The sequence below is a fragment of the Microbispora sp. NBRC 16548 genome, assembly GCF_030268985.1.
GTDB classification, from domain to species: Bacteria; Actinomycetota; Actinomycetes; order Streptosporangiales; family Streptosporangiaceae; genus Microbispora; species Microbispora catharanthi.
In genome coordinates, this window is sequence record NZ_BSSF01000017.1 from 1 (window position 1) to 56,049 (window position 56,049).

A 56,049-nucleotide genomic window follows, 5' to 3' on the forward strand; every position below is an offset into this window, starting at 1 on the left:
CGATCTTCACCCAGAAGCTCGGCAACGGCTTCATCGAGGAGGCCTTCCGCGCCGCGCGGGCCGCCGACCCGAACGTCAAGCTGTGCTACAACGACTACAACATCGACAACGCCACCGCCGCCAAGACCCAAGGCGTCTACAACATGGTCAAGGACTTCAAGGCGCGCGGCGTGCCGATCGACTGCGTGGGCCTGCAGTCGCACTTCGGCAACCCCCCGTCGAACTACCAGCAGAACATCGCCCAGTTCGCCGCGCTCGGCGTCGACGTGCAGATCACCGAGCTCGACGTCGGCGGCTCCGGCTCGACCCAGGCCGACGCCTACCGCCGCGTCACCCAGGCATGCACGGCCGTGCCCCGCTGCACCGGCATCACCGTGTGGGGCATCACCGACAAGTACTCCTGGCGCAGCGGTGACACCCCGCTGCTGTTCGACGGCAACTACAACAAGAAGCAGGCGTACACGGCCGTCCTCGACGCCCTCAACGCCGCGACCCCGAACACGAGCCCGTCGCCGAACACGAGCCCGTCTCCGAACACGAGCCCGAACACCAGTCCGTCCCCGCGTACCAGCCCGTCCTCGACGCCGTCTCCGGTGACGGGGGCGTGCTCGGCGACGATCGAGACGACCAACAGCTGGCCGGGCGGGTTCCAGTCGACGGTGACCGTACGGGCGGGCAGCGCGGCGGTCAACGGCTGGACCGTGAAGTGGACCTGGCCGAGCGGGCAGAGCATCAGCAGCCTGTGGAACGGCACGCAGAGCGGGTCCGGGTCCTCCGTGACCGTCCGCAACGCGGACTACAACGGCTCGATCGCGGCCGGGGCGTCCACCACCTTCGGCTTCACCGCCAACGGTAGCGCGGCCACGCCGTCCGTCACCTGCACCAGCCCCTGACGGCCTGTACCAGGAACCCTAGCTCCGGCACCTCCGGTGCGGCGTACCCCGTCGCGCCGGAGGTTCGCCTTCAGTGCTTCGGAGGAGCGGTGCTCTCGCGTACGACGAGGGTCGTGGCGAACTCCTTGCGGTGGTGGGGGAGGGGCTCGCCCCTGGCGAGCGTCACCAGCATGGCGGCCGCCGCCCCCGCCATCTCGGTCAGCGGCTGGTGGATCGTGGTCAGCGGCGGAATGGCCCACCGCACCGGCGGCATGTCGTCGAATCCGACGACGCTGAGGTCCTCAGGGATGCGCAGCCCCATCTGGTGGGCCGCGTGGTAGACCCCGATGGCCTGGCCGTCGTTGGAGGCGAAGACGGCCGTGGGCGGGTCGGACAGACGCAGCAGCCGGTGGGTGTGCGTCAGGCCGTCCTCGATCTGGTAGTCGCCCTGGCAGATCAGATCCGGGTCGACGGGCACCCCGGCCGTGTCGAGCGCGGCGCGGTAGCCGTCGAGACGCGCCCGGCTGGACAGCGCGTGCGACGGCCCGGTGATGATGGCGATCCGCCGGTGACCCAGATCAAGCAGGTGGCGGGTGGCGGTGAGCCCGCCGTTCCAATTGCCCGCGCCCACCGAGGGGACGCGGTGTCCCGGGTCGCCGGTCGGGTCGAGGAGGACGAGGGGGATCTTGTGAGTGGCGAGCCGCTCACGCTGGACGTCGGTCAGGCTGGAGAAGACCGCGATGACGCCGGCGGGGCGGCGGCCGAGCACGTCTTCGAGCCAGTCGGCGCCGGGGACGTGGTTGCCCTGTAACTCGGAGATCGCCACGGCCATGTGATGCTCGCGCGCGACCTGTCCCACCCCCCGGGCGATCTCCGTCGGGTAGTCGCCCGCCAGTTCGTGGAAGACCAGCTCCAGCACGGCGGCGGGGCTGGAGCGCCGCCGCTGCCTGCGGAAGCCGTGCTCACGGATGAGGCCCTCGATGAGGGCGCGCGTCTCCGGCGCCACCGCGGACCTGCCGTTCACCACCTTGGAGACCGTCGCCTTCGACACTCCCGCGAGTTCGGCGAGCTGTGCGAGGGTCAGCGGTTCTGGGTCGGATGCGGGCGGCTCGTCGACAACGGTCACAAGGCGCAGTCTAACGTCGAGTCGCGGGTAAAACTCTGAATGTTTCGGTGATCGGCCGAATAATTTCAGTCGGCGGCCGAGTTCGTCCTGTTGTCGCCCACGAAAGTTTTCGGAAACCGGTTTATCCGGCGAGTGTCGGCGCACCGAGTGCGGTGAGGGACGCGAGGCGTTCGGCGTCCTCGGTGCCGGGCTCGGCCGTGTAGACCATGATGCGCAGGTCGCTGCCCGTCACGGTGAGCACGTCGCAGTCCAATGTCAGGGGACCGACGTCCGGATGGTCGATGGTCTTGCGCCCGGCCTCGTGCCGGTCGACGGCACCGGAATCCCACAGCTCGGCGAACCGCTGGCTGTTCGCGCGCAGATCCGCGACCAGCCGCCGCAGCCGCTGGTCGGCGGGGTAGCGGTCGGCGGTCGCGCGCAGGTCGGCGACCAGGGCCGCCTCGAACGCCCGCAGGGACTCCGGAGTGTGCCGGGTCCGGCTCCCGGGGCCGAGGAAGTGCCGCCACACCGCGTTGCGCTGGTCACCGCGCCACTCCGACGGGTCGCCCATCAACGCGGCGTACGGCGGGTTGGCCAGGAGCAGCGTCCAGCACACGTCGAAGACCGCGACGGGGGTGCCGGCCAGCCGGTCCAGCAGCCGCCGGACGCTCGGCGTGATGTGTGCCGGCACCGTCTCCGGGCCCGGCGGTGCCAGCCCGGCCAGCCGGAACAGGTGCGCGCGCTCGGTGCCCGACAGCCGCAGGGCCCGGGCGAGGGCCTCGACGACCTGGGCCGACGGGTGGGACGCACGGCCCTGTTCGAGCCGGGTGACGTAGTCGACGGAGATCCCGGCCAGCAGGGCCAGCTCCTCACGGCGCAGTCCGGCCGCGCGCCGCTGTCCGGCCGCGGGCAGTCCGGCGGTCTCGGGCGCGACCCGGTCGCGCCAGCGGCGTACCGCCTCGCCGAACGCTCCGGTCATTCCTCCCGTCGCCATGCACACCAGTGTGCACCCGAGCGCTCCCAGGACCGGCCGGAGGACGTCCAATCGAAGACCCCGAGGCCCTCTTGCGTCTCCTGACCGGCTCTGCACCATGTGCGTATGAGAGAGCATGAGGAACCTGGCTGTGTCTTCTGCGCGATCCTCCGCGGTGAGGCCGAGGCGAGCATCCCCTACGCGGACGACCGCGTGATGGTGATCATGACCATCGGGGCGGTGACGCCCGGCCACCTTCTCGTGATTCCCCGCGTTCACGCCGTCGGCCTGGAAGACCTGGACGAGAAGACGAGCGCACACGTCTGGAGGATCGGCCACCGCATGGGGCGGGCTCTGCGGCGCTCGGGCCTTCGATGCGAGGGCGTGAACATCTTCCTGGCGGACGGCAAGGCCGCCTTCCAGGAGGTCTTCCATCTCCACCTGCATGTGTTCCCCCGGTTCAAGGAGGATGGCTTCCGGATAGAGGCCGACTGGGGCACCAGGGACCGAGGCCTGCTCGACCGGGACGCCGAAGCGGTGCGATCCGGCCTGGCGGCCCTGGGATCTCCGGACTGACGACGGACGGGAACTCTGGCCCGAGTCACCGGCGCCGGTCGAGGTCCTCGAACAGGGCCGCCGCCCGTACGGCGGTGTCCTGAGCCCGGCGCCCGGTGCTGAGCAGCGCGAGGGTCAGGATGCCGGCGCCGAGTCCGAGCACCAGCCACCACACGCCGTGCTCCGCGCTGGTGTAGGCCGTGCCGCCGCGGGCCACGGCCGATCCCAGGAGCGTTCCGGCGATCGCGACGCCCAGGGTGGTGCCGGTCTGCCGGCCGGCCGAGGCCAGCGAGGCCGCCACCCCGGCCATCGAGCGGGGCATGCCGGAGACCGCCGTGTTGGTGATCGGCGGGTTGACGGTGCCCAGGAAGACGCCGAACAGCAGATAGGTCGCGAGCACCGCCGGCAGCGGGGTGGCCGGTCCGAGCCAGAGTGACGCGCCGCCGCCCAGCGCCAGCGCGCTCCCGGCGACCACCAGCGGCAGCCGGGGACCGCGGGTGCCGACCAGCCGGCCGGTGAGCGGGGAGAGCAGCACGACCAGCGCGCCGACCGGGAGCAGGCACAGCCCGGCCGCCAGCGCCGGCATGCCGCGCACGTCCTGCAGATACTGGGTGGTCACGAACAGGAACGCCCCGAACCCGCACAGGGCGAACAGCGCCATCAGGATCGCGGCGCCGAACGGCACGCTGCGAAACAGGCGCAGCTCAAGCAGCGGGTCGGCGCGGCGCGGCTCGTAGGCGAGGATGCCCAGCACGGCGACTACGGCGACGGCGAGCAGGCCGAGGATGACCGGCGAGGTCCAGCCCATCGCCCTGGACTCGATGACCGCGTAGACGACGCCGCCCAGCAGCAGGATCATCAGGGCCTGTCCCACCGGGTCGAACCGGCGCGCCCTTGCGGCGCGGGACTCGGGCACGAACAACGCGGTGCACGCGATCGCGGCGGCCGCGATCGGCACATTGATCCAGAAGACCGAGCGCCAGCCGAAGCCGTCGACCAGGGCGCCGCCGAGGATCGGGCCCAGTGCCAGCGCCAGGCCGCTCATGGAGCCGAACACGCCGATGGCCCTGGCCCGCTCGGCCGGTTCGGGGAAGGTGTCGGCGACGATCGCCATCGCCACAGGGTTGAGCATCGTGCCGCCGACGGCCTGCAGCGCACGCGCCGCGATCAGCCAGCCGGTGCTGGGCGCCAGGCCGCAGAGCAGCGAGCCGAGCCCGAAGGCGGCCAGGCCGATCTGGAAGACGCGCCGGCGGCCCACCCGGTCGGCCATGGACCCGGCCAGCACCAGGAAACCGGCCAGCACCAGCGTGTACGCGTCGATCGTCCACTGCAGGCCGGACACCGAGGCGTTCAGGTCGCGGCGAATCGCCGGCAGCGCGACGTTGACGATGGAGATGTCCATCACCACGACGACGATGCTGGCGCAGCAGATGGCGAGCACCAGGAACCGGCGGCGCCGGCTGAGCTCGCCCACGTCGGGCCGTAGCGGGATCGAAGCAGTCATGACCGCGACGCTAGGAATTCGAGCGCGCTCGAGGTCAAGCACAGCGGCGGGCCGTGACCGGCTCCGGCATGATGGCGTGCATGGCTTCGGAATCCAGGCACATCAGCGTGTGGATCGACCGGCACGCGGCCGACGTCTACGAATACGCGTCGAACCCGGCCAACCTCCCGGAATGGGCTCCGGGGCTCGGCAGCTCGGTGGAGAACGTCGAGGGACAGTGGTATGTGGAGACCCCCTCGGGCCGGGTCGGCCTGGCCTTCGCGGAGCGAAACGAGTACGGCGTTCTCGACCACGACGTCACGCTGCCCTCCGGGCAGGTCGTCTACAACCCGATGCGGGTCATTCCCGACGGCGACGCCTGCGAGGTGGTCTTCACCCTGCGCCGCCTTCCGGGTGTGAACGACGAGGACTTCGCCCGCGACGCCGGCCTCGTCCAGGCCGACCTCACCCGGTTGAAGCACATACTGGAATCCGCCGCTCAAGCACAGTAATCCCGCTTTCCTGGTGAGGTGACGGAACCGGCGAGGCGGCGAAGGGCATTTCCTTGCGCCTTCCGCTCGATCGGGATTCATTTCGTAGCATGCGCAGTCGCTTGCTAAAGCTCATAGGCCTGACCGGTTCCGCGGGCGGGTCTCTGGCGCGAAATCGCGAATTCCGCCTGCTGTGGCTCAGCTTCACGATGTCGGTGGCGGCCGACCAGATCTTCCCGGTCACGGTCACCATCGCGGCCCTCAACGCGGGTGGCACCGCTTCGACCGTCGGCGCGATCTTCACCTGCCGGTGGATCGCGTTGATCGTGTTCGCGTTGCTCGGCGGGCTGTGGGCGGACCGGCTGCCACGCCGTACGGTGATGGTCGCCTCACTGGGTTTCCAATCCTGCGTGGCCGCCGTCGGGTTGTGCGGCACCGCCTCCCCGTGGCTTCTCGCGCTCCTGGTCTTCCTCGTCGGAGGGGCGGAGGCGTTCCACCGGCCCGCGTACCAGGCCTGCCTGTCCTCGGTCCTCACCCCCGCCCAGCGTCCGGCCGGCGCCGCGCTGACGGCTGTCTCCTGGCGGCTCGGCGCCGTGATCGGGCCCGGTCTCGGCGCGTACGTGGTGATGGCGTGGTCCGCCAGGATCGGATTCCTCGCCGTGCTGACGGCCTATCTGCTCGGTCTCGTCCTTCTCCTGCCGTTGCGCGAACCCGTCGTCACGCCGGGGCGGCGGGCGTCCGCCGTACGGGAGATCGCGGACGGCCTCTCCGAGGTCGTCCGGCGGCGGTGGGTCCTGGGGGTGATCGTCGCCGTCGCGCTCCAGCAGATGCTCACGATCGCGCCGGCGCAGGTCCTGCTGCCTCTCGTCTCCCGCGAGACCTTCGGCGGCGACGCCGTGTACGGAACCGCCCTCGCTCTTCTGTCGGTCGGCGGCCTGGCGGGCGGGCTCGTCAGCATGAGATGGAAGCCCGGCCGGCCGGGGCTGGCCGCCATCACCGGGCTCGCCCTCTACGGCGTCGTGCCGCTCGCGCTCGCGTGGCCGGTGTCGCCGGAATTCGTGTACGCGTGCTACGTCACGGCGGGCCTGGGGCTGGAGATCTTCGCCGTGCAGTGGGTGGTGAACCTCCAGAGGGAGATCCCTCCGGAGCGGCTCGCCCGGGTCACCTCCGTGGACTGGCTGGCCGCCTCGGTCATGACGCCTCTCGGCCTGACGCTCACCGGTCCGGCCGGCACTGCGATCGGCCGCCCGGTGCTTCTGGCGATCGGCGTGGCGGCCGGATTCGCCGTGCCGCTGGCCACTCTTCTGCTCCGCGGGATGACACGCTTCCAGAGCGGCGTCACGGCGCCCGGCGAGAACAGCACTCCCGAGGCGGCCACCTCGCTGAATTGAGGTCCTGAAGGTGTGCGCTTGGTCGTCTGGTTCGACTGACGGAATCCGGGCCGTGCTCCGAACGCACACCTCCCGCGACCCTGCGGACATGTGGACAGGCCGCGATCCGCGTACGGCGGCCGCGCCACTGCAAGCGAATCTTGCGACGGTTCAGGCGAGGATCTCGACGTACCCGTCGGTTCCGTGAACGCGGATCCGCTGTCCGTCCCGGATCAGCCGGGTGGCCTGCTCCACACCCACGACGGCCGGCAGGCCGTACTCCCGCGCGATCACCGCGCCGTGCGTCATGAGGCCGCCCACCTCCGTCACCAGTCCGGCGACGGAGACGAACAGGGGGGTCCAGCTGGGGTCGGTGTAGGTGGTGACCAGGATGTCGCCCGCCTCAAGGTCGGCCTGAGCCATGTCCAGGACGACACGGGCACGGCCCTCGACGGTCCCGGCCGAGACCGGGAGACCGGCCAGCGCGCCGGGCGGGGCGTCGTCACGCCGATACCGGCCAATGATGGCCTCGCCGTCAGACGTGAGGATGCGGGGAGGTGTGAGCACCTCGTACGACCGGAACGCCTCCCGCCTCTCCAGGATGAGTTCGGCGTCCACGTCGTCGGTGCGCACGACTTCCCGCAACTCCTCGAGCCGGAGGAAGAAGATGTCGTCCTTCTCGCGCAGGATGCCGGACCGGACGAGGCGATCGGCTTCCCGCAGCAACGCCTGCTTGTAGACGAAGTAGCGGCTGACCATGCCGTATTTGGGGTACTCCCGGTATCCGGCGAAGGTGCGGACGCGGTCGATCATCCGCTTGGTCTCCTCGGCCTTCTGCTCTCCGTCGGGTAGGGCGCGCAGGCGCGTCAGCAGTTCCTGTTCTTTACGCCGTGACTCCTGGCGTCCTTGCTCGAAGCGTCGTTTGCCGGCGCCCGGCTCGAAGTTCTTGATGTTGCCGAGGATGGTGGGCACGAGCATGGCGGGTTGCTCGCTCCAGCGCGTTCTGGTGATGTCGATCTCGCCCGCGCAGCGCATGCCGTACTCGTCGAGGTAGCCCCGGATGGCGTCACGCGCTTCCCGCCCGCCGGCCAGCCCGGCCAGCTCGTCGAGGAAGCCGTCACCCTCCCGGCCTTCGTCCACGACGCGTTGCAGGAACGCCACGACCTCCGCGTGCGGCCGGATTGTGTCCGCGACGTCGAGGAGCGCCAGCCCCATCTCCGAGGTGACGTTGTGGGGGACGGATTGCGTGAGCGCGTCGGCCGCGTTCTTCTCGCCCAGCCACGCCTCGATGTGGTCGTTGAGCCACCAGGTCGCCTCCATCCCCGCCATGATCACCTGGGAGCTCCGCGGATCGAACAGGATGCGCTTCAGCTCCGCGATGTCGGCCAGGATGAAGTCGAGCAGCGCCGGCCCGGACAGCCCCTGGATCTCGCGCCGCAGGGTGGCGACGGACGCCTGACTGTTTCGGATCAGCTGGGTGACGACGGCCGGATCGGTCTCGATCGGGGCGGGGGCGTCACCTGCGGGTGCGGGGCCGGAACCATCGTCCGGAAGCGAGCGGAGGAAGTCGCCGCGGTCGAAGACGGTCTGCAGCGCGTCCCGAATCAGCGGGTCGGATCTCCCCAGGGTCCCGAGGAGGCGCGCGCGACCAGCGGGTGTCGCCAGGACGGGGGCCACGTCGACGAACAACCGTCCGCCCGCCTCGTGCATCGGCCGTGGGGTCGTCAGCTGCCACAGAGAGAGTCCCAGCGGTTTCATCGCGTCGGTCATCATCTGCTGGTGACCGACGGAGACGAAGACGTGGTTCTCCTGGTCATCGGTCGCGGGGACGGGAAACAGGGTGGTGATCGCCCGACTCTGGACGATGTGGAAGTCGTCGCCGACCAGGCACCATTCGATGTCCTGGGGCCGGCCGAAGTGTGCTTCGATTCGCCGGCCCAGCCGCACCAGGCGCACGATCTGTGCGTCCGCCAGGGCCGGCTGCGTCTGCCGCCGCTGCTCCACCGGTGCGTCCCGGGTGCCGCCTCCCGGCGACGCCTGGACGAACCGCGGCTTGGTGGCGACCGCTCTGGTGACGACCCGGTCGTCGCGCACCGTGTAGACGTCGCCGGAGACCAGACCGGAGACAAGCGCCTCGCCGAGCCCCCACCCGGCCTCCACGGTGGCGATCTTCCGGTTCGAGGTCACGGGATCCGCGGTGAACAGGATCCCGGCCGCGTCGGGGAACACCATCCGCTGTACGACCACGGCCATCCGCACCTTCCGATGGTCGAAGCCGTTACGGCGCCGGTAGGTCACCGCCCGCTCGGTGAACAGCGAGGCCCAGCACCGCCGGACGTGCCGAAGGATCTCCGCCAGGCCCACGACGTTCAGGTACGAGTCCTGCTGGCCGGCGAAGGACGCGGTCGGCAGATCCTCGGCCGTCGCACTGGAACGCACCGCGTAGGAGGCGTGCTCCCCGAGCCGGGCCAGCGATTCGCCGATCGCCGCCACGAGATCGCCGGGCAGCGCGGCGCCCTCGACGGCCCGGCGGATATCCGCGCTCAGGTCGCGGATCGCCGCACGGTCGTCCGGTTCCACCCGCGACAACAGGTCAAGCCGAGCGTCGATCGACGGCACCTCGGCCACGACCCGCTGGAAGGCGTCCGTCGTGACGCAGAAGCCGTCCGGCACGCGGATGCCGTCGAGTCGCGAGAGCTCGCCCAGGTGCACCCCCTTTCCGCCGACGTCTGCGACATTCGTCGAGTCGATGTGCTCGAAACCCATCACGTAGCGCAATTCGCTTGCTCCATCGTTCGTCGGGCCGGTTCGCAACGGGCAAGTATGAAGCACTTTCCGACGCCTCATGAGGTGCGCGGATCTGCTATAAAGTGAAAGTGGCGGGGTTATCCGGTTGTCCGGCTCGCCTGCGGTTCGCGATGCTCCGCGAAATGAACGTCCCCGGTGGAATCCCGAACGGGACCCGCACCACAACCCTCTGCCATACCGCTCGATCCAGGTGGGCCTGTCCGGCGAAGCCGTCGCCCGATACCTCGATCAGTGGGTCCTGTCGATCACCGACCTGACCGACCAGGTCCGCGACATCCGACAGGCGCTACGCGACGGCCGGGACGTTACGAACATGCTTCCCGTGGAACGCCCGTACCCCCTGCCCATGGAGCTCGCCTGGGCCATCGGTGCCACGAAGAAGGACGCCGGAGCCGGTGAAACCGCCAGGTCAGGGGTGAAACCAGCGTGAAGCCGCGATGAAGCCGGCAACGCGGAAGCTCTTCTCGGACGCCGGGAGGTACCCGGCGGAGAGAGGAGACGCGTCATGGCGGACCTCAGCGCCGTCCGGGCCGACAGTCTGGTCAAGAACTTCGGGGACTTCCGGGCCGTGGACGGCATCGACCTTCACGTACGGCAAGGCGAGATCTTCGGGGTCCTGGGCCCGAACGGAGCGGGTAAGACCACGATGCTCCGGATGCTCGCGACCCTGCTCCCGATCGACGGCGGCCATGCGGAGATCTTCGGCGTCGACGTCCGGCGGGAACCCCACCGCATCCGGCAGCTGGTGGGCGTCACCGGCCAGTACGCCTCGGTGGACGAGGACCTGACCGCCCGGGAGAACCTCTGGCTGTTCGCCCGCCTGCAGGGCCTGACGAGCACCCGAGCCAAGAGCATCGCCGGTGACCTGCTCGAACGCTTCGACCTCCAGGAGGCGGCCGAGCGTCCCCTGTCCCAGTTCAGCGGCGGCATGCGCCGCCGCCTGGACCTGGCGTCGAGCCTGATCACCCGCCCACCCCTGATCTTCCTGGACGAGCCCACGACCGGCCTCGACCCGAGAACCCGAGGCCAGATGTGGGACACCATCCGCGAGCTGGTCACCGACGGTTCCACGATCCTCCTGACCACCCAATATCTGGACGAGGCCGACCAACTGGCCGATCGCATCGCCGTGATCGACCGAGGCCGGAAGGTCGCCGAGGACATCCCCGACGCCCTGAAGACCCAGGTCGGCGACTCGACCCTGCAGCTCAGGCTCGCGGACGGCTCCGACACCGCCCTGGCCGCGGACGTCGTACGCCGGCTGCTGGGTGAGGAGCCGGTCCTGACCCCGGAATCAGGACGAATGAACATCCCCCTTCCCGACCCCGACCGGGCCGCGGACGTCCTGATCGGCCTGCGAGAGGCAGGACTCAGCATCTCCTCGGTGAGCGTCGCCAAGCCGACGCTGGACGAGGTCTTCCTGGCGCTGACCGGCCACGGCGCCGACGAACCCCAGATGGAGGCGGCCCGATGACCACGAGCACCGCGACCTCGACCACCGCGACCCCGACCACCCGCACCCCCCAGCGCGTCGACCCGTCCGCCGTGGTCGCCCGCACCACGTCCCGCAGCTCGCTGCAGGCAACCTGGGTCCAGATCCTGGCGATGGCATGGCGAGCCCTGAAGAAGATGCGCCGCAAGCCCGAGCAGTTCTTCGACGTCCTCATCCAGCCTTTGCTGTTCACGGCGATGTTCGCGTTCATCTTCGGCGGCGCGATCTCCGGCAGTGTGTCGAACTACCTCCCGGTGCTGATCCCCGGCATCCTCGCCCAGACGGCCCTGACCGTATGCATGGCGACAGGCGTGCAGTTGCGTGAGGACATGGACAAGGGGGTCTTCGACCGCTTCAAGTCCCTGCCGATCGCGAGGATCGCTCCCCTGGCCGGCCCGATGATCGCCGACCTGATCCGTTACGGCATCGCGTCGGTGCTGACGCTCGTCACCGGCCTGGTCATCGGTTACCGCCCCGGCGGCGGCGTGCTCGGCTGTATCGGCGGCGTCGCACTCACCGTGTTCGCGGGCTGGTCGCTGGCGTGGATCTTCACCTGGCTGGGCACGATGGCGCGTACGGCGCAGAGCGTCCAGGGGATCTCAATGATGATCATGTTCCCGCTCACCTTCCTGTCCAACGCCTTCGTCCCCGCCGAGACGCTGCCCGGCTGGCTGGAGGCGTTCGTGAAGGTCAACCCGGTGTCACACGTCGTCTCCGCGGTGCGCGACCTGTTCAACGACGGGGCCGTGACGGCCGAGGTCGGCTGGGCGGTCATCGGCTGCGTGGTCGTCGTCGTGATCTTCGCTCCACTGGCGGTCCGCTCGTACTCCCGCAAGATGTAGCGGGCGTCAGAGCACCCGCTCCAGGACGGCGCGAGCCTCGGCCAGCAGGTCGGGACCGCGTCGTTCGCCGTATTCGGCCTCGATCCGGGACATGACGCCGGGGGCGATCCGTTCGGCGTGCGCGGACAGCACCGACCACCGCATGGTCGGGACGAACCGGTTGTAGGCGAACCGGTCGGCGAGCACGAGCAGCCGGATCGCCTCCTCGGCGGGCAGCGCCCCCTTTCGCAGGCCCCAGATGCCCAGCCCGGCGAACACCATCCCCACCAGCGGGAAGTCCCTGAAGGCGTGGTCCGAATCGAACGCGATCAGAACCTTGGCCCGCAGCGACTCGAAGAGGTCCGCGCCGTCGTCGCCCCCGCCGTACTCCGCGAACGCCGAGACCGCGACGACCTCGCCGACGATGGCCCACATCGTGGAACCGCCCGGCGCGCCCGGCATGCGCAGGTTCCGGAGCACCTCGGCCGTCTCGCGGTGCCGCCGCAGCCCCTCGGCGATGTCGCCGTCGACGAGGGCCAGCTGGGCTCTGCCGGCGGCGACCGCCAGGACCTCGCCGTAGGTGCCCTGGGAGGCGAGCGTCTCCAGGTCGTCGAGCATCCGTGCGGCCTCGTCGCGGCGGCCCTCGGCGAGCGCCGCCATGGCGAGGGTGGCGCGGATCTGGACGGCGTCCTCCACCGCCCCGAGGCGTTCGAGCACGGGGAGCGCCTCGGTGGCATGCCGGGAGGCCGACGCGGAGTCACCGAGGTGCGCGTAGAGGCCGGCGAGCTGGATGTGCAGCACCGCCCGGTGCCAGGGACCGCCGTCGTCTCCGACGAGTTCGAGGGCGGCACGGGCCGCTTCGATGGCGCCGACCGGGTCGCCGATGTTCTCCAGGCCGTGGCTCAGCCAGTGCAGCGCGATCCGGCGGGTCAGCGGGTCGGGATCGGCGGCCAGGTCTTCCAGGCCGCTCTCGCGGTCCGACACCATGACGAGCAGCGCGGTCACCAGCGCCCGTACGGCCGGGTTCGCCGAGTCGGCGCCCAGCCCGGACAGCAGCCGCGTCAGTGTCTCGGTCCCTTCGAGGGAGATGACGCTGGTGGTGAACAGCGCGATGCTCAGGGCCAGCCGGGTCCGGTCGAGGAGCCGGGGCGGAGGCGTCCAGTCGCTCAGGGCGGCGGCGACGGCCGGGGTGAGGACGACGGTGCGCGTGTGGTCCCCGCGGATCGTCCAGTAGGCGCCCAGAGCGGAGAACAGCACCACGACCGTCTCCGGGTCGGGGTCGGCGAGGGCCTCGCGCAGGATGTCGGCGAGGTTCGTCTCCTCCGAACGCAGCCGGTCCACCGCGTCGACCTGCTCCGGCGAGTACAGCCGGCCGCCGTGCCGGTCGGCGTGACCGACGGCCCAGGCCCGTACGGCCGCCCGTGCGTCGGCGGTCTCACCGGCCGCTTCCAGCCGCATACGGCCGAACTCGCGCACCGTCTCGAGCATGCGATACCGGACGCCGTCGGCTGTCTCCACGACGGTGAGCAGGGACTGCTCCACGAGCTCCTCGACGTCGCCGAGAGCGCCGTCGCCGAGCACCTCCTCCGCCGCCTCCAGGGTGAAGCCGTCCGGGAAGGCCGAGAGGCAGCGGAGGGCCCGGCGCTCCCGCTCGCCGAGAAGGTTCCAGGACCAGTCGATCACCGCCAGCAGCGTCTGGTGCCGGAAGGGGGCGCTCCGATCGCCGCCGCGCAGCAGCGCGAACCTGTCCTCCAGCCGCCGGGCGATCTCGGCCGGTGACATCACCCTCACCTTGGCGGCGGCCAGTTCGATCGCGAGCGGCAGGCCGTCCAAGCGGGTCACGACGGCGCGTACGTCACGCTCGTCGAGGTGCACACCGGGCCGGGCCGCGGTCGCGCGGTCGCGGAACAGCTCGACGGCGTCACCGGTTCCCAGCTGGGGCAGCGGATAGACGCGTTCGGCGGCGATCGCCAGCGGCGAGCGGGTCGTGGTGAGGACGCGCAGCTCCCGTGTGGTCGCGGTCATATAGGCGACCAGGTCGGCGACCGCCTCCACCAGATGCTCGCAGTTGTCGAGCACCAGCAGCGTCGGGGCCAGATCGAGCTGCTGGGCGATCCGGGCCCTGATGTCGGCGCGTTGCTGCGGCGTGAGCGTGCGGCGCCCTGTCACCGAGTCGCGGACGCCGAGCGCGGACCCGACCTCGCCGACCAGGTCCTCGGGCGCGGTCACGCCGACCAGTTCGACGAAGTGCACCACCGGCTGCGGGGCCTCGCGGGCGACGGCATGGGCGAGCCGGGTCTTGCCGAGCCCGCCGGGGCCGAGGATCGAGACCACCCGTGAGGTGGCGAGCAGCGCCCGCACCCGCCGGAGGTCGTCGTCGCGGCCGAGCAGCGGGGTCGTGTCGAACCGCACGCCGGCGCGTACGGGGCTGTCGAGCGCCAGCAGCCCACGATGGATCCGTCGCAGCTCCGGGCCGACGTCGGCGCCGATCCGGTCGCGCAGGTCCGACCGGTAGCGCTCGAAGCGGTCCAGCGCGGCGCCCGTTCCGCGCACCGCCGCCTCGCTGTGCAGGAGGTCGGCGAGCAGCCCTTCGTCCTCGGGGTGGATCCGCACGGCCTCCTCGAGCTCGGGCAGGGCGAGGCCGTGGTCACCACTCCGGCTACGGGCCCGGGCGAGCACGACCCGCGCGGACGCCAGGTCGCGTTCCGCACGCCGGCGCACCTCGGCCAGCGGGCCGCCGCCCTCGGGCGGCAACGTCCCGATGCCCAGCGCGAGCGCCTCCTCCGCCGCCGTGGCCGCCGTGGCCGGATCCTCGGCGAGCAGCGCCCGCGCGCGGCCCGACAGGCCATGCAGCCGGCCGGCGTCGACCCGGTCGGGCGGAACCTCGAGCCGGTAGCCGCCCCCTTCGGTGACCAGCGCCTCCGACCCCACGACCGCCCTGGTCCGGGACACCAGGACCTGCAGCGCCTTCGCCGGATTGGCCGGTTCGCTGTCCCCCCACACTTCCGCGACGAGCTGGTCCGCGTTCACGGTCCGGCAGGCGAGCGCGAGGGCGGCGAGCAGCGCCTGAGCCCTCTCGCCGACCACCGGCTGCCCCCGCCACCGCACACCGTCGAGCAGGCTCAGGTCGATCGGCATGGCGCAAGTCTAGGCTCCGCCGGGCCAACCACCCGTTTCTCACCTTCGACCCGTGAGGCGCAATGCCGGCCCCGATACCACTGCGCATCCGCGCCTGATGGCCGAAGTTGCCGGCTTATGGGGCAGCGGCAGATCAACAACTTTGATCGTGATCTCCAGACCCGTACGACGCGGCGGAGTGACGATATCCCCCGGACCATGTCGCCCTCCGTGGTGATCAGATCGTCTCTGTCCAGTTCGGCATCGGCAGCCTGATCGAGTCGGGGCGGCAACGACACCTGCTCAGCGAGGAGTTCCCGCAGGGCCTCACCTTTCTTACCGAGGTGGTCCGTGGTCCGGTCACAGAGCGCATCGAACAGTCCCGGCGATCCGGCACCAGCTTCGCCGGCATCGTGGCCGGAACGGTCGTGATCATCGACGCGCGCCGGGGTGCTGTCGACGGAGATGATCTGGTGGCATACCTCGACATCCAGATCGGCGCACCGCTGGCCGCTACCTGATCGCGCAGACTCGAGTGAGGAAAGCCCGCATATACGATCAAGCCCCGGGTCTGAATTCATGTCCTGAGCTGGGCCCCTCGTACGTGGAGCGAGTGACGGGCAGCCACGCCGTCGGGGTTCTGGTTGCACGACTGGATAGCCGGCGCCAGGCGAGGCTTCGACGACAGGTGGACCGAGTGGCGGCCGAACCGTCACGAGCGGATCATGTCTGCCGTGTGGGCTTCGCTCCGATTCTGGGGGACGGCGCTGCTGAGCCTGGCCGCCCTTCCCGTCGTCGTCACGCTGATCGCCGATGGTCCCATCGCCCGCGACGCGCCCGTCTGGGAGGTCTTCCGCGCGGGCGTGATGCTGTTGGCGGGGGCGTGGACAGGCGGCCGGGCCCAAAGCCGGAATATTGGGCGAATTTTCCTGTTCGGCGGGTTGCTGGGCATGGTCCGGCTGGTGTGCGAGCTTCCGGACCTCGTCATCGCGTCCGACGGGATGGCCGCGAGCTGGGAGGAGTGGCTGCACTACTGGATCTGGGTACCGCAGGTCATGGCGCCGCTGTTGCTCGCGACCGCGATCTTCCCTGACGGGCGCTCGGCGCTGCCGATCGCCGTGAAGGTTTCGGCTCTCGCCATCGCGGCGACCTCGGTCACCGTCGCGACCTACAACTGGCCGCGTAGCGACGGCGGCGCCGGCTACAACCGGCGTTGTTGCCGCCGCTCCTTCAAGACCTGCCGGGAGTGATCGCATTCGCCGCCGTCCCGGCGGCGGTCGCCCTCGTGCTCGCCTCCCTGGTCATCCGGTGGAACGCGGGTGAGGCGGCTGTGCGGCGGTCCCTGCTCTATCCTCTCGCCGCACTGCTCCTCGGCATCGCGTACGCGCTACTGCGCCCTGCGTTGCCCGAAGCGGCCGGCGACACGTGGGAGGTGTTCCCCCCGATCTACTGCGCCGTCTTGGCCCTCGTCGCACGCCCTCTCCGCCGCGTCCGCCGTCCAAGGCCGCTGTAGGGAAGGTTGGCCCTGCACGCCGCGAAGATCGGAATCGCGCCCGCGGGGCAATACGTGAATACCCCTTAGGGTTCTCTTGTGACTGAAAAATTTCGCCTTGTGCCTATTAGCCCTGCCAACGTCGAGACGGCTATTGCTGTAAAGGTACGCCCCGACCAAGAACGCTTCGTCTCGCCTGTGGTGAAGTCGCTGGCCGAGGCTTACGTGCATCGGGAGGTGGCTTGGCCACGCCTCATCTTCGACGGCGACCGTCCGGTGGGCTTCCTCATGGCCTTCCTGAATATCGACTGGGACGGCAAGGGGGTTGACTTCCGGTCTGGCTTGTGGCGACTCAATGTGGTGCCTGACGCACAGGGGCGCGGAGTCGGTCGCTTCGCCGTCGAATCAGTGGCCGCCGAAGTGAGGCGCCGTGGCGGCACGCAGATGTATGTCACCTGGGAGCCGGGAGAAAGCGGTCCAGAGGGCTTCTATCGGAAGCTCGGGTTTCAGCTCACAGGTGAGGAGAGCGGAGGCCAGACGGTCGGGGTGCTGGATCTGACGAGCTTTCATAAGAGCACAGTTGACAAGCCAGCCAGATAATTTGATCAAAGCGGCAACGTCGCCTACGAGGTTCCCGTTGCGACTGACATTCGTAGGGTGGGCTCTGATTGCCGCGGTGCTGTCGTGGGTTGCTGCGTTCTTCGCATGGTTCCTGGTCGGCTTCTCGCTAGAGATTGACGAGTGTGGTCTTGACCCACTCACGGAAGATGAGACGGAGAAATGCGCTCCCGTCAGCCAATGGGCAAGCGTCACAGCCTATGCCTGGGTTGCGAGTCACTTGCCTGGCTGCTGGCGGGACTCTTCCTGTGGCTGGCGCCCAGGCGCCTCGTTCGCATCCGACAGTTTGCGGCATGGGTCATGCCTGCGCTGCCGGTCTTTGTCATCGCGGCTCAGGTTCTTGTGTCTTTGCTATACGGGCCGCTTCCTGCTTGAGTGATCAGACGACCGCCGTGCGGCGGACGGCCCGACCGGCGGCCGCGGTCGAGTCGCAGTGACTCCCCGTGCCTTTCTGCTGATCGCCAACCCGAACGGGCACGCTCCTGCGCCAGGTCCCCATCCTCTTTCCTTCGCTCTCTCCCCATAGGAGGAGGCATCGCCTAAAGTGCCAATATGATCACCAGTCGTTCGCTACTCGCCGCTGGTCTCTTATGCGCGGTTCTCCTCGTGCCGGCTCCCGTGATGGCTGAGGGTCCTTCCGGGCCGCCGTCTTCGGATCAACTTAAAGCAGCCCTGCTTGTGCCGGAGGACCTCGGCCCTGGGTTCACACGCAGCACGTACCTGAACAGGGATCCTTTGTACTCCACGGTCCGTCTCTCGAAGGCGTGCACCAGGGCGGTCAAGGGAATCGTTCCGCTCTATCGGGCCAAGTTGGCGACCGCGCTGGAGAATGCAGATGAATGGGAGCGGGTGGACGAGTACATAGTGAGCGGCACTCGTAGCGAGATCGCTGATTTGGAGCGGGCGGCCAAGGCTATGGTCCGGAATTGTGGTCACCTTGCGGTCACCAGGCGCTACACGAAGGACACCATCCGCAAGCTGCAAGTCGGCAAGCTCGGCGACAGTGTCTATGCAATCAAGATCCGCAGCGGGATCCCCGGCAGAAACCTGGACAAGGACTCCATGATTGCGATCGACATCGTGATCATCAGGGTGGGGCACACCATGATCGCGCTTGACCACAGCGTCAACGTAGGCCAGCCCGACTCCGCGCTCACTAGGTCCGCCGCCGAGACGGCCGCGACGCGTCTTCAGAAAGCTCTGGAGGATTCTCCGATCGAGATCCCCTTCTGACGCGGCCTACTGCTTCACCGGAACCGGCGCCTGTGCCACGTCAGCGGTAGTTCGTGAGCTGCCCCGACGAGGTCGATGACCAGCAGCGAAGCGCCGATCGTGCCTTCAACCTCCGGGTTTGTTATGTCGGAGGATTCTGGCTGTTTGAGCCGCCCAGGGCTGATGGCACGCGAAGATCAACGAGCGATCGAACCCGCGCTGTCAGCTTGGGAAGTCGTTCAAGCTAGGCCACCTGAGCTGGGCAAACAGTGACCTGGGCCTGTGGCGGTCGAGTAACCGTGAGTCCCTGCGGTTACCCCTCGCTCGCCGACCGAACGGGCACGCAACGGGCACGCTCTGACCTTCTAATCGTGGCTGGACCGTACAGCCGAACCGCCAGATATTTGGGTGGACGCGTTATCCCAAGGTGGCCGAGAATTCGGCAGATGAGCCCATGCCCCTTTTGTCTCATCGGTGCCGGTGACGTAGACGGGGAGCTCGTCGCCTATCGCACTGCCAACGTCTTCGTCCTGCCCGTCCCTTGGCAGCGAGCAAAGAACCTTGGTCACTGTCTCGTGCTTCCGACTGCTCACGTGACGAGTCTTCATACTGCCCCTCGCGATCTTTCGGCTGAGCTGTTCGATGTGGTCGGCCAAGTGACCGCAGCCGTCCGGGAAGCGTTTGGAGCACCCGGGAACATGGTTCTGCAGAACGACAACATCCCAGGCCAGACGCTTTCTCATCTCCACGTCCACGTGATCCCTCGCTCCCCCGACGACGGATTCATCCTCTCGGACCCAGGCAAGATCGAGGTTCCCTTCGAGGTCCGAGCGCAGCAGGCGGCTCAGCTCCGCAAGGCGCTCAGCAAGCGATAGTCGAGGAACCTCAAGAGCTGACGTTTCCGTCCGGGTTGAGCTCGATGGGCCGGGGTTGAGGAACGAAGCCCCGGACCGTGATCGCCCCTAGCCACGAGCGGTGACCGGCCATGACGGGGCGATCGTGAGGACTGCATCCCGCCGGCAGCCCCCGTGCGGTGGGTTCCCTCGATACGGCGAGGCCAGCAGTTGCGATGGCCCTGAAAACAATCAAGGCCCGGGTCGGGATTCTCTCCCTGACCTGGGCCTTCGTACGTGGAGCGGGTGACGGGAATCGAACCCGCGCTGTCAGCTTGGGAATTGCATGGATCACGGCTTGTAGGGTGCCTGACCTGGGCGTAGGGCCGGTCATGAGTGACCGTGGTTGACCCTTCGTCACCCTGTCTAATTGCACGCTAATTGCACGGTGATCGCGTCGGGATGTGGAGGTGGGACGCTTCTTGGATGGATCCCTCGGAGTTTGCCGCTGTGAAGCAGCAGGTGATGGACGAGTCGTTCCCCAGCTCTGGGGCTGACCTCGACGGCATGGCAATGGACTTCGATGCTTACCTCTGGCACTCGCCATTGATCAGGGAGGTATCAGTTCGCCGTACCGGCGATACGAACAACCTGATCGCGGCTACGTGCTGGACTGTGCCGGGGTCTTCGACCGTGGAGATTGCGGCAGAGCTCGAACGGATCTGGTTGCAGGATCTCAGCTACCGGCACTTCGAGGCTCACATGATCACTGCGGACGAGCGGGCAGTCCGCCTTGATGCGGTGACGCAGATCGCTCCGGACGATTTCTACGTCACGGCCGCCATCGTCGCAGAGACCGCGCGGCCGACAACGGGAGGAGCAACAAGCTGATCACTTTCGACGGGACCTTCTACCGCGTTACGGATCCTGAGTTCGAGATGGTCATTCCAGCCTGGGAGGGGTACGAGCCGGACGCTGCTGACCAGGCAGACGCGACAATCACCTTCCGCGACGGCTCGCGCCGGTATGCGACCTTCATGACCCTGGACGCGATCCAGCACATCATGGACAAGGATGCGCGTACTGGTGAGTGCCTCGATGGCCGGTACTTCTGGTGCTCAGACTTGATCGTCATCAGGGGCGTCGGGTTCGAAGGCATGGCGGCCGCGATCCGAGACCTGGTCTCCTCGGGAGGCATCGAAGGAGCATGTGGCCTGCTCGACCCGATTGGTGATGACGAAGAGAAATCAACGTCTCGGGAGAGCCCGGGGCGAGAGTGGAGCGGGTGACGGGAATCGAACCCGCGCTGTCAGCTTGGGAAGCTGATGTTCTGCCATTGAACTACACCCGCGTGACCGGCTGTGGAGCCCGTCGCTGCCCCTACTGTAGCGGATTCGGGGCGTGCTCCTGCAGTCCCGACGCGAAGATCCCCGATACCCCCCGGTCAGGGGGCCCACTAGCCTTGCATCCGTGCTGCTTTCCGATCGTGACCTCCGTGCCGAGATCGAGTCGGGCAGGGTGAAGCTCGACCCGTACGACCCGGCGATGATCCAGCCGTCCAGTATCGATGTGCGGCTGGACCGCTACTTCCGGGTGTTCGAGAACCACCGCTATCCGCACATCGACCCCGCGACGGAGCAGCCGGACCTCACCCGGCAGGTGGAGCCGGACGGCGACGAGCCGTTCATCCTGCACCCGGGGGAGTTCGTGCTGGCCAGCACGTACGAGGTGATCAGTCTGCCCGACGACATCGCCTCGCGACTGGAGGGCAAGTCGAGCCTGGGCCGGCTGGGCCTGCTGACACACTCGACGGCGGGCTTCATCGACCCCGGCTTCGAGGGGCATGTCACGCTCGAACTGTCCAACGTCGCCACGCTGCCGATCAAGCTGTGGCCGGGCATGAAGATCGGTCAGCTCTGCATGTTCCGGCTCAGCTCGCCCGCAGAGTTCCCGTACGGCTCGGACCGGTACGGCTCGCGCTACCAGGGGCAGCGGGGCCCGACCCCGAGCAGGTCGTTCCTGAACTTCCACCGCACCAAGATCTGAAGCGGCTCAGGCAACAAGTGTGTTACGGGAGACGTTCTGGGCAGCGGGAAGGGGAAGAGTAGGTTACAAGCGGGCTTGCATGGCCTGAACTTCGCATTTCCACTGGTAACCCGTACTCTTCTCTGCGGACCGTCCCCGCACATCTGGAGAAACGACGTGCGCCTGCGTCTCACGCCCCGTGAGGACAGCTACTACGACTTGTTCGCCGACTCGGCGAACAACCTCGTCACCGCATCGCGTCTGCTGGTCGAGATCATCAGCGACGGTTCGGACCGGGAGGGTCTGGCCGAGAAGATGCGTGCCTGCGAACACGCGGGCGACGAGCGCACTCACGCGATCATGAACCGCCTCAATGAGAGCTTCATCACGCCCTTCGACCGCGAGGACATCTACCGCCTCGCGTCGAATCTCGACGACGTGATGGACTACATGGAGGCCGCGGCCGACCTGATTGTCCTCTACCAGATCGACCACCTCCCCAAGGAGGTCGTACGCCAGGTAGAGGTCCTCGAACGGGCCGCCGAGCTGACGGCGGACGCGATGCCGCGTCTGCGTTCGATGCAGCACCTCAACGAGTACTGGATCGAGATCAACCGGCTCGAGAACCAGGCCGACCAGGTCTACCGCAGGCTGCTGGCGAAGCTGTTCAGCGGCGAGTACGACGCCCTGACCGTCATGAAGATGCGAGAGGTCATCGAGCAACTCGAGCTCGCCGCCGATGCCTTCGAGCACGTCGCGAACACGATCGAGACGATCGCGGTCAAGGAAAGCTAAGTGGAGCTCGCGCTTGTAATCGGCGTGATCGTCATCGCGCTGGCGTTCGACTACACGAACGGTTTCCACGACGCGGCGAACGCCATCGCCACCTCCGTCTCCACCCGCGCGCTGACGCCGCGGATCGCACTCCTCCTCGCCGCGGTGATGAACTTCATCGGCGCCCATCTCGGCACCGCGGTGGCCCACACCGTGGGCAAGGGGATCATCGACGCTCCTGATGGCACCCACGGGCTGCTCATCGTGGGCGGCGCCCTCATCGGTGCGATCGTCTGGAACCTCATCACCTGGTACTTCGGCCTGCCGTCGTCGAGCAGTCACGCCCTGATCGGCGGGCTGTGCGGCTCCGCCATCGCCGCCAGCGCGACCGTGCACTGGTCGGGGGTGGTGGAGAAGGTCGTCATCCCCATGATTTTGTCGCCTGTCATCGGGTTCATCCTGGGCGGCATCATCATGACCATTCTTCTCTGGATCTTCCGCAAGTCCAACCCGCACCGCACCAGCCGGGGGTTCCGGTACGTGCAGCCCGTGTCGGCGGCCGCCATCGCGCTCGGCCACGGGCTGCAGGACGCGCAGAAGACGATGGGCGTGATCTTCCTGGCGCTCGTCGTCGGCGGGTACGCCTCCCCGAACGGCAGCATTCCCGAGTGGGTCATCACGGCCTCGGCCACGGCGATCTCTCTCGGCACGTACTCCGGCGGCTGGCGCATCATGCGGACGATGGGCAGGCGGATCATCCACCTGGACCCGCCGCGCGGTTTCGCGGCCGAGACGGCGGCGTCCTCGGTCCTCTACGCCGCCGCCATCGGGTTCGGCGCCCCGATCTCGACCACGCACACCATGACCTCCGCGATCATGGGTGTGGGCGCCACACGGCGGCTGTCTGCCGTGCGGTGGGGCATCGCCGGCAACATCGTGACCGCGTGGGTCCTGACGATCCCCGCCGCGGCCATCGTCGCCGCGATCGGCTACTTCATCCTCAACCTCGTCCTCGGATAGAGGACGCCTCTACACGAAGCGGGCCGGCCCCCGAAGGGGACCGGCCCGTAGGCGTTCAGCGCCGGTACATCACATCGGTGCTCCACCGCGTGAACCCGAGCGACTCGTACAACCGGACCGCCGCGGTGTTCTCCTCGTCCACGTAGAGCATGACCTGGGCGAGGCCGAGCGCGCGCAGGTGCGCGAGCCCGGCGAGCGTCAGCGCCCGGCCGAGGCCCGTGCCGCGCTCGCCCGGCGCGACCCCCACCACGTAGACCTCCCCGATCGGCTCGTCGCCGCCGTGCACCTTGGTCCAGTGGAAGCCGGTCAGCGCGTCTCCCCGTACGGCGAGGAAGAATCCGGCGGGGTCGAACCACGACTCCCGCTCCCGCAGTTCGAGGTCGGCCGGAGTCCAGGAGCCCTGCTCGGGGTGGGTGGCGAAGGCCAGCGCATTGAGCGCCAGCCACGCCTTCTCGTCGCGTCCCGGCTCGAACGTGCGCAGCCGTACGCCCTCGGGGAGGGCGGCGGCGGGCAGGGGTTCGGACAGCGGTCGGCGCATCTGCCACAGGGAGCGCACCCGGGCCAGGCCCGCGCTCGCGGCGAGACGGGCGGCGCCGGGCAGGTCGCCGTGCGCCCACAGGCGCAGCCTGCCCCCGCTCGCCTCCAGCGCGTCGCTCAGCAGTCGCCGGCCCAGACCGCGCCTGCGGAAGGCGGGATGCACCACGAGTTCGCCGCTCGGCCCCTCTTCCGGGTCCGCCGGATCCAGGTGGGCGAAGCCCGCGACCTTTCCGTCCTCGTACAGCAGTACGGCCCTGGCGCCGTGATCGCCGCCGTGCCGCACCTGGAGCATCACATGCTCGTTGAGCGGAGCGACACCGTCGGCCTCGGCGGCCGCCTCCACCAGGGCGAGCACCGCCGCCACCTGCTCGTCATCGAGCCGTTCCGTGATCTCCACGCGTACGTCCATGCTTGGCACGATAAGTGAAGGCTTGGCGATTCCCCTACCGGGCTTCGGCAATAGACGCCATGGGTTCCCTCCCTGAATCGTTATCTTTGCGCCATTTCCTGCTTAGATCCCCGCTCTACTGTCGGGGGTCATGACCCGAGCATCCCTGACGCGACTGGCCGTCGCCGGCGCCGCCGTGGTGGGCGTCGCGGCCCTCACGATGGGCACGGCCGCCGCATCTCCCGCTCCCCAATCCGGCAAGCACGACAAGAAGCCCGGTCCCTCCGTTCCCGTCCGGTTGCTGACCATCAACGACCTCCACGGCAACCTGGAGCCCCCGACCGGGTCCAGCTCCCGGATCCTCGACCCGAACGGCGCGAACACCGACACCGACGGCTCGCTGACCGGCATCGCCGGCGCGAAGTACTCGATCGCGGGCGGCGCGTCCTACCTGGCCGCCCACCTCAAGCAGCTGCGCGACGCCAACACCCTCCTGGTGGCCGCGGGCGACCTCATCGGCGCGTCGCCGCTGCTGTCCGCCGCCTACCACGACGAGCCGACCGCCGCCCTGCTCGACCAGCTCGGCCTGGTCGCCTCCTCGGCCGGCAACCACGAGTTCGACGAGGGCATCGACGAGCTCAACCGCATCATGAACGGCGGCTGCCACCCGGTCGACGGCTGCTCCCCGGCGGGTGAGTGGAAGGGCACGAAGTTCGACTATCTCGGGGCGAACGTGCTCAAGGAGGGCAACGGCGACTACGCCCTGCCGCCCTTCTACGTGAAGAAGATCAACGGGGTGAACATCGGCTTCATCGGCCTGGTGACCCAGACCACTCCGAACATCGTCACCGCCGCCGGCATCAAGGGCCTGCAGTTCACCGAGGAGGTCGCGGCGGCCAACAAGGTGTCGAAGTACCTCGCCAAGCACGGGGTCAAGGCGCAGGTCGTGCTGGTCCACGAGGGCGACAACATCACCCCGAACCAGGACCCCAGCTCGTGCCCCGTCATCCCCGGCAACGGCACGCGGATCGCCACGGGTCTCGACCCTCAGATCGACCTGGTCATCAGCGGCCACAGCCACCAGGCGTACGTCTGCAAGGTGAAGGACCCGGCCGGTCAGGACCGCGTCTACACGCAGGGCTCGTCGTTCGGCCGCGCCATCACGCAGATCGACTTCCGGGTCGACCGCAGGACCAAGGACGTCATCCGCTCCAGCGTCGTCGCCAAGAACAACGTGGTGACCCGCACCGTCACCCCGGACGCCGACACCGAGACGTACATCAAGACCTGGCAGGAGCGGGTCTCGACCGTCGCCAACAAGCCGATCGGCAAGATAACGGCCAACATCGGGCGTGGCGGCAACGTCGGCGAGACCGCGCTCGGCGACCTGATCGCCGACGCGCAGCTCGAGGCGACCAAGGACGGCGGCAACGCGGAGATCGCGCTGATGAACCCGGGCGGCGTCCGCACCGACCTGACCTACGCGCAGAGCGGCTCCGAGGGCGACGGCGTCGTGACGTACGGCGAGGCCTTCCAGGTGCAGCCGTTCAACAACCTCATGCAGGTCGTCACGCTCACCGGGGCCCAGCTCAAGGCGCTGCTCGAGCAGCAGATCTGGAAGGTCGACCCGGCGACGGGCGGGATCACCCAGCGGATCCTCCAGCCGTCCTCGTCGCTGACCTACACCTTCGACACGACGAAGCCGGAGGGCTCGCGGGTCTCCGACATCAAGATCAATGGCACCGCGGTGACCGACACCCAGCAGATCCGGGTGGCCGCCAACAACTTCCTCGTCGGCGGCGGCGACGGCTTCAGCGTCTTCACCAAGGGCACCGACCTGTGGAGCGGCCCGCTGGACATCGACGCGTTCGTCGCCTACATGGGCGCGCACTCGCCGATCGCCCCGCCGGCCACCGGCCGGATCAACCTCGTCCGGTGATCGACTAAAAAACGATGGCCCACCCCAAGGGGTGGGCCATCAGCGTCTGGCGGGTTCGGCCTCGTTCTGTTCGCCGCGGTCGGGGACGAAGCGGTAGCCCACGTTGCGGACCGTTCCGATGAGCGCCTCGTACTCGGCGCCCAGCTTGGCCCGCAGGCGCCGTACGTGCACGTCCACGGTGCGGGTGCCGCCGAAGTAGTCGTAGCCCCAGACCTCCTGCAGCAGCTGGGCGCGGGTGAAGACCCGGCCCGGGTGCTGGGCGAGGTATTTCAGCAGCTCGAACTCCTTGAAGGTGAGGTCCAGCGCGCGCCCGCGCAGCCGGGCCGTGTAGGTCGCCTCGTCGATCGACAGGTCGCCGCTGCGGATCTCGTCGGGGACCTCGTCGGCGGCGGCCAGCGACAGCCGCCCGACCGCCATCCGCAGCCGGGCCTCGACCTCCGCCGGCCCCGCGGTGTCGAGGATCACGTCGTCCACACCCCACTCCGCCGTCATCGCCGCGAGGCCGCCCTCGGTCACGATCGCCATCAGCGGGCAGGTGACGCCGGTCGTGCGCAGCAGCCGGCACAGGCTCTTGGCCTGCACGAGCTCACGGCGCGCGTCCACCAGGATGGCGTCCGCCGGGGGCGTGTCGATCAGCGCGGAGGCCTCGGCGGGCGCGACCCGCACCGAGTGCAGCAGCAGTCCGAGTGCCGGGAGTGTCTCCGCCGACGGCTCCAGAGCGTTGGTCAGCAGGAGCAGATTGCTCACATGAGCCTCCTCGCACCATGTCGGCTCGGCGCCGTTTGCAGCACTGGAAACCGCGACAGCCGTACAAACACGTAAGGACCCGGGGGCCACATCGCCCGAGTCCATTAATTCGTAGGGTAGCCCACACGAAGTTTGCGTCCAATGTGCGTCACCCGTGTGAACAACACGTCACGTGGTTTAGCGCCGTAACGTGGCGGTGACGGAGAGCTTCCGCGAGGTGCGTGAGAATGAGGGGAGCGGCGCGTCATGGCCAGGGGAACGATCCGCTACTGGGCGGCGGCCAAGGAGGCCGCCGGCGTGCCGGAGGAGCCGTTCGACGCCGAGACGCTGGGAGACCTGCTCGCGGGGATCTCGCGGAATCCGGCCGTCGAGCGCGTGCTGCGCCGGTGCTCCTTCCTCGTGGACGGCGCACCCGCGGGTACGCGCGATCCGGCGACGATCGACCTACCCGAAGGTGCCGTGGTCGAGGTTTTACCCCCCTTCGCCGGGGGATGAGCCGCAAGTGCCTCTCCCGTCAATCTTTGCCCCTCGCGTCGCCCAGAGCGGCACCTCGCCGCGTTGTCGTCGTCGCCCGTAGCCTCCGGCTACGAGCTCCTCCTCCGCCTTGCGATGCACCACTCTGGACACCGCTCGTTTCGGGCAAATCTTGCCGGTCAAGGCACTACTCTGATCACAAAGGCGCCTTCGGAGGGGTCGTCGGATGCGCAAGTTGGTCGTGGCCGTGGCCCTGCTGGCCATCGTGCTCGTCGTGCTCGACCGGGTCGCCGTGGTCGGGGTGCAGCGTGAGATCGCCCGCCAGATCGAGGCCAAGTACGACCTGGCGGAGGCCCCCTCGGTGCAGGTCAAGGGCATACCGTTCCTCACCCAGGCCATCTCGGGCCGATACGAGGAGATCAGCATCGGCATCGGGAAGGTGGAGCGGGAGGGCGTCCAGCTCGAACGCATCGACGCCACGCTGTACGGCGTCACCGCCCCGCTCTCCGACCTGATCCAGAACGCCGCGGCCACCGAGATCAGGGCCGACCGCGTGACCGGGACCGTGGTCATCTCCCGGCAGACCCTGTCGGCCCACGCGCCGCGCGGCATCAAGGTCGAGGGCGCCGGCGACGACAAGCTCCGCGTTTCGGGCAACGTGCCCGTGCTCGGGAACCAGGTGCCGGTCACCGCCGACATGAAGATCCAGGTGGTCCAGGGCGGGATACGGCTCACGCCCGCGAACGTGAAGATCGCCGGCGCCATCCCCGTGCCGAACCCGGAGCGGCTCATCTCGTTCACCGTGCCGGTGAAGAACCTGCCGCTCAACCTCAGGATCACCCGTGTGAAGTCGACGAGCGAAGGGCTCGCGGTCCAGGGCACCGCGTCCGATGTCCCCCTCCGATGAGGGCTCGCGTGACGATCGTCACACCGCCGAACCACCGCGCCCCGGCGTACGTGATGAGGGTGTGAGTCCAGCCGGAACCGCCGACGAGGAGCTCATACGCGCACTTTGGGAGGATCACGGAGGGCCGCTGTACGGCTACGTGCTGCGGTTGACCGGTGATCCGGGCAGGGCGGAGGACGTGGTGCAGGAGACGCTGCTTCGGGCCTGGCGGCATCCCTCCGGGCTCCAGGGACGCCCGGTTCGCGCGTGGCTGTTCACCGTCGCCCGCAATCTCGTCGTCGATCAGCACCGCGCCCGCAAGTCCAGGCCGCAGGAGACGGGGGACGAGGCGCTCGCCGTGCTGCCCGCCGACGACGAGCTGGAACGGGCCGTGGAGTCGTGGGGAGTGGCGGAGGCGCTGGCCTCCCTCAGGGCGGAGCACCGCGAGGTGCTCCTGGAGACGTACTACCGGGGGAGATCGGTGAAGGAGGCGTCGGAGATCCTCGGCATCCCGCAGGGAACGGTGAAGTCGCGGACCTACTACGCCCTCCGGGCGCTGAAGCTCGCCCTGGAGGAACGGGGGCTGGCACCATGACCTGCGAGGAGGTGCGGATCTCGCTCGGAGCGTACGTGCTGGGGGCGCTCGACGCCGAGGAGACCGCCGAGGTCGAGGCCCACCTGGAGAACTGCGCGGCCTGCCGGGCGGAGCTGGCCGAGCTGTCCGGGCTGCCGCCGCTGCTGGCGCGCGTGTCGGCCGAGGACATCGAGCGCGCCGCCGCGCCGCCGCGGGCCGTGCTCGACGGCGTCTTCGCGGATGTTCTCGCGAATGCGGATACGGCCGCGGGTGCGGACGGGACGGTCGCGCCCCCGGTCGTGGCGTCCGCCCGGCGTGGGCGCCGGTCCCGCGTGCTGCTGGCGCTCGCCGCATCCGTCGTCGTCGCGGCCGTGGGAGGCACGGCGTGGGTGTCGGTGGCGCAGAAGGCTTCGGAGAGCACGACAGTGGGGTCGGTCGCCGCGGCCCCGGACCAGGCGAGCCGCGCGGCCCAAGGTAAGGCGGCCCCAGCCCAGGCGGCGCAGGATCAGCCGGGCCAGGCCGACGCGGCGGGCACGCAGGCGCCGCCGGAGCTGCTCGTCGCCCCGGCGTCGCCCGCGCCCTCGGCCGCGTCGTCAAAGGGGGCGGTGGCGAGAAAGGTCGAGCCGTCGCGCGCCGAAGCGACCGTCACGGCGTCGCCCGTGCCGTCGGAGGCACGCGGGAGCAGCGGCGACGTACGAATCGTCGTGCGGCTTGTGCCGCACGACGGCGGGACGCAGGTCGTCGCCAGGGTCGCGGGAGTCCCGGCGGGCACGGTCTGCACGTTGCGCGCGGTCGCCAAGGACGGCACGGTCTCGACCCTCGGCAGCTGGACCGTGGGCAGAGGCGAGTACCGCGGTCAGAAGATGGTCCTCGAAGGCTCGACGGCGCTGCGCCCCGGCCAGATCGACCGGATCGAGCTCGCCGACTCGGGCGGCCGCGTCCTGGTGACCGCCAGGCTGTGACCTCGCCGTGACCCGGCGGGGGAATCAGCCGCACCGGGCGTACGGTTGCAGACGGTGATGGCAGGGATCGCGACCCTCATGGCCACGCTCGTCCTGGGCGTGGTCCTCGGGCTGGTCCTGAGACGGCGCGACGGAAGGATGCGGGTCGTGGAACACGCCCCGGTGACGAGTGGTGATCTCGGCGCCGACCTCGGCGAGCGCGCCACACTGGTGCAGTTCTCGAGCGCGTTCTGCCAGCCCTGCCGGGCGACCCGCCGGATCCTGGGCGAGGTGGCCGGCATGGTCCCCGGCGTCCGGCACGTGGAGATCGACGCGGAGTCGCGCCTCGATCTGGTCAGGCGCTTCGACGTCCTGCGCACCCCGACCGTGCTCGTCCTCGACGGGGCGGGCAACGTGGTGAAGAGGGCGTCCGGCCAGCCGCGCAAGGCCGACGTCATCGTCGCGCTCGGCGCGGCCGTGGACGGCGCGTCTCACGGGCCGTCTCAGCCATCGGACAAGGTGTGACAGATGCCGAGACGGAAGGTACTGTCGTGGTCATGACTCCCACGACAGAGCTGCTCACGAAGCGGCGCGCGGTGGACTTCTGCCGCGTCGCGACCTCGCTCTGTCGCATGGCCTGAGGGTGATTCCTGCGGCTTCGTGCCGCGTTCCAAGAATCCTTCAGGAGCATCCCCACGATGCAGATCGACCCTCGTGGCCCGCGTTTCGGCGCGGCCGTGACCAGCGTGGTCCTCGCGGTCGTACTGGTCACGCAGAATCCCTGGTTGCTCGCCGCGCAGGCGATCGTCTTCGCGCTCGGCGCCGCTGACGCGTCGCCGTACGGGCTGGTCTTCCGCCGGTTCGTGCGGCCGCGGCTGGGGCCGCCGGTCGAGACGGAGGACGCGGCGCCGCCGCGGTTCGCGCAGGCCGTCGGGCTGGGGTTCGCGATGGTGGGACTGATCGGGTTCGCGGCGGGGATCACCGCACTGGCCTTGGGTGCGACAGCAGCGGCACTGCTGGCCGCCTTCCTCAACGCAGCGTTCGGCTTCTGCCTGGGCTGCGAAACGTACCTGCTCATACGCCGTCTACAACCTGGGAGAATCCAATGAGCCGCTCCGCCGTTCTGGTGGACGCCGACTGGGTCGAGGCCAACCTCGACACGCCAGGTGTCGTGCTCGTCGAGGTCGACGAGGACACCAGCGCCTACGACAAGGGTCACATCCGCGGTGCCGTGAAGATCGACTGGAGGACCGACCTTCAGGACCCGGTCCGCCGCGACTTCGTCGACAAGGCCGGCTTCGAGGCGCTGCTGTCGTCGCGCGGCATCGCCAACGACGACACTGTCGTCCTGTACGGCGGCAACAACAACTGGTTCGCCGCCTACGCCTACTGGTACTTCAAGGTCTACGGCCACGAGAACGTCAAGCTGCTCGACGGCGGGCGCAAGAAGTGGGAGCTGGAGTCCCGCGAGCTGGTGAAGGACGTCGTGGAGCGGCCGGCCACCCAGTACGCGGCCACGGAGCCCGACAACGACATCCGCGCCTTCCGTGACGACGTCGTCGCCGCGATCGGCAAGCAGAACCTGGTCGACGTCCGCTCGCCCGACGAGTTCACCGGCAAGCTGCTCGCCCCGGCCCACCTGCCGCAGGAGCAGGCGCAGCGCGGCGGCCACGTGCCCACCGCCCGCAACATCCCGTGGTCGAAGGCGGCCAACGACGACGGCACCTTCCGCTCCGACGACGAGCTCCGCGAGCTCTACTCGGGAGCCGGCGTGGACCTCTCCAAGGACACCATCGCCTACTGCCGCATCGGCGAGCGCTCCGCGCACACCTGGTTCGTGCTGCACGAGCTGCTCGACCAGCCCAACGTCAAGAACTACGACGGTTCGTGGACCGAGTACGGCTCGCTCGTGGGCGTGCCGATCGAGCTGGGGGAGGCCCGCTGATGACCACCACACAGGGTTGCGCTGCTCCTGAGCAGACCGTCGCGCTGCCGGCCGGCATCGACCTGTCCAACCAGGCCGTGATCCAGGGCGTCGTCACCGGCGCCGGCACGGCGTACGCCCGTCTGCTGGACCACAGCGGCGAGTTCACCGGCGAGGTCGTCGTCTCCGACGAGGGCGTCTTCCGCTTCTTCGCCGCGCCCGGCCAGTGGACCGTCCGCATCATCGCCGGCGGCGGCGTCACCAAGGACGTACCCGTCGAGGCCAAGCTCGGCGAGGTCGCCCAGCTCTCGGTCACCGTCTGATTCGCCTTCTCGCACCCGAGGGCCGGTGCCTCCCGTCAGGGAGAGCACCGGCCCTCGGTCTTTTCACAGGAGAACCTCGCCGAGCACAAAGACCTTGACACCTGCGGCGGGTGCCGCCTGCGCTGCCTACGTGAACGGTCGATTGCTCCCGTGCGGCCCTGGCTTCCCATATGCCGCCTAAGTCCTGGTCGACTGAACGACGTTACCGGCCTCATTCGCGACATCACCGGTTCTGGACACAGGAAAATGGTGAATTAAGGTCTTCCGTAAGATCGGTCATGATGACCGATTGGAATTCTAAGTTAGCGATTAGGGCGGACTTGTGTTATAGGACGAGATGATGTCCAATGTGGCGATGTTTCATGATCTGCAAATCTTGACATATTTGAGTTGTATGAGTCATGATCGACATGCAAGATCAGCCGAGTAGAGAGGGCGGATACGTGCGGAAATCCAAGAGGCTGGGATTGGCGGCGCTGGGGATAGTCGGTGCCGTAGCCCTGGGCGCCCAGCCGGCCCATGCTGATTACGCTACATACAACTCAAGCTTCTGGTCGTCTACGTGCAGTGGGGGTGTTTCGACCGCCGATGTGAGGGACTTCCGTTCCCTGCTGCAACAGGACCCTTGGCAACCTACTCACCAGTATGCCTCATATCCGGACAGCTTCCTCCGTGCCATGCTTAATGCCGGTTGTGAGGCCTGGGCCAACACGCGGCGTGTCGATCAGGCCATGGCTGCGGCATTCGGCCTCTGAGTTGCGCAATTAGTGGAAGGGTCGCCATAAATGTGGCGGCCTTTCCTCCTTTTGTGGTATCCGCCTGGCTCATGCCTCAGGCATGCGTAGGTCGGGCCGTAGTGACTTCCGATAGCATGCGGCAGGTGTCCGGAACGTCCGCACTTGCCGCCCCTCGCCAGGATGCCGCGCCGCGGCGGGCCTCCTGGGCGCTGTCGCCCTACGCGCTGCCGCTGAACGCTCTGCGGATCCTCGCGAAGTGCGCCCTGCCACTGATCCTCTGGTTCTCCGCCGGACGGCTCGTGCGCTGGGCGCTGCTCCTGCTGGCCGCGACCATCTCGCACGGCTCGTGGTATCAGGCCCGCCTCGTCGTGGTGATGTTCCTCTTCACGCTCGTCGTGATGACGTCGCTCGCCACGACCGTGGGCATGCTGTACGTCATCCGCGAGGCGCTTCTGGAGACTCAGGCCAGGCGCGCGGGCGGCGAGGCCAAGGAGAGCCTGCTGAACGCGCTCAACCGGACCGCGCTGGTCTTCGCCGGCATTTACACGACATGGGGCTTCGTCCTTGAGGACGTTCGGGGCTTCATGAACATGGATCTGCTCAGGGCGCCGACTCAGCTCTTCGACGACGCGGTGAAGGGCGAAAAGAGCGGGGTGATGCTAGGGCTCGTCAATCTCGATTCGAAGGTCTCCCTGGTGACGATGGCCGTCGCCTACCTGCTCAAGTTGTACTTCGGCCGCCGCCATGAGGCCGGCAACGGACGCTTCTCCGGGATCATGGCGACATTCGCCGAGCTCGCGTTCGCGTTCTATGGACTCAACGCTCTGGCGGCCGCCGTGGGGGCGCGCTCCGACTGGATCGGCGGGCGGACCGCGGTCGCCGCCTGGCACGACTTCGCGGCTAATGCGGAAGCGAGAGTTCCGGGTTGGCAGGAGTTCTGGGGGTGGGTCGGCGATATCTGGCCGTACGTGATCGACGCGCTCGCCGTCCCGCTGGCCTGGCTGACCGTCGGCATCCTCGTCTACGGCGCGTACGCGGAGGACACCCAGACCACTATCAGGGGCACCCGGCTGGAACAGGCGGCGGTCCACCTGGAGCGCACGCATGACTGGACGCGGCGGGCACTGGCCAAGCTCAGCGCCGGCTGGACCGCCCGGTGGATACCCCTGCTCAACTCCCTGCGCCTGACAGTGCGCGGCGGCGCCCCGCTGTTCGGGCTGTTCGCCCTGTGCTACGTCGGCCTCCACATCGGCGGCGACTACCTGGGCAGGGCGGGAGACTACCTGTTGGCGAGCGACACGCCGTACTTCTGGTTGGTGACGACCGAGCCGGTCGGCTACGTGAAGGACCTCGTCGTCACAGTGGTGACCATGTGCCTGGTCGCCGCCACCTTCGATCTGGCGGCGACCCGTTCCCGGTTGCAGGGCCGGATGCCCCTCAACGGCGAAACCTCAGAACCTGATCGTCCTTCTCCGTCGAGTTGACGGCGTCCTTCATGAAGTCCTCGGCTGACTGGCCGGGCACGTCCCGGTAACTGCTCGGCCGCAGGACGACCTCGACTTCGTCGGCCACGGAACGCGGGACCACGCCCATCAGCTCCAGCCGGTACGGCGTGCCGACCTTGTTCTCCTTTACGTCGGGGGGCGTCTCGTCGTTGACCTTCTCCACCTGCCACGTGCGCCCGGCTCGGTCGGTGAACTTGACCTCCGCCGGCGCTCCATGACGAATGGCGCCCTCGGCGTCGAGCGCGGTCCTGGTCGCCAGCACCTTCAACCACTGGCGGTCGGATCGCTCCGGCTTGCCAGTGGGGTCGTTGACCTTCTCTACGCTCACGCGCCACGACACGTGCTGCCATACGCCCGCCTGTCCCGCCGAGACGACGTGGACGACGTCATGCGGCTGCAACATGTCGTAGGCGCGATAGCCGAACCAGGAGGGGACGGCGACGACGAGCACGACGGAGAGCACGGTTCCCCCGACAAGGAGGCCGGTTCGCCTGGCCCGTATGGGCGGCTTAGCGGCGGGCTCGCTGGAAGGCTCAGCGGAAGGGGGAGCGACCGGCGGGGGCGCCGTAGGAGGCGGCGGAGGTTTCCGGTTCGTCCGGAGGGCGGGGAAGGGCTGTGTCGATATCTCCTCCCCCTCGGGCTCCAGGGGAGGCCACACTCGCAAATCCGTCGGCGGCTTCAGGGTGCCGGGGATGGGCACGGCGGGCGGCGCCGTCGGCATGGGCCGGGGCAGTGGGCCGCTGTAGGTGATGTCAGAGGGCTGCTCGGCCGGGGGAGCGAACCAGTCCCGGGAGTCCGGGCCGTTCCTCGGGGGGATTCCGTCCATGGGCGTCTCGGTCATCCGCTCTTGCTCACCAGTGAGTGGTAGTCCTCCGCCTGCGAGATCAAGCGTGTGGCGGCGCTGCCGGACAGCCCGAGGTCGATCTCCGCCTCGGGGGAGAGGCTGTCCACGAGAGCCCCGCCCGTGTCCGGATTGAAGACCAGGCGGGCTCCCGGCACGGCATCCGTCGGCATCTCGTAGATGAGCACGCCACTCGACCAGAACCCCGGCTGCAGCCACTTGTTGTACAGCGTCAGGGAGTCGCTCACCTTGTCCGTCGGCCTGTACCGGCGGCCGTCCGCGGTCAGCAGCATCGGAGGCGCGAAGGGGCTCAGCCGTACCGGCTCGCGGGCGGTGGTGGCGGAGACGTCGATCAGGAGGAAGAGGTTGCTCGTCTCGACTTTGGTCACCTTGTTGGAGAAGTCGACCGTGTCCACGGCGTGGGCCGCACTCACCGAGTTGACCTTCACCGTGAAGCGGTTGGTCTCCACCGTCTCGCCGATCCCGCCCTTGTAAGTCAGGAACGAGGTGCGTTGTTCGTAGGACATCGTGAAGTTCTGCTGTGCGTAGACCGCCGCGGCCGCGAGCACGATCCCGGCCGCTCCGGTGGCGATCCGCCGCCCCACACCGCGCCGTGGCAGCTTCTTACGCGTCGCGCGCCCTGCGGTGCGGGTCGTCTCCCTCTGCGTAACCGCCATCAGCTGCTCTCCTTCCGAACGGGAAGGGTGATCTGCGCGGCGACATCGGGCACATACGGGCCGTCGTTGTCTTCGTACTCGCCGGCGAGCCACCAGTCATGGGTCTGGTCGCGCAGGCCGAGCTCCTCGTACACGAACGAGCCCACATCGAGGCTGATCTCCGGGGGCGCGGTCGCGGTGGGCTCGAGCTCGTACTTCACCACGACCGTGGTGGTGATTCCGGGATGCAGCTGGTGGCTCTCGACGCCGAGGCTGAGCACGGAGACCTGGGGGCCGTACTTGGTCTTGATCTCGGGACGGGTCCGCAGCAGGGAGCTGGCGAAGGACGTGCTCCGGTAGAAGCCCTTGCCCGGTTCGGGCATCACGCCGACCGAAGCGGTCTTCTCGCCCATGTTGGTGACCTTGAGGACGAGCTCCAGATAGCGCTTCGTGGTGTCGAAGTCGCCCTTCTCGGTGGTGTCGATCGCCTTGATGAACTGGGTGTGGAACTGCCCCTGGTCGATGGTGTCCCCGGGCGAGACCGTCGGCGGGGGCGCGTCCGGGGCGTCCTTGAGACCGCCGAAGGCGGCCGTGACGCCGATGACCACCACGGCCAGCGCGAGAGCGACCGGGACGAGGACCGGGCGTCGTCGACGGGCGCCATTGGGGGATGACGTCATGGCAAGCGATGGTAGTACGACCACAGTTGCCCCATTGGTCGCAATGGTTCGACCCCCCGCGCGGAAATGCGTCCGAATGGCGAGAAGCCCGCCCTGACAGGGCTTCCAGCTCCTACGCTGTGACCGAGGCGGACATGGAGGGCCTGTGGGCGACCCGCACCCCGAGCATGCCCAGTTGCAGGCGGATCGGATCTACCTGGGCTGGCAGTACGCGCTGCTGTACCCGGATCCCGGGCCGCCGCCCAAGCGACCGGCCAGGGAGGACGTCACCGAGCCTCCGGCGGACACCGAGTGGATCCACCGGGAGCGGCTCCAGAAGGATCTGCTCAACCGTCCCGTCAGGATCTTCCGTACGTTCATGGCCGTGGTGGCCGCGGGGATCCTCGTCCTCGGCGTGACCGGCCTGCTCACCTGGTCGTTCGTGATGCTGGGCCTGGTCGCAGCGGGCGGCGTGGCCGCCATCTGCACCTACGCCATCCGGCAGGGCGACCGTACGGTCAACGAGCGGCTGGACGAGCGCCGCCGCAAGGCGCTGCGGGAGCAGGAGCGCCGCCAGCGGGAGATCGTCACGGCCCAGGAGGAACACGCCGCGAAATACCGCGACTGGGCCGAGAAGAAGAACCGCTTCGACAGGCAGATCACCTGGTATGCCGTGGCCGTGCCCGACGACATCGACCGGGTCGACGTGGCCGGGGGCACGCTGACCGGCTGGTCGGCGCTGGTCACGCTGATCGGCGCGACCCGGCTCTACAGCGGCGGCCACCTGACCGTGCTCGACCTGTCGGAGGGCGCGATCGCCAAGGACCTGATCGAGCTGGCGCGCAGGGGCGGGGACGACCCGCTCGTCTGGGTGCTCCCGGTGGACCTGCCCCGGCTCGACCTGGGCGCGACGCTCAAGCCCGAGGCGTTCGCCGACGTGCTCGCCCACGTGGTGAGCGTCAGCGAGGAGACCAGCAGGGACATCGGCTTCGACAACGCGATCCTGGAGCGCGTGCTCGAGGTCCTGGGCGAGAACGCGACGATCAGCCAGGTCACCGCCGCCCTGCGGGCACTCGCACAGGTGGGCGACCCGCGCGACGACATGAAGGGCGGCCTGCTCACGGCGTCGCAGCTCGAACGCATCGGCACGCTGTTCGGCCGGGGCGTGGCCGACCGGGTGGTCATCGAGCGGGCCTGGGCGATGGAATCGCAGCTGCGCAAGCTGGAGACGCTGGGCTCGCAGGCCGTACAGCTGCCGCCCGCGCGGCTGCGGGTCGTCAGCATGGACCGGCAGGCGGGGGTCTTCGGCAACCGGGTGCTCGGGACCTACGTCGCGACCGCGCTCACGCACATCCTGCGTCAGTCGCCGGCCAGTGAGCGGCCCTGGTATCACACGATCATCGTGGCGGGCGCGGACAAGCTGCGCGGCGACGTGCTCGACCGGCTCATGGACGCCTGCGAGACCTCGCGCACCGGGCTCGTGCTGACCTATCGCAGCCTCACCCCGACCGTGCGGGAGCGGCTCGGCCGGGGACACGCGGCGGTCGCGTTCATGCGCCTGGGCAACGCCGAGGACGCCCGGGTGGCCAGCGAGCACGTCGGCACCGAGCACCGCCTGGAGCTCGCCCAGCTCACCGAGACGTTCAGCTCGGCGGTCAACGGTCCGAGCGGCTTCTACACCTCCACCGTCGGCGAGAGCCGCACGGAGGGGGAGGACAAGAGCGAGGGCGACCTGCGGGAGGACATCACCGAGTCGACCGAGTGGGGACGGCGCGCGCCCATGGTCGCCGACGGGGTCCTGCAGCGGTCGCGGGAGTTCCTGGTCGAGCCGCACCAGCTCCAGCAGCTTCCCACGACCTCCGTGATCATCACCTACTCGACGGCGGAGGGCCGCCAGGTGCGCCTGGCGGACGCGAATCCGGCGATACTCACCTTCCCCAAGACGACGCTGGGAGAGTTCGAGGAGATCCGGAGGGCCGCCCTCGCGCCCCCGGAGCCCGAGCCGGAGCCGGAGGAGCCTGTGCTGCCCGAAGTACCCCCGAACCTCGGTCCGCCGCCGCCCCGCCTCGACTGGCGCAAGCGGCCATGACCGCTCCCGAAACGTCGTACGCGCCCATGACACCGTCCGCTGTCGGTAAGGGCATCGTCAACCGGGGTGTGCGGGCGTGATCGTTGAAGGAGTCTCTCCCCTGTTCGTCGTCACCTGAGGGGTCTGATGCAGCCGTTTCCCCTGAGCGGGCCGTGGTACCGGATTCAGGCGATCACCGCCCCATCGCGTAGTTCGTCCGCGGAGTGGGACTTCGTCACGGTGCTCCCCGCGGTCCTGTCCGCCGCGCAGCGCAACCGGCCGTTCGTCATCGGCTGGCTGTCGCGGGGTTCGGGTGCGCCGCTGGAGCTCATCACCAACGCGGGACCGCTCACGCCGCCCAAGCCGCCGAAGCGGGCGGCGTCCACGCCGGAGCCGCCGGTCACCGGCCCGCAGCCGCTGCTGTTCCCCGGCGGCGCGCGCGGCGTGGAGATCGGCGACGAGTGGCTGGCCGACCTCGCCGACCTCGTCTGGACGCCGTGTCCGGGCCGTCAGGCCCCGCCGCTCTACGGCAGGCGCGAGCCGGAGCCCGACGAGCCCAAGCGGCCCACGCTGTTCGAGTCGACGCTGGTCACGCTCATGTCCCGGCCGTTCGCGTGGGTGGTGGTCGCCGAGCCGACCGACCTGCTCGACGCCGAGGTGGCCCACCTGCGCACCCAGCTCAACGTGCTGCGCCAGTACGGCGACGCCTCGGAGCGGTCGCGCTTCGACGCCGAACGGGCCGAGCGCAGAATGCAGGAGCTGGACGCCTTCCGCGAGGCCGGACTGTGGAACGTCCGGGTGCTCGCCGGCGCGGCCGGCCCCGACGAGCTGCGCCAGATCGCTCCGGTGCTGGTCGGCTCGGTGGAGATGAGTCACCACCCCTACCGGCTGCGCAGCGCGATGTCGCTGCCCGCCCTGACCGGCGACGGCACCTGCGAGTCGGTGTACGGCTTCAGCGAGGCGCTGGCCGTCAACCTGCAGGATTCGGCCGACGGTGCGGCGGCGCCGTTCGCGGCGACGGCCGGGGCGCTCGCCGCGCTCGCCGGGCTGCCGCGCCGTGAGGTGCCGGGGGTCCGGGTGCTCGACGCGGGCTTCTTCGACGTGACGAGCGAGGCCGAGGTCGAGGGCTCCGCGGAGACCGTCGACCTCGGCGCGATCGTCGACGGGCAGGACCGCGCCGTCGGAACGTTCCGGGTGCCGCTGGCCACGCTGAACCGCCACGCCTTCGTCACCGGCGCCACCGGCTCGGGCAAGTCGCAGACCGTGCGTCACCTGCTTGAGCAGCTCACCAAGGCGGGCATCCCGTGGCTGGCGATCGAGCCGGCCAAGTCGGAGTACGCCGCGATGGCCGGCCGGGTCGAGCACCTGGCGCCGCTGACCGTCATCAACCCCTCGGCGCCCGACAACGTGCCGATCAGCGTCAACCCGCTCGCGCCCGAGCCCGGCTACCCCGTGCAGGCCCACATCGACATGGTCAGGGCGCTGTTCATGGCGGCGTTCGACGCCGAGGAGCCGTTCCCGCAGATCATGTCGCTGGCGTTGCAGCGCGTCTACGAGGCCAACGGCTGGGACGTGGTCACCGGGGGCGGCATCCCGGGGGCCGCCGTGCAGCCGGCCGTACCGACCCTGGAGCAGCTCCAGCAGCACGCGCTCGAGGTCATCCAGGAGATCGGGTACGGCAACGAGGTCCAGGCCGACGTCGAGGGCTTCATCAGCCTGCGCCTGCGCAGCCTTCGCGTGGGCAGCGCGGGCCGGTTCTTCGAGGGCGGCCACCCGGCCGACATCGGCGGCCTGCTCCAGCGCAACGTCGTGCTCGCGATCGAGGACGTGGCCAACGACGAGGACAAGGCGTTCCTCATGGGCACGCTCATCATCCGCATCGTCGAGCACCTGCGGATGCGCGCCCGCTCGGAACCGCGGGCCGAGGACGGCGTCGGCGGCCTGCGGCACGTCATCGTCATCGAGGAGGCCCACCGGCTGCTGCGCGACCGGGGCTCCCAGCGGGCCTCCACACACGCCGTCGAGTTGCTGGCCGGGATGCTCGCCGAGATCAGGGCGTACGGCGAGGGCATCATCGTGGCCGAGCAGATCCCCACCAAGCTCGTCTCCGACGTGGTGAAGAACACCGCGCTCAAGGTCGTGCACCGGCTCCCGGCCGAGGACGACCGCGCGCTCGTCGGCGCGGCCATGAACCTGAGCGAGGACCAGTCGCGCCAGGTGGTGTCCCTCCAGCCGGGCTTCGCCGCCGTGTTCGCCGACGGCATGGACCGCCCGCTGCGCGTCCGGGTGCCGCTGGGCGAGGACCGCGAGCGCGAGACGCTCGGCCCGGTGCCGCCGATCTGCGGGCGCCGCTCGGCCGCCTGCGGGCGCGAGTGCCGTACGGGGAAGGCGTGCACGCTGGTCGAGCTGCGCGAGGCCGACCTGCTCGCGGTGGCCCCGGAGTGGGCGTGGCTGCGGATCTGGACCGACACGGTCGTCCTGGCGTTCGTGACGAACCGGTCGCTGCCGGGCGTGCCGCGCGTGCTCGCCGACATCTGGGCGGAGCTGCCGGCCAAGCGGCGCGAGTGCCTGCTGGCCACGCTGGTCGAGCGGTCGGTCGCGCGCCGCGCCTGGTCGCTGCGGACGTGGTTCGACCCCGCGCTGCTCACGGAGAAGGCCGCCGAGGTCGCCGCCGGGCTGCTGGCGGCGGGTCAGGCGGACGGTGGGGAGAGCGAGCCGCCGATGCGGGCGGGCGAGCGGCCGGGCGCGGCCTGGGTGATCCCGCAGGTCCGCTGGCTGCACGAGGTGGACAGGCTGTTCCCGTTCGGGCATCCCGCGCCCAACCTGCGCAGCCCGGCCCCGGCGATGGAGTATCCGCTGTTCGGCACCGACCCCGCCGGTCGGCCGTACCCGCACCAGGGGGTCAACGGCGCCGAGCCGGCCGAGGGCGGGGTCGCGGTCGGCGTGCGCACCGAGCTGCTCGGCCACCGTGCCAAGGCGCTGCGCCACCACCCACTGTCGATGGAGGTGGACCGCAACCGCGCCCTGGCGTGGCGGGTCATCCTGGGCGACGACGAGCACGAGGGCATCCAGCGCGACGTGACGACGGTCGCCATCGGGGTGGAGCCGCGCGAGCGGGTCAAATACGTGGCCCAGACGATGAGCGCGGGCTGGCTGGAGACCGTGCTGTCCTGGCCCCGCCGGTTCGTCCTGCCGTTCGACGGCGACACCCCCGCGGAGCTCTCCTTCGGATCGTGACCTCCGCGCGGCCGACTAGGATCGCGGCATGAGTCAGCTTCCGTTGCGGGCGCAGCTCGCCAGCGCCCTGGGCCGTACGGCCGCGACGCTGTCCAGGGCCACCGGGCGTGGCGACGGCTCGGTGATCGGCGGCAGGGTCGGCCTCATGCTGGAGCCCGACCTGCTGCGCAAGCTCGCGGCCGACCGCAAGCTCGTCCTGGTCAGCGCGACGAACGGCAAGACCACGACGACGCGTCTGATCACCTCGGCGCTGCAGGAGTTCGGCGATGTGGCGACGAACGCCTTCGGCGCCAACATGCCCGCCGGGCACGTGTCGGCGCTCGCGTCCAACAAGGACGCGCCGTACGGCGTGCTGGAGGTCGACGAGAAGTACCTTCCCGAGGTCCTCGACACGACCAACGCCGGCATCGTCTGCCTCATGAACCTGAGCCGCGACCAGATGGACCGGGCGGCCGAGATCTGGCTGCTGGCCCAGAAGTGGCGCCGCGCCCTCGCGGGCAGGCCCGCGCACGTGATCGCCAACTGCGACGACCCGCTGGTCGCCTGGGGCGCGTCCACCGCCGCCCGGGTCACCTGGGTGGCGGCGGGGCAGCGCTGGCGCGAGGACTCCTGGTGCTGCCCCGAGTGCGGCGGCCCGCTCGACCGCGCCGGGTTCGGCAACGGCGGGCAGAGCCTCACCCCGGTGCAGATCGCCGACACCAACTGGGCGTGCCGAGAGTGCACCTTCCACCGGCCCGAGCCCAGCTGGGTGCTCGACGGGGAGTACGTGACCGACCCCCGGGGTCAGCACTGGCGCCTGGACCTCCAGCTACCCGGCCAGGCCAACCGGGCGAACGCCGCCGTGGCGCTGGCGGTCGCCGAGACCCTCGGCCTCGACCCCGCCCGGGCGCTGCCCAGGCTGCGTACGGTCGCCTCCGTCGCCGGGCGCTACACGACCGTCGAGCGGGACGGCCGGTCGCTGCGGCTGCTGCTGGCCAAGAACCCGGCGGGCTGGCTGGAGGCGTTCGACGTCGCCGACCCGGCGCTGCCGATCGTCCTGTCGGTGAACGCGCAGGGGCCGGACGGCCGCGACACCTCCTGGCTGTGGGACGTCGACTACCGTATCCTGCGCGGCAGGCCCGTCCTCGTCACCGGTGAGCGCCGCCTCGACCTCGCGCTGCGGCTGGCCGTGGCCGGGGTGCCCTTCCAGCTCTGCGACTCGTTCGAGCAGGCGGTGGCCCTCCTCGCGCCCGGCAATATCGACGTGATCGCCAACTACACCGCGTTCCAGCAGATCCGAGCGGAGTTCGGCCGTGCAGTCTGAATTGTCCATCGTCTGGATCTATCCCGACCTCCTCAGCACGTACGGGGACCAGGGCAACGTCCTGGTGCTGGAGCAGCGGGCCCAGGCCCGGGGCATCGCGACCAGGACCATCCACGTACGGTCGTCCGACCCCGTGCCGCAGCAGGGCGACGTCTACCTGATCGGCGGCGGCGAGGACCGGCCGCAGATCCTCGGGGCCGAGCGGCTGCGCCGCGACGGCGGCCTGCACGCCGCGATCCAGCGCGGCGCGGCCATGCTGGCGGTCTGCGCCGGCTACCAGATCATGGGCACGGTGTTCGGCGGCGAGGAAGGGCAGCCGGTGCCCGGCATCGGGCTGCTGGACATCAGCTCGGGGCGGGGCGAGCGGCGCGCGGTCGGCGAGCTGGCCGCCGAGGTGGACCCCGCGCTGGGGCTGCCCACGCTGACGGGCTTCGAGAACCACATGGGCGTGACCAGGCTCGGCCCCGGCGTGCGCCCGCTGTCGCGGACCCTCGTCGGCACCGGCAACGGCGACGGCACGGAGGGCTGCTACGCGGGCCGTGTCATCGGCACCTACCTGCACGGGCCGGCGCTCGCCCGCAACCCCGCGCTCGCCGACCTGCTGCTGAGCTGGGTGACGGGACCGCTGCCCCCGATCGACGACAGCTGGTATCAGGCGCTGCGCGACGAACGGCTGCGCGCGGTGCTGCCGAGCTGACCGCTCGGTAGATCCTGGCCGGTCAGTAGCTGCTGGCCGGTCAGTAGATCAACGCCTGCACGCCCTCGCCCAGGGCCTCCTCGACGAACGTGGAGGCCCCGGCGATGCGCACGCCGTCGATCACGTCGTCCACGGTGATGCCCCGGCGGGCGGCGCACTGGGTGCACAGCGTGACCCTACCCGCGGCGAGCACGGCTTCGAGCAGGTCCTCCAGCGGGGCGGCCTCGGCCAGGGTGAACTCCTTGGCCCGTCCCGGCAGCGCGAACCAGGAGGACTCGCCGGTCAGCCACAGCGAGACCGGGACACCGCTCGCCAGCGCGGCCGCCGCCACCGTGAACGCCTGGTTGCAACGCTCCGGGGCGTCCGCCCCGGCCGTGACCTTGATGACCAGTGATCGTGCCATGCTGCGAGCCTAGTCCGCCGGGGTCGCCGGCGCGCCTCCGCGTGCCGTACAAGTTGGGCAATCGGCGCATGCCGCGCGTGGTGCGAGGGGCCGCTCGCGCGCCTCTAAGCTCGTCTCCATGGACGTACATCCCGACCTCGAGCCGATCGCCTTCCTCCTGGGCCGCTGGGAGGGGGCCGGGGTGATCGGCTATCCCACCATGGAGAGCGCCAACTTCGGCCAGGAGATCGTCTTCGGGCACAACGGGAAGCCGTTCCTGACCTATCAGAGCCGCACGTGGCTGCTCGACGCCGAGGGCAACAAGGTCCGGCCTCTGTCCACCGAGACGGGGTTCTGGCGGATCCAGCCCGAGCGCCAGATCGAGGTGTGCCTCGCGCACCCGACCGGCATCGTGGAGATCTACGTGGGGGAGGTCGTCTTCCACAAGATCGAGCTGCGTACGGACGTGGTCGCGCGAACCACGACGGCCAAGGACTACAACGCGGGCCACCGGCTCTACGGCCTGGTCAACGGCAACCTCATGTACGCCTACGACATGGCGGCGATGGGGCACCCGCTGCAGTCGCACGCCTCGGCGGAGCTCAAGCGGGTCGGCGACTTCGACGAGTAGAAGAAAAGAAAGAACCCCGGGCGCGCTCCGCCTCCTGAAGAGGCGGGCCGGCTGGACCATGGCCGGGACGAGGTTGTCCGCGGCCGCCGGCTGCCCGGGGTTCCGGTGTCTGTCGAGGATTCGCCAGGACGTCGTACGACATCCAGACGGAAGGTCCAGATGGACGCGTCCTAGCGGACAGCCACCTCGCTAGCCCAAGAATGATCAACCATTATTCGGACCACCTCCCTTCTGCGTGCCTTCACGCTATGCGAGCGCCCCACGCGCGGGCAAACGATTAATGCGATGAACTTCGAGCCTCTCCCGCGACAGCCGGGGAGACGCCCCCGGGGGACGACTTACACTCTGGGACATGGCCGAGACTTGGCACGAGGAGCTGCGGGCCCGCGGCTACCGGATCACCCCCCAGCGCCAGCTCGTGCTGGAAGCGGTCACCGAGCTGGGACACGCCACGCCCGAGGACATCTGCTCCCGCGTGCAGCAGACGGCCAGGGGCGTCAACATCTCGACCGTCTACCGGACCCTTGAGCTCCTGGAGGAGCTCGGGCTGGTCACCCACACCCATCTCGGCCACGGCGCTCCCACCTATCACCTCGCCTCCGAGGCCGACCACGTCCACCTCGTCTGCCGGGGATGCGGCGAGGTCACCGAGGTGCCTCCGGAGATGGTGGACGGCCTCGTCTCGGCCCTCGACGCCGAATTGGGCTTCGCCACCGACGTCCGCCACCTCACCGTCTTCGGCCATTGCCGCAAATGTCGTCTTTGACTATCGTGGGGCGTTTTGGGGCGATGCCCGGGGGCCGGTAGCGTGACGAGTGGCGCACTACGCCGATTCGTCAGGAGATGAGGGTGACCGTTCCCGCGGAGGCCGCCAGGCGGCGCATAGTTGAGCTTTTCCTGTCCAGCGAGGAGCGGCTGCTCCAGCGGTGGACCCAATTGTCCGGAGCGTCTCCCGACGAACTCCGTGACCTCTACCAGGCGATGCGCACCGCGCTCAGCAGCGAGGACGGAGACTTCGCCGACGTACGCGGGCTGCTCGCCGAGCTCTCCCGTGCCCGCGTCCGGCAGGGGCACACGCCCTCCGACACCGCGCGGCTCGTGTTCTCGCTCAAGGAAGCGTTGTACGAGGTGGCCGAGACCGACGGCGGCCCGGACGCGTTGCGCGGGTTCGTATGGTTCTCCCGGCTCGTCGACGACCTCGGCCTGTACACCTTCGAGAGCTACACCGCCGCTCGCGAGAAGATCATCTTCGACCAGGCCGAGCAGCTGCTCGAGTTGTCGACGCCGGTGGTGAAGCTGTGGGAGGGCATCGTCGCCGTGCCGCTCGTCGGCACGCTCGACTCGGCCCGCACCCAGGTCGTCATGGAGAAGCTGCTCCAGACCCTGGTCGACACGGGCTCGGAGCACGCGGTCATCGACATCACCGGTGTGCCCGCCGTCGACACGCAGGTCGCCCAGCACCTGCTCAAGACCGTCGTCGCCGCCCGCCTGATGGGTGCGGAGTGCGTCATCTCCGGCATCCGCCCGCAGATCGCGCACACGATCGTCACGCTGGGCATCGAGTTCGGCGACATCGTCACCAAGGCCTCGCTGGCCGACGCTCTCGCGTACGCCCTCGGGCGGAGCGGCGTGGAGATCACGGGCGCCGCGCGGACGCGGGTCGCGGTCAGGGCGGAGCGCGCCTGATGGAACGTGTGCCGATTCTCAAGCTCGGCGACATCCTGATCGTCTCGATCCAGATCGACCTGGACGACCAGAGCGTGCTGGCCCTGCAGGAGGACCTGGCAGACATGGTGGTCTCCTCGGGTGCGCGAGGGGTGATCATCGACATCACGGCCGTCGAGATCGTCGACTCGTTCATCGGCCGCATGTTCTCCACGATCGCCGCGATGACCCGCATGCTCGACGCGGAGACCGTGGTGGTCGGCATGCGTCCCGCGGTGGCGATCACACTGGTCGAGCTGGGGCTGTCGCTCGGCGGCGTGCGCACGGCTCTCAATCTGGAGAAGGGCGTCGCGATGCTGGAGCACGTCAGGGGCGCCGCGGGGTGAGCGCGCCCCGGGAGCTGCCCATCGCCACCAACGGTGACGTCGTAGTCGTACGTCAGCAGGTCAGAAGCCTCGCGGCCGAGATAGGGCTCTCCCTGGTCGACCAGACGAAGATCGTGACCGCCGCCAGCGAACTCGCCAGGAACGCCCTCGTGCACGCCGGGGGAGGCCGGGTGCTGATCGAGGTGCTGGAGGGCGGGCGGCGGCCGGGCCTGCGGCTCGTCTTCAGCGACGAGGGGCCGGGCATCCCGGACGTCGAGCAGGCGCTGACCGAGGGCTGGAGCACCGCCGGGGGGCTGGGACTCGGTTTGAGCGGATCGCGGCGGCTCGTGGACGAGTTCGACCTCGTCTCCGCTCCCGGCGAGGGCACCCGCGTGACGGTGACCAAGTGGGCCCGGTGACATGACCATGACGCACCGGCACGAGGACGTCTGGGTGTCCACCGCCGACCCGAGTGTGATCGGCGCGGTGCGCAGGACGGCGGTCGCGCTGGCCACGGCCGCCGGGTTCGACCAGAACCGCACCGGCCAGGTCGCGGTGGCGGTGACCGAGGCGGTCTCGAATCTGGTCAAGCACGCGGTGGAGGGCTGCGTGCTCGTGCGCCCCCACGTGGAGCGGCCTGGCGCGGTCGAACTCGTGGCCGTCGACAAGGGCCCGGGAATCGCCGACCTCGGCCGCGCCCTGCGGGACGGCTACTCCACCTCGGGCACGCTCGGCATCGGTCTCGGCGCGATCGCCCGCATGGCCACCGGCTGGGACGTCTACTCGGTGCCCGGCAGGGGCACCGTGCTGGTCCTGCACTTCACCGCGGACGGCCTGCCCGGCCCGCCGCTGCGGGTGAGCGGGCTGCGCCGCCCCATCGGCGAGGAGAGCGTGTGCGGCGACTCCTTCGCCTTCGCCGACGACGGCGACGCGATCAGCGTGCTGCTCTGCGATGGGCTCGGCCACGGCGGTCTCGCCGCGCACGCCTCCCGCGAGGCCGTACGGATCTTCATGGAGGATCCGCACGCCCTTCCGGCCGCCGCCCTCGAACGCCTGCATCGGGGACTGGGCCACACGCGGGGCGGGGCGGTCGCGGTGGTGCGGGTCGGCCGCGAGAGCGTCACGTTCGCCGGGCTGGGCAACATCTCGGGCTGGATCGCCCACGCCGAAGGCCGTCAGGGGATGATCTCGCTGCCCGGCATCGCCGGGCACAAGGGCAGACGTCCCCGGCAGTACGAGTACGCGCTGCCGCCGCACGCCACGGTGGTGCTCCACTCCGACGGTCTCACCGACCGCTGGGACCCCGTCTCCTTCCCCGGACTGTTCGCCCATTCCCCGGCCGTGGTGGGCGCGACCCTGCTGCGCGACGCGGGCAGCCGCAGGGACGACGCCTGCGTCGTGACCGTCAAACAGGGGCAGTGATGGGCGAGGTGCTCACCCGCGCGGAGATCAGCAGGGACCAGGACGTCTTCGCCGTACGGCAGCTGGGCCGCCAGATCGCCGAACTCGTCGGGCTGGAATCCCAGGACCAGATCCGGGTGGCGACGGCGCTCAGCGAGATCGGCCGTGAGGCGCTGGCGCGGGGCGCCGGGAGCACCGTCGTCTTCGACCTGCGTGGGGACCGGCTGGTCATCACCCTGGACTATCTCGACGGCGCCGACGTGCGGGAGAGCGAGGGTGTGAAGCTGGCCGGTCGCATGGTCGACGAGATCGCGCTCTCGGCAGAGGACAGACGCGTCACGCTGGTGAAGCGGGTGCCCGAGCACGGCAGGCGGCGGCCGCTCGACGGCATCCGCGCTGAGCTGGCCCGTCTCTCGCCTCCCGCGGCGGCCCTGGACGTGCTGCGTGAGCAGAACAGGGAGCTGGCCGGCACCCTGGAGGAGGTGCTTCGGCTCAACGCGGAGCTGGCCGAGACCAACCAGGGAGTCCTGGCGCTCTACAACCAGCTGTCGGCCGAGCTGGAGGAGACCAACCGCGGCGTCGTGGCGCTCTACGCCGAGCTCGACGAGAAGTCGTCCCAGCTCCGGCAGGCGGCCGAGGCCAGGCAGCGGTTCTGGGCCAACGTGAGCCACGAGCTGCGGCTGCCGCTGAACTCGATCATCGGGCTGGTCCGGCTGCTGCTCGGCTCCGGCGCGGAACCGCTCACCGAGGAGCAGCAGCACCAGATCACCCTCGTCGGCACCTCCGCGGAGACCCTGCTGGCGCTCGTGGGAGAGCTGCTCGACCTGGCCAAGGCCGAGTCCGGGCGGCTGGACCCGCACCCGTCGACGGTGGACGTGGTCGCCCTGGCCGAGGGGCTGCGCATGACGCTCCAGCCCGCCGGCCGGGCCGACGGGGTCACGCTGTCGGTCGACGTGTCGGACGAGATCGGCGAGATGTTCGTCGACGAGACCATGCTGACCACCATCCTGCGCAACCTGCTGTCGAACGCGCTGAAGTTCACCGAGTATGGGGAGGTGCGGCTGACGGCCGTAGGGGACCCCGCGATGGCCGAGGTCGTCTTCACCGTCGCCGACACCGGCGTGGGCATTCCCCCTGAGCACCTGGAGCGCGTTTTCGAGGAGTTCTTCCAGGTGCCCGGGTCGCTGCAGCTCAAGACGAAGGGCACCGGCCTCGGCCTGCCGTACGCCCGGAGGCTGGCGGAGGCGCTCGGTGGCACGCTGGAACTGGCGAGCAGGCCGGGCGAGGGCACCACGGCGACGCTGCGGGTGCCGCACAGCATGGCCAGCCCGGAGGTGGGCCGGGTGCTCGTGGCCGACGACGACGCGGGCTTCCGTGCGGTGGCCCGGCGGATGCTCTTCGGCTTCGCGGCCGGGGTGGACGAGGCGGCCGACGGTGTCGAGGCCCTGAACCTGATGCGTGAGCAACCCCCGGAGGTGGTCCTGGTCGACCTGCTCATGCCGCGCCTCGACGGCACGGCGCTGCTGCACAAGATGGCCGAGGACGACGTCCTGTGCGGCGTCCCCGCGGTCGTCGTGTCGGTGGTGTCCGAGCAGCAGGGAGCGTCTCACCCGGTGCTGTCGAAGCACGGACTGCGCAGGGACCAGCTTCTGGAGGCGATCCGGGAGGCCGTACGCGACGAGGCCGGGCGACGTGCCGGGAGCGTGGAGGGCGACAGGGGTGGGGCTCATGATTGACGCCGCGGCGACGGTGCTGGTAGTCGACGACATCCCCACCAAGCGCTACATCCTGGCGAGCTGGTTGCGCCGTGGCGGCCACCGGGTCGTGGAGGCCGGCGGCGGCGAGGAGGCGCTGGCCGTCGTCGGCGTGCTCAAGCCCGACCTCGTCATCCTCGACGTGCGGATGCCCGACGTGGACGGCATCGAGGTGTGCGAGAAGATCAAGGCGAATCCGGAGACCGCCTCGATTCCGGTGATCCAGGTGTCCGGAAACGCCGTCACCCCGGCCGACCGCGCGGAGGGGCTGGAACGCGGAGCAGACGCGTACCTGTCGGAGCCGATCCAGCCCGACGAGTTCGCCGCGACGGTGCGGGCGACCCTGCGCTACTACCGGGCGCGGCAGCGTGCCGAGCGGATGGCGGCCAGGCTGAGCGAGCTGGCCGAGATCACACTGGAGATGAACCAGGCGGAGGACTTCGAACGCCTCCTGTCGGTGGCCGCCGAGGGCTGCTCCCGCCTGCTGGAGCGTTACTCGCGGGTGCTGGCGATCCCGCCGGACGGGAGAGTGCGCAGGTTCTCCGCCCGGCCGGGGGAGCGTGCGGCGGCGAGGTTGGTCCATCCCGACACCCTGGAGCGGCTGAGCGTCATCTCCATCGGGGAGTCGCCCGGAGTGCAGACATTCGAGATCGACAACCCGACCTGGGCCCGCGTCGTCCCCGACAGCGACGTCGTCGCGCGCGTGTCCGGCGTGCTGTGCCGTACGAAGACGGGCCGGCCGCCGGTGTTCCTCGGGGTGGAGGCGGGCTCGCCGCTCGACGGCGAGGAGCTGAGCCTGCTGCGGCAGCTCGGCCAGGCGCTGGCGCTGGCGGTCGACGCGGCCCGCGCCTACGCGGAGGAGCACACGATCGCGCTCACGTTGCAGCGCAGCCTGCTGCCCGCCGAGATCCCCCGGATTCCCGGCCTGCAGATCAGCGTGCGTTACCAGCCGGCGGTGGACAACGTGGAGGTCGGCGGCGACTTCTACGAGGTCCTGCCTCTCGGTGATCGGGTGCTGGTCGCGCTCGGCGACGTGCAGGGCCACTCGCTGCACGCCGCCACCGTGATGGCGGAGCTGCGCAACGCGCTGCGGGCGTCGGTGATCGACACCGTCGATCCCGCCGGGTCGATGAGCCTGCTCAACGCCGTCCTGCGGCGCTACCACCCCGGCATGACGGCGACCGTCTGCCTGATGCTGATCGATCCCGCGACGGGGGAGAGCGAGATCGTCAACGCCGGCCACATCCCGCCGCTGCTGGCCGGGAAGGGGGCGGCCTATCACCGGTTCGGCAACCTGCTGCTCGGAGTGGCCCACGAGGATTATCGGGTGGACCGGGTCCGGCTGCCCGAGGACTCCACCGTTCTGATGTTCACCGACGGGTTGATCGAGGACCGCGACAAACTGCTCGACGAGAGCCTGGAGATCGCCCGGCAGCAGGTCGAGGACGTGAGCGACGACCTGGAGGGCTTCTGCGACCGGCTGATCGCCACCTTCGGCGCCCGCGAGGACGACGTGGCGCTGGTCGCCGTCCGTCGCGTGCCGCTCTGAGGCGTCGTCCACAGGCCGAGCGTTGTCCACAGGTGAGCCAGCCGCCGCCACGCCGGCCGTGCGGGACCGAATAGCCTTGAGCGCATGCGGAGCCCTTTGCTTGACACACCCGGCGCGGTGGCCGCGCAGGCGCCGGACGAGACGGTCGCGGCCCACTACGGCGATCCCTATGCCGAGCAGCGTGCCCTGGCGGGCGGGCGGGCGCTGGTCGACCGGAGCAACCGCGAGGTCGTGCGGATCACCGGGCCCGACCGGCTGAGCTGGCTCAACAGCCTCAGCTCCCAGAAGCTCGACACGCTCCAGCCGGGCACGCCCACGCAGACCCTGCTGCTCGACCCGCAGGGCCGCGTCGAGCACCACCTCACGCTCGTGGACGACGGCGAGGCCGTCTGGGCCCACGTGGAGCCGGGCACCTCGGCCGAGCTGGTCGCCTTCCTGGAGAAGATGCGGTTCATGCTGCGTGTCGAGGTCGCCGACGTCACCTCGGACTACGCGGTGGTCTCCCTCACCCCGCCTTCTCCGGACGAGAGCGCCCACGCGCTCGGCGTGACCGTGGAAGGAGCCGTCGCGATCGGCGGCGACCTGCTCGTGCCGCGCGAGCGGCTGGACGGCCTCCCTGACGCGCTGGGCCTGCGTCCCGCCGGTCTGTGGGCCTACGAGGCGCTGCGTATCGCCGCGCACGTGCCCAGGCTCGGGTTCGAGACCGACCACAAGACGATCCCCCACGAGATCGGCTGGATCGGCGTGGCCGTGCACCTGAGCAAGGGGTGCTACCGGGGGCAGGAGACCGTCGCCCGGGTGCACAACCTCGGCCACCCACCCCGCCGCCTGGTCTTCCTGCACCTCGACGGCAGCGTGGACGAGCTGCCCCCGCACGGCGCCCCGGTGACCCTCGGCGTCGGCACGCCGGTCGAGGCCGATCCGGAGGCCGCCGTGGAGGGCTCCGCCGAGCCCGGGCAGATCGGCTTCGTGGGCTCGTCGGCGCGTCACCACGAGCTGGGCCCGATCGCCCTCGCGGTCGTGAAGCGTACGGTGCCGGTGGACATCGACCTGCTGGCCGGCGGTGTGGCGGCGAGCCAGGAGATCGTGGTGCCGCCGGACGCCGGGCGCAACGTGAAGATCGATCCCGCCCTCCGCCGCCGCGTCCGCTAGGAGATGGCTAAGGGCGAGCCCACCACCTGCGGGTGCACAGGGCCGCGAGCACGGCGCCCGCCGCGTTGAGGATCACGTCGTCCACGGAGCTCACCCGCCCGAGCCGCAGGCCGTACTGGAGGAGTTCCACGCCGAGCGAGGCGGTGGCCGCGACGGCGGCCACCGCCGCAAGCGAGGCGAAGCGCGCGGAGCGGACCGGGAGCATCGCGCCGAGCGCGGCGAAGACCAGGAGGTTGCCGCCGATCTGCACGACCGCCGCTCCCGGTGACGACCGCGCGACCTGCCCCGCCAGGTCCACCAGGGGGACGACGTGCACGCCCTCCTCCGTTCCCGGCGTGAGGATCATCCAGAACCAGGGTGCGGTCCCGGCCACCATGACGACGTCGGCGACGGCGGTACGGAGGGGAGCGGGATGTCCCCGGCGGGCGCGGCGGCGGGTGAGGAGCAGGACGGCGAGAGCGGCCACGGGAACGGCGCAGACGGTCGCGATGACGACGTGCCCCCACGTGCTCCACGCCTCCCGCATCCGATCATGATGGCAGGCCGAGGGGAGAGCGTGTCCGTCAGACGTCCAGGACGAGGGTGATCGGGCCGTCGTTGGTGAGGGTGACCTTCATGTCGGCGCCGAAGACGCCGGTCTCCACCCGTGCGCCGAGCGCCCGGAGCTCGGCCACCACGGCCTCCACGAGGGGCTCGGCCACCGGGCCGGGCGCGGCGGCCTGCCAGGTGGGCCTGCGGCCCCTGCGCGCGTCGCCGTACAGCGTGAACTGGCTGATCACCAGCAGCGGCGCGCCGATGTCGGAGCAGGACTTCTCGCCGTGCAGGATGCGCAGTCCCCACAGCTTGGCGGCGAGCCTGGCCGCCTCGGCCCGACCGTCGGTGTGGGTGACGCCCACGAGCACGAGCAGGCCGGGTTCGTCGATGGCGCCGACGACCTGACCCTCCACCACAACGGACGCGGAGCTGACCCGCTGAACGACCGCACGCATGGCCCCGAATTCTGCCACGTCCGGGGTCTTCGTAGACTGCCCGTTATGTCGGAGATGGTCGTCGAGGTCGTCCGGTCGGGGTTCGTCGAGTCGGTGCACCGCGCACGCGTGCATGTGATCGGGGCGGACGGCGCCCCGGTCATGGTCTGCGGGGACACCTCGAGCCTGGCGTCGCCGCGTTCGGCCATGAAGCCCCTGCAGGCGCTCGCGATGGTGCGGGCGGGCCTGCCGCTCGAGAACGAACTGCTCGCGCTCGCCGCCGCGAGCCACAGCGGCGAGCCCTTCCACATCGACGGCGTACGGAAGATCCTCGCGGGCGCGGGGCTGGACGAGACCGACCTGCGTTGCCCGGAGGACCTGCCCCTCGACGAGGAGGCGCGGCGCCGGGTTCTGCGGGAGCACGGCGCCGCCCGCCGGATCCTGATGAACTGCTCGGGCAAGCACGCGGCGATGCTCGCGACCTGCGCGGTCAACGGCTGGCCGGTCGACGACTACCGCCATCCCGGCCACCCGCTGCAGCGGGCCATCCGCGCGACGGTGGAGGAGCTCACCGGCGAGCGGGTCGCGGCGACCGGCGTGGACGGCTGCGGCGCGCCGCTGTTCTTCGTCTCGATGGCGGGGGTGGCGCGCGCCTTCCGAGCCCTCACACTCGCCCCGGCCGGCACGCCGGAGCGGCGCGTCGCCGACGCGATGCGCGCCTACCCCGAGTGGACGAGCGGCACGACCCGGGCCGAGAACCTGCTGATGCGGGCCGTTCCCGGGCTGCTGGTGAAGTCGGGTGCGGAGGCGTTCGACGCCTTCGCCGACGCCGAGGGCCGGGCCGGCGCCGTGAAGATCGTGGACGGCGGCGGCCGGGCCCGTGTGCCGGTCACGGTCGCCGCCCTGCGCGCCGCCGGGATCGACGCTCCGGAGCTGGCCGGGCTGGCCACCGCCCCCCTGTTCGGCGGCGGGGTCCCGGTCGGAGAGGTCCGCGTCCGTCCCGCCTGACCGGCTGAGGGTCACATCCACACGCGGTCGAGGAACGCGGCGATCAGTGGAGCGATCTCGGGGAGCCGCTCCTCCAGCGCGAAGTGACCGGTGTCGAGGACGTGCAGTTCGGCGTCGGGCAGGTCGCGAAGGTAGGCGTGGGCCCCGGGCTCGGGGAAGAACATGTCGTCGCGGCCCCACGTGATCAGCGTCGGCGGCCGGTGCTCGCGCAGCCAGGCCTGCCACAGCGGGTAGCGCTCCACGTTGGTGTGGTAGTCGAAGGCCAGCGCCACCTGGGCCTCCTTGCGCCCCGGCAGGTCGAGGAAGTGCTGGTCGAGGGTCCATCCGTCAGGGGCCACCAGCCGGGGATCGGCCGTGCCGCCCTCGTACTGGCCGCGGGTCATCTCCAGCGTCAGCAGCGCCCGCACCTTGTCCTCGTCGCCCTCGACGTCCGGGCGCAGCGCGATGAAGGCGCGGGCGCCGTCCGACAGGCCCTCCTCGTAGGCGTTGCCGTTCTGCACGACGAGGCCGGCGATCCACTCGGGGTGCCGGGTCGCCAGCCGGAATCCCACGGGAGCGCCGAAGTCGAAGACGTACATGACGAACCGGGTCAGCCCGAGCCGTTCGACGAAGCCCTCCATCACGTCGCCGAGGGTGTCGAAGCTGTAGGTGAAGCCCGCGGGCGCCTCGGTGTGCCCGAAGCCGGGGTAGTCGGGCGCGATCAGCCGATAGCGGGATCCGAGCACGTCGATGAGCCGGCGGAACTGGTGTGACGCGGACGGGAACCCGTGCAGCAGCAGCATCACGGGGGCGTCGTCGCCGCCCTCGTCCGGCACCGACTCGCGGTAGAAGACCCGCACGTCCCCGATCTCGACGTGCCGGTGGAGCGTGCGCGGAACGGTGAGCAGCGTCATTCCTAATGCCTCCTCGTGCTGATGATGCATTAGTTGTAGCGGGTGGCAGCCTAATGCGTCAATTGAGGGAGATAGCATTAGCATCATGATTGATCTGGTCCCCCTCACCGGGGAGCCGCTCGCCCTCGACCTGGTCAACACCCGGCCGCACACGCCGGACGGCCCGGTCGACCTGATCGCCACCCCCGAGGGGCTGCGCACCTGGCTGGGCCTGCAGGCCGACCGGCTCGGCGGCGTGCTGCCGGAGGGCGGGCAGGTGCCGTTGACGGACGACGACCTCGCCGCGGCAGTGGACGCGGTGCACGAGGTGCGTGAGCACGCGGCGGCCGCGATCGATCAGGCGAGACGGGGCCTGCGGCCGCACGAGGGCGCGCTGCGCGGCCTCAACCGGGCGCAGCGGGCGGCGCCCGCCGTCCGCACGCTGGCCTGGGACGGCGCCGCCGTGACGGCCGTGCCGCGCAGGGACGGCCCGCCGGGCGTCCGGCTGGCGGCGGTGCTCGCCGAGGCGGCCGCCGAGTTGCTGACCGACCCGGCGGTCACGACCGTGCGGGAGTGCGCGGCGGACGACTGCGCGATGCTGTTCCTGCCCGCCCATCCGCGCCGGCGCTGGTGTTCGGCGGAGCGGTGCGGCAACCGGGCTCGCGTCGCCAGGCACTACCGGCGTCACCGTGCCGCCGACTCCGGCTCATAGGGAGCGGAACTGGCGCGAGGTGGAGATCGCTCCGGAGGTGGACATGACGAACGTCCGCATCGAGTCGGCGAACCTGGACAGGTCCCACTCGGC

The 56,049-nt window shown here is 69.8% G+C and carries 58 protein-coding genes and 1 tRNA gene (1 of these 59 only partly in view); 43 read left to right on the forward strand and 16 right to left on the reverse strand.

Features of this window, described 5'->3' with window-relative positions:
* A partial coding sequence (locus QSK36_RS35270) for an endo-1,4-beta-xylanase (RefSeq protein ID WP_285785396.1) occupies positions 1-893 on the forward strand: 893 nt, incomplete at its 5' end.
* 70 nt (positions 894-963) lie between these two features.
* On the opposite strand, the gene QSK36_RS35275 is transcribed toward QSK36_RS35270, so the two are convergent.
* Positions 964-1,998 (reverse strand): LacI family DNA-binding transcriptional regulator, encoded by a 1,035-nt coding sequence (locus QSK36_RS35275; RefSeq protein ID WP_285785397.1) that lies wholly within the window; start codon positions 1,996-1,998, stop codon positions 964-966.
* Between the two features lie 121 nt (positions 1,999-2,119).
* Positions 2,120-2,971 (reverse strand): helix-turn-helix transcriptional regulator, encoded by an 852-nt coding sequence (locus QSK36_RS35280; protein ID WP_183534003.1) that lies wholly within the window; start codon positions 2,969-2,971, stop codon positions 2,120-2,122.
* A 105-nt stretch (positions 2,972-3,076) separates the two neighbouring features.
* On the opposite strand from QSK36_RS35280, the gene QSK36_RS35285 reads away from it, so the two are divergent.
* Positions 3,077-3,526, forward strand: coding sequence for an HIT family protein (locus QSK36_RS35285; RefSeq protein WP_285785398.1), 450 nt, complete (start codon positions 3,077-3,079; stop codon positions 3,524-3,526).
* 25 nt (positions 3,527-3,551) lie between these two features.
* Here the strand turns inward: QSK36_RS35285 and QSK36_RS35290 are convergent, their stop codons facing one another.
* Positions 3,552-5,009, reverse strand: a complete 1,458-nt coding sequence (locus tag QSK36_RS35290) for an MFS transporter (RefSeq protein WP_285785399.1) — start codon at positions 5,007-5,009, stop codon at positions 3,552-3,554.
* An 80-nt stretch (positions 5,010-5,089) separates the two neighbouring features.
* Here QSK36_RS35290 and QSK36_RS35295 point away from each other — a divergent pair, with 80 nt between their 5' ends.
* Positions 5,090-5,500: an SRPBCC family protein gene (locus tag QSK36_RS35295; protein ID WP_221263382.1), complete on the forward strand. Its 411-nt coding sequence runs from the start codon at positions 5,090-5,092 to the stop codon at positions 5,498-5,500.
* Positions 5,501-5,601: 101 nt separating this feature from the next.
* Entirely contained in the window at positions 5,602-6,870 is a 1,269-nt protein-coding gene (locus tag QSK36_RS35300) for an MFS transporter (protein ID WP_285785400.1), read from the forward strand.
* 150 nt (positions 6,871-7,020) lie between these two features.
* Here the strand turns inward: QSK36_RS35300 and rph are convergent, their stop codons facing one another.
* Positions 7,021-9,618 (reverse strand): rifamycin-inactivating phosphotransferase, encoded by a 2,598-nt coding sequence (rph, locus tag QSK36_RS35305; RefSeq protein ID WP_285785483.1) that lies wholly within the window; start codon positions 9,616-9,618, stop codon positions 7,021-7,023.
* A 124-nt stretch (positions 9,619-9,742) separates the two neighbouring features.
* Here rph and QSK36_RS35310 point away from each other — a divergent pair, with 124 nt between their 5' ends.
* The 3 genes from QSK36_RS35310 (at position 9,743) to QSK36_RS35320 (ending at position 11,991) form a co-directional block, all read left to right on the forward strand.
* A complete protein-coding gene (locus QSK36_RS35310; RefSeq protein WP_285785401.1) occupies positions 9,743-10,087 on the forward strand; it encodes a DUF4291 family protein in 345 nt (114 codons plus the stop codon).
* Between the two features lie 75 nt (positions 10,088-10,162).
* The gene (locus QSK36_RS35315; RefSeq protein WP_183534009.1) at positions 10,163-11,131 is read left to right on the forward strand and encodes an ATP-binding cassette domain-containing protein; all 969 of its coding nucleotides are present in this window, start codon (positions 10,163-10,165) and stop codon (positions 11,129-11,131) included.
* Positions 11,128-11,991 (forward strand): ABC transporter permease, encoded by an 864-nt coding sequence (locus QSK36_RS35320; RefSeq protein WP_183534011.1) that lies wholly within the window; start codon positions 11,128-11,130, stop codon positions 11,989-11,991. Before QSK36_RS35315 ends, QSK36_RS35320 begins: the two co-directional genes overlap by 4 nt.
* A 6-nt stretch (positions 11,992-11,997) precedes the next feature.
* On the opposite strand, the gene QSK36_RS35325 is transcribed toward QSK36_RS35320, so the two are convergent.
* Complete coding sequence (locus QSK36_RS35325; protein ID WP_285785402.1) at positions 11,998-15,108, reverse strand: ATP-binding protein; 3,111 nt, start codon at positions 15,106-15,108, stop codon at positions 11,998-12,000.
* A 323-nt stretch (positions 15,109-15,431) separates the two neighbouring features.
* On the opposite strand from QSK36_RS35325, the gene QSK36_RS35330 reads away from it, so the two are divergent.
* The 8 genes from QSK36_RS35330 to QSK36_RS35360 all read left to right on the forward strand — a co-directional run bounded on the left by QSK36_RS35330 (position 15,432) and on the right by QSK36_RS35360 (position 20,531).
* Positions 15,432-15,608 (forward strand): hypothetical protein, encoded by a 177-nt coding sequence (locus tag QSK36_RS35330; protein WP_285785403.1) that lies wholly within the window; start codon positions 15,432-15,434, stop codon positions 15,606-15,608.
* A 213-nt stretch (positions 15,609-15,821) separates the two neighbouring features.
* Entirely contained in the window at positions 15,822-16,337 is a 516-nt protein-coding gene (locus QSK36_RS35335; RefSeq protein ID WP_285785404.1) for a hypothetical protein, read from the forward strand.
* Complete coding sequence (locus QSK36_RS35340) at positions 16,334-16,600, forward strand: hypothetical protein (protein ID WP_285785405.1); 267 nt, start codon at positions 16,334-16,336, stop codon at positions 16,598-16,600. The genes QSK36_RS35335 and QSK36_RS35340 overlap by 4 nt, the downstream gene beginning before the upstream one ends.
* A 78-nt stretch (positions 16,601-16,678) precedes the next feature.
* The gene (locus QSK36_RS35345; RefSeq protein ID WP_285785406.1) at positions 16,679-17,179 is read left to right on the forward strand and encodes a GNAT family N-acetyltransferase; all 501 of its coding nucleotides are present in this window, start codon (positions 16,679-16,681) and stop codon (positions 17,177-17,179) included.
* Positions 17,180-17,749: 570 nt separating this feature from the next.
* Entirely contained in the window at positions 17,750-18,430 is a 681-nt protein-coding gene (locus QSK36_RS35350; protein ID WP_285785407.1) for a hypothetical protein, read from the forward strand.
* A gap of 425 nt (positions 18,431-18,855) precedes the next feature.
* Positions 18,856-19,284: an HIT family protein gene (locus tag QSK36_RS43615; RefSeq protein WP_352241474.1), complete on the forward strand. Its 429-nt coding sequence runs from the start codon at positions 18,856-18,858 to the stop codon at positions 19,282-19,284.
* Positions 19,285-19,728: 444 nt separating this feature from the next.
* Complete coding sequence (locus tag QSK36_RS35355; RefSeq protein WP_285785408.1) at positions 19,729-20,133, forward strand: hypothetical protein; 405 nt, start codon at positions 19,729-19,731, stop codon at positions 20,131-20,133.
* A 47-nt stretch (positions 20,134-20,180) separates the two neighbouring features.
* A complete protein-coding gene (locus tag QSK36_RS35360; protein WP_285785409.1) occupies positions 20,181-20,531 on the forward strand; it encodes a hypothetical protein in 351 nt (116 codons plus the stop codon).
* Here QSK36_RS35360 and QSK36_RS35365 read toward each other — a convergent pair.
* Positions 20,520-20,593: transfer RNA gene (locus QSK36_RS35365), tRNA-Gly, on the reverse strand. The genes QSK36_RS35360 and QSK36_RS35365 overlap by 12 nt on opposite strands.
* A 119-nt stretch (positions 20,594-20,712) precedes the next feature.
* Here QSK36_RS35365 and dcd point away from each other — a divergent pair.
* The 3 genes from dcd to QSK36_RS35380 all read left to right on the forward strand — a co-directional run bounded on the left by dcd (position 20,713) and on the right by QSK36_RS35380 (position 23,061).
* Positions 20,713-21,288 carry a dCTP deaminase gene (dcd, locus tag QSK36_RS35370; protein WP_139580718.1) on the forward strand — a complete coding sequence of 192 codons (576 nt, stop codon included), beginning with the start codon at positions 20,713-20,715 and terminating at the stop codon, positions 21,286-21,288.
* A gap of 156 nt (positions 21,289-21,444) precedes the next feature.
* Entirely contained in the window at positions 21,445-22,062 is a 618-nt protein-coding gene (locus QSK36_RS35375) for a DUF47 domain-containing protein (RefSeq protein ID WP_030510423.1), read from the forward strand.
* Positions 22,063-23,061, forward strand: a complete 999-nt coding sequence (locus QSK36_RS35380) for an inorganic phosphate transporter (RefSeq protein ID WP_183534047.1) — start codon at positions 22,063-22,065, stop codon at positions 23,059-23,061.
* A gap of 55 nt (positions 23,062-23,116) precedes the next feature.
* Here the strand turns inward: QSK36_RS35380 and mshD are convergent, their stop codons facing one another.
* The gene (mshD, locus tag QSK36_RS35385) at positions 23,117-24,007 is read right to left on the reverse strand and encodes a mycothiol synthase (RefSeq protein ID WP_285785410.1); all 891 of its coding nucleotides are present in this window, start codon (positions 24,005-24,007) and stop codon (positions 23,117-23,119) included.
* A gap of 130 nt (positions 24,008-24,137) precedes the next feature.
* Between mshD and QSK36_RS35390 the strand changes: the two genes are divergently transcribed.
* Positions 24,138-25,925 carry a bifunctional metallophosphatase/5'-nucleotidase gene (locus QSK36_RS35390; RefSeq protein WP_285785411.1) on the forward strand — a complete coding sequence of 596 codons (1,788 nt, stop codon included), beginning with the start codon at positions 24,138-24,140 and terminating at the stop codon, positions 25,923-25,925.
* 39 nt (positions 25,926-25,964) lie between these two features.
* On the opposite strand, the gene QSK36_RS35395 is transcribed toward QSK36_RS35390, so the two are convergent.
* Entirely contained in the window at positions 25,965-26,672 is a 708-nt protein-coding gene (locus QSK36_RS35395; RefSeq protein WP_142564892.1) for a winged helix-turn-helix transcriptional regulator, read from the reverse strand.
* A gap of 246 nt (positions 26,673-26,918) precedes the next feature.
* On the opposite strand from QSK36_RS35395, the gene QSK36_RS35400 reads away from it, so the two are divergent.
* The 9 genes from QSK36_RS35400 (at position 26,919) to QSK36_RS35440 (ending at position 34,015) form a co-directional block, all read left to right on the forward strand.
* Positions 26,919-27,167 carry a MoaD/ThiS family protein gene (locus QSK36_RS35400; RefSeq protein ID WP_139580713.1) on the forward strand — a complete coding sequence of 83 codons (249 nt, stop codon included), beginning with the start codon at positions 26,919-26,921 and terminating at the stop codon, positions 27,165-27,167.
* Between the two features lie 205 nt (positions 27,168-27,372).
* Positions 27,373-28,053 carry an LmeA family phospholipid-binding protein gene (locus tag QSK36_RS35405; RefSeq protein WP_139580712.1) on the forward strand — a complete coding sequence of 227 codons (681 nt, stop codon included), beginning with the start codon at positions 27,373-27,375 and terminating at the stop codon, positions 28,051-28,053.
* Between the two features lie 61 nt (positions 28,054-28,114).
* A complete protein-coding gene (locus tag QSK36_RS35410) occupies positions 28,115-28,627 on the forward strand; it encodes a sigma-70 family RNA polymerase sigma factor (RefSeq protein ID WP_285785412.1) in 513 nt (170 codons plus the stop codon).
* Positions 28,624-29,568, forward strand: coding sequence for an anti-sigma factor family protein (locus tag QSK36_RS35415; protein ID WP_285785413.1), 945 nt, complete (start codon positions 28,624-28,626; stop codon positions 29,566-29,568). The genes QSK36_RS35410 and QSK36_RS35415 overlap by 4 nt, the downstream gene beginning before the upstream one ends.
* Before the next feature lie 138 nt (positions 29,569-29,706).
* Positions 29,707-30,072 carry a TlpA family protein disulfide reductase gene (locus QSK36_RS35420; RefSeq protein WP_285785484.1) on the forward strand — a complete coding sequence of 122 codons (366 nt, stop codon included), beginning with the start codon at positions 29,707-29,709 and terminating at the stop codon, positions 30,070-30,072.
* Positions 30,073-30,245: 173 nt separating this feature from the next.
* The gene (locus QSK36_RS35425) at positions 30,246-30,656 is read left to right on the forward strand and encodes a DUF4395 domain-containing protein (RefSeq protein ID WP_285785414.1); all 411 of its coding nucleotides are present in this window, start codon (positions 30,246-30,248) and stop codon (positions 30,654-30,656) included.
* Positions 30,653-31,492: a sulfurtransferase gene (locus QSK36_RS35430; RefSeq protein WP_183534055.1), complete on the forward strand. Its 840-nt coding sequence runs from the start codon at positions 30,653-30,655 to the stop codon at positions 31,490-31,492. Before QSK36_RS35425 ends, QSK36_RS35430 begins: the two co-directional genes overlap by 4 nt.
* On the forward strand, positions 31,492-31,794 hold the full coding sequence (locus tag QSK36_RS35435) for a DUF1416 domain-containing protein (protein WP_139580708.1): 303 nt from the start codon (positions 31,492-31,494) through the stop codon (positions 31,792-31,794). The genes QSK36_RS35430 and QSK36_RS35435 overlap by 1 nt, the downstream gene beginning before the upstream one ends.
* Before the next feature lie 880 nt (positions 31,795-32,674).
* On the forward strand, positions 32,675-34,015 hold the full coding sequence (locus QSK36_RS35440) for a hypothetical protein (RefSeq protein ID WP_182902968.1): 1,341 nt from the start codon (positions 32,675-32,677) through the stop codon (positions 34,013-34,015).
* Here QSK36_RS35440 and QSK36_RS35445 read toward each other — a convergent pair.
* From QSK36_RS35445 to QSK36_RS35455, 3 genes are all read right to left on the reverse strand, one after another.
* Positions 33,969-34,487, reverse strand: a complete 519-nt coding sequence (locus QSK36_RS35445; protein ID WP_182902967.1) for a hypothetical protein — start codon at positions 34,485-34,487, stop codon at positions 33,969-33,971. The two genes, QSK36_RS35440 and QSK36_RS35445, sit on opposite strands and share 47 nt — an antisense overlap.
* Before the next feature lie 386 nt (positions 34,488-34,873).
* A complete protein-coding gene (locus QSK36_RS35450) occupies positions 34,874-35,554 on the reverse strand; it encodes a DUF4352 domain-containing protein (RefSeq protein ID WP_285785415.1) in 681 nt (226 codons plus the stop codon).
* Complete coding sequence (locus tag QSK36_RS35455) at positions 35,554-36,213, reverse strand: hypothetical protein (RefSeq protein WP_182902965.1); 660 nt, start codon at positions 36,211-36,213, stop codon at positions 35,554-35,556. Before QSK36_RS35455 ends, QSK36_RS35450 begins: the two co-directional genes overlap by 1 nt.
* A gap of 145 nt (positions 36,214-36,358) precedes the next feature.
* Here QSK36_RS35455 and QSK36_RS35460 point away from each other — a divergent pair, with 145 nt between their 5' ends.
* The 4 genes from QSK36_RS35460 (at position 36,359) to QSK36_RS35475 (ending at position 43,497) form a co-directional block, all read left to right on the forward strand.
* A complete protein-coding gene (locus tag QSK36_RS35460; RefSeq protein WP_285785416.1) occupies positions 36,359-38,281 on the forward strand; it encodes a hypothetical protein in 1,923 nt (640 codons plus the stop codon).
* A 126-nt stretch (positions 38,282-38,407) separates the two neighbouring features.
* Positions 38,408-41,497, forward strand: a complete 3,090-nt coding sequence (locus tag QSK36_RS35465; protein ID WP_183534067.1) for an ATP-binding protein — start codon at positions 38,408-38,410, stop codon at positions 41,495-41,497.
* Positions 41,498-41,525: 28 nt separating this feature from the next.
* Entirely contained in the window at positions 41,526-42,800 is a 1,275-nt protein-coding gene (locus QSK36_RS35470; protein ID WP_285785417.1) for a MurT ligase domain-containing protein, read from the forward strand.
* A complete protein-coding gene (locus tag QSK36_RS35475) occupies positions 42,790-43,497 on the forward strand; it encodes a type 1 glutamine amidotransferase (protein ID WP_285785418.1) in 708 nt (235 codons plus the stop codon). The genes QSK36_RS35470 and QSK36_RS35475 overlap by 11 nt, the downstream gene beginning before the upstream one ends.
* A 40-nt stretch (positions 43,498-43,537) precedes the next feature.
* Here the strand turns inward: QSK36_RS35475 and QSK36_RS35480 are convergent, their stop codons facing one another.
* A complete protein-coding gene (locus tag QSK36_RS35480; RefSeq protein ID WP_285785419.1) occupies positions 43,538-43,900 on the reverse strand; it encodes a DsrE family protein in 363 nt (120 codons plus the stop codon).
* Positions 43,901-44,018: 118 nt separating this feature from the next.
* Between QSK36_RS35480 and QSK36_RS35485 the strand changes: the two genes are divergently transcribed.
* The 9 genes from QSK36_RS35485 (at position 44,019) to ygfZ (ending at position 52,396) form a co-directional block, all read left to right on the forward strand.
* Positions 44,019-44,510 carry a heme-binding beta-barrel domain-containing protein gene (locus tag QSK36_RS35485; protein ID WP_183534073.1) on the forward strand — a complete coding sequence of 164 codons (492 nt, stop codon included), beginning with the start codon at positions 44,019-44,021 and terminating at the stop codon, positions 44,508-44,510.
* Between the two features lie 352 nt (positions 44,511-44,862).
* Positions 44,863-45,276, forward strand: a complete 414-nt coding sequence (locus QSK36_RS35490; RefSeq protein ID WP_139580696.1) for a Fur family transcriptional regulator — start codon at positions 44,863-44,865, stop codon at positions 45,274-45,276.
* Between the two features lie 83 nt (positions 45,277-45,359).
* A complete protein-coding gene (locus tag QSK36_RS35495; RefSeq protein ID WP_285785420.1) occupies positions 45,360-46,196 on the forward strand; it encodes an STAS domain-containing protein in 837 nt (278 codons plus the stop codon).
* Positions 46,196-46,561 (forward strand): STAS domain-containing protein, encoded by a 366-nt coding sequence (locus QSK36_RS35500; protein ID WP_179155589.1) that lies wholly within the window; start codon positions 46,196-46,198, stop codon positions 46,559-46,561. The genes QSK36_RS35495 and QSK36_RS35500 overlap by 1 nt, the downstream gene beginning before the upstream one ends.
* A complete protein-coding gene (locus tag QSK36_RS35505; protein WP_139580694.1) occupies positions 46,558-46,959 on the forward strand; it encodes an anti-sigma regulatory factor in 402 nt (133 codons plus the stop codon). The genes QSK36_RS35500 and QSK36_RS35505 overlap by 4 nt, the downstream gene beginning before the upstream one ends.
* A 1-nt stretch (position 46,960) precedes the next feature.
* Positions 46,961-47,962, forward strand: coding sequence for an ATP-binding protein (locus QSK36_RS35510; protein ID WP_221263387.1), 1,002 nt, complete (start codon positions 46,961-46,963; stop codon positions 47,960-47,962).
* Positions 47,962-49,677 carry an ATP-binding response regulator gene (locus QSK36_RS35515; RefSeq protein WP_285785421.1) on the forward strand — a complete coding sequence of 572 codons (1,716 nt, stop codon included), beginning with the start codon at positions 47,962-47,964 and terminating at the stop codon, positions 49,675-49,677. The genes QSK36_RS35510 and QSK36_RS35515 overlap by 1 nt, the downstream gene beginning before the upstream one ends.
* Positions 49,670-51,244, forward strand: a complete 1,575-nt coding sequence (locus QSK36_RS35520) for a fused response regulator/phosphatase (protein ID WP_183534078.1) — start codon at positions 49,670-49,672, stop codon at positions 51,242-51,244. The genes QSK36_RS35515 and QSK36_RS35520 overlap by 8 nt, the downstream gene beginning before the upstream one ends.
* 84 nt (positions 51,245-51,328) lie before the next feature.
* Entirely contained in the window at positions 51,329-52,396 is a 1,068-nt protein-coding gene (gene ygfZ / locus QSK36_RS35525) for a CAF17-like 4Fe-4S cluster assembly/insertion protein YgfZ (RefSeq protein ID WP_285785422.1), read from the forward strand.
* A 7-nt stretch (positions 52,397-52,403) separates the two neighbouring features.
* On the opposite strand, the gene QSK36_RS35530 is transcribed toward ygfZ, so the two are convergent.
* A complete protein-coding gene (locus QSK36_RS35530; protein WP_285785423.1) occupies positions 52,404-52,922 on the reverse strand; it encodes a VanZ family protein in 519 nt (172 codons plus the stop codon).
* A gap of 37 nt (positions 52,923-52,959) precedes the next feature.
* Positions 52,960-53,385 carry a D-aminoacyl-tRNA deacylase gene (gene dtd, locus QSK36_RS35535; RefSeq protein WP_079316195.1) on the reverse strand — a complete coding sequence of 142 codons (426 nt, stop codon included), beginning with the start codon at positions 53,383-53,385 and terminating at the stop codon, positions 52,960-52,962.
* 45 nt (positions 53,386-53,430) lie between these two features.
* Here dtd and QSK36_RS35540 point away from each other — a divergent pair, with 45 nt between their 5' ends.
* Positions 53,431-54,372, forward strand: a complete 942-nt coding sequence (locus QSK36_RS35540) for an asparaginase (protein WP_285785424.1) — start codon at positions 53,431-53,433, stop codon at positions 54,370-54,372.
* A gap of 11 nt (positions 54,373-54,383) precedes the next feature.
* On the opposite strand, the gene QSK36_RS35545 is transcribed toward QSK36_RS35540, so the two are convergent.
* A complete protein-coding gene (locus tag QSK36_RS35545) occupies positions 54,384-55,265 on the reverse strand; it encodes an alpha/beta fold hydrolase (RefSeq protein ID WP_285785425.1) in 882 nt (293 codons plus the stop codon).
* A gap of 85 nt (positions 55,266-55,350) precedes the next feature.
* Between QSK36_RS35545 and QSK36_RS35550 the strand changes: the two genes are divergently transcribed.
* Complete coding sequence (locus tag QSK36_RS35550; RefSeq protein ID WP_285785426.1) at positions 55,351-55,956, forward strand: CGNR zinc finger domain-containing protein; 606 nt, start codon at positions 55,351-55,353, stop codon at positions 55,954-55,956.
* Here the strand turns inward: QSK36_RS35550 and QSK36_RS35555 are convergent.
* A protein-coding gene (locus tag QSK36_RS35555; protein WP_285785427.1) for a DUF2207 domain-containing protein crosses the window boundary here: on the reverse strand, positions 55,951-56,049 show its 3' end. The gene runs 1,533 nt beyond the window's last position; only the last 99 of its 1,632 coding nucleotides appear in the window; the start codon falls outside the window, past its right edge; the stop codon is at positions 55,951-55,953. The two genes, QSK36_RS35550 and QSK36_RS35555, sit on opposite strands and share 6 nt — an antisense overlap.

Bases quoted from the DNA above. Each gene is read 5' to 3' on its own strand.
- QSK36_RS35280 (WP_183534003.1), bottom strand. From the start codon at position 2,971: ATGGCGACGGGAGGAATGACCGGAGCGTTCGGCGAGGCGGTACGCCGC.
- QSK36_RS35285 (WP_285785398.1), top strand. From the start codon at position 3,077: ATGAGAGAGCATGAGGAACCTGGCTGTGTCTTCTGCGCGATCCTCCGC.
- QSK36_RS35290 (WP_285785399.1), bottom strand. From the start codon at position 5,009: ATGACTGCTTCGATCCCGCTACGGCCCGACGTGGGCGAGCTCAGCCGG.
- QSK36_RS35295 (WP_221263382.1), top strand. From the start codon at position 5,090: ATGGCTTCGGAATCCAGGCACATCAGCGTGTGGATCGACCGGCACGCG.
- QSK36_RS35315 (WP_183534009.1), top strand. From the start codon at position 10,163: ATGGCGGACCTCAGCGCCGTCCGGGCCGACAGTCTGGTCAAGAACTTC.
- QSK36_RS35320 (WP_183534011.1), top strand. From the start codon at position 11,128: ATGACCACGAGCACCGCGACCTCGACCACCGCGACCCCGACCACCCGC.
- QSK36_RS35325 (WP_285785402.1), bottom strand. From the start codon at position 15,108: ATGCCGATCGACCTGAGCCTGCTCGACGGTGTGCGGTGGCGGGGGCAG.
- QSK36_RS35350 (WP_285785407.1), top strand. From the start codon at position 17,750: ATGATCACCAGTCGTTCGCTACTCGCCGCTGGTCTCTTATGCGCGGTT.
- QSK36_RS43615 (WP_352241474.1), top strand. From the start codon at position 18,856: ATGAGCCCATGCCCCTTTTGTCTCATCGGTGCCGGTGACGTAGACGGG.
- QSK36_RS35355 (WP_285785408.1), top strand. From the start codon at position 19,729: ATGGATCCCTCGGAGTTTGCCGCTGTGAAGCAGCAGGTGATGGACGAG.
- QSK36_RS35360 (WP_285785409.1), top strand. From the start codon at position 20,181: ATGGTCATTCCAGCCTGGGAGGGGTACGAGCCGGACGCTGCTGACCAG.
- mshD (WP_285785410.1), bottom strand. From the start codon at position 24,007: ATGGACGTACGCGTGGAGATCACGGAACGGCTCGATGACGAGCAGGTG.
- QSK36_RS35390 (WP_285785411.1), top strand. From the start codon at position 24,138: ATGACCCGAGCATCCCTGACGCGACTGGCCGTCGCCGGCGCCGCCGTG.
- QSK36_RS35400 (WP_139580713.1), top strand. From the start codon at position 26,919: ATGGCCAGGGGAACGATCCGCTACTGGGCGGCGGCCAAGGAGGCCGCC.
- QSK36_RS35405 (WP_139580712.1), top strand. From the start codon at position 27,373: ATGCGCAAGTTGGTCGTGGCCGTGGCCCTGCTGGCCATCGTGCTCGTC.
- QSK36_RS35415 (WP_285785413.1), top strand. From the start codon at position 28,624: ATGACCTGCGAGGAGGTGCGGATCTCGCTCGGAGCGTACGTGCTGGGG.
- QSK36_RS35420 (WP_285785484.1), top strand. From the start codon at position 29,707: ATGCGGGTCGTGGAACACGCCCCGGTGACGAGTGGTGATCTCGGCGCC.
- QSK36_RS35425 (WP_285785414.1), top strand. From the start codon at position 30,246: ATGCAGATCGACCCTCGTGGCCCGCGTTTCGGCGCGGCCGTGACCAGC.
- QSK36_RS35430 (WP_183534055.1), top strand. From the start codon at position 30,653: ATGAGCCGCTCCGCCGTTCTGGTGGACGCCGACTGGGTCGAGGCCAAC.
- QSK36_RS35435 (WP_139580708.1), top strand. From the start codon at position 31,492: ATGACCACCACACAGGGTTGCGCTGCTCCTGAGCAGACCGTCGCGCTG.
- QSK36_RS35450 (WP_285785415.1), bottom strand. From the start codon at position 35,554: ATGGCGGTTACGCAGAGGGAGACGACCCGCACCGCAGGGCGCGCGACG.
- QSK36_RS35455 (WP_182902965.1), bottom strand. From the start codon at position 36,213: ATGACGTCATCCCCCAATGGCGCCCGTCGACGACGCCCGGTCCTCGTC.
- QSK36_RS35465 (WP_183534067.1), top strand. From the start codon at position 38,408: ATGCAGCCGTTTCCCCTGAGCGGGCCGTGGTACCGGATTCAGGCGATC.
- QSK36_RS35470 (WP_285785417.1), top strand. From the start codon at position 41,526: ATGAGTCAGCTTCCGTTGCGGGCGCAGCTCGCCAGCGCCCTGGGCCGT.
- QSK36_RS35480 (WP_285785419.1), bottom strand. From the start codon at position 43,900: ATGGCACGATCACTGGTCATCAAGGTCACGGCCGGGGCGGACGCCCCG.
- QSK36_RS35485 (WP_183534073.1), top strand. From the start codon at position 44,019: ATGGACGTACATCCCGACCTCGAGCCGATCGCCTTCCTCCTGGGCCGC.
- QSK36_RS35490 (WP_139580696.1), top strand. From the start codon at position 44,863: ATGGCCGAGACTTGGCACGAGGAGCTGCGGGCCCGCGGCTACCGGATC.
- QSK36_RS35500 (WP_179155589.1), top strand. From the start codon at position 46,196: ATGGAACGTGTGCCGATTCTCAAGCTCGGCGACATCCTGATCGTCTCG.
- QSK36_RS35510 (WP_221263387.1), top strand. From the start codon at position 46,961: ATGACCATGACGCACCGGCACGAGGACGTCTGGGTGTCCACCGCCGAC.
- QSK36_RS35515 (WP_285785421.1), top strand. From the start codon at position 47,962: ATGGGCGAGGTGCTCACCCGCGCGGAGATCAGCAGGGACCAGGACGTC.
- QSK36_RS35520 (WP_183534078.1), top strand. From the start codon at position 49,670: ATGATTGACGCCGCGGCGACGGTGCTGGTAGTCGACGACATCCCCACC.
- ygfZ (WP_285785422.1), top strand. From the start codon at position 51,329: ATGCGGAGCCCTTTGCTTGACACACCCGGCGCGGTGGCCGCGCAGGCG.
- QSK36_RS35530 (WP_285785423.1), bottom strand. From the start codon at position 52,922: ATGCGGGAGGCGTGGAGCACGTGGGGGCACGTCGTCATCGCGACCGTC.
- dtd (WP_079316195.1), bottom strand. From the start codon at position 53,385: ATGCGTGCGGTCGTTCAGCGGGTCAGCTCCGCGTCCGTTGTGGTGGAG.
- QSK36_RS35540 (WP_285785424.1), top strand. From the start codon at position 53,431: ATGTCGGAGATGGTCGTCGAGGTCGTCCGGTCGGGGTTCGTCGAGTCG.
- QSK36_RS35545 (WP_285785425.1), bottom strand. From the start codon at position 55,265: ATGACGCTGCTCACCGTTCCGCGCACGCTCCACCGGCACGTCGAGATC.
- QSK36_RS35550 (WP_285785426.1), top strand. From the start codon at position 55,351: ATGATTGATCTGGTCCCCCTCACCGGGGAGCCGCTCGCCCTCGACCTG.